A 55,963-nucleotide genomic window follows, 5' to 3' on the forward strand; every position below is an offset into this window, starting at 1 on the left:
GGGGGTGCCCGCGCTCCCACCCCGCGGCCGCCGGGGGCCCCCCCCCCCCCCCCCCCCCCCCCCCCCCGCCGCTCTGTGCGTACTCAGGCCGCTGTCGTTTTCGTCCAAGACCGCCCCGTGTCCGCGCTCTACTGTGGACCCAGGTAGCTCGCCCGATCGTGAGGAGAATGTGCTCGTGCGTAACCTGGTCTACACCGGTTTCATGTCGCTCGACGGAGTCGTGGACTCGCCCGGCGGCGGGCCTGGGGAGGAGCACCGCAGCGGCGGCTGGGTGATCAAGGACCTCGAGTTCGTCCCGGAAGCCTGGTCGCTGAAGGCTGAGGAGCTCGCCGACACGACGGCGCTCATGTTCGGTCGCCGCAGCTACGAGGCGTTCGCGCCGGTCTGGCCCGGCTCGGAGGACCACGCCGACTACAAGGAACTACCCAAGTACGTGGTGTCGACCACGCTGCCCGAGGACGCCCTTGTCGACGGGTGGGGGCCGACGACGATCCTGCGTTCGACCGAGGACGTCGCCGCGCTCAAGGAGGGCGAGGGCGGCGCGATCTTCATCCACGGGAGCGCGGAACTGGCCCGGCGGCTGTCGGACGCCGGCCTGATCGACCAATACAACCTGCTGGTCTTCCCCGTCCTGCTCGGTGCCGGGAAGAGCCTGTTCGGGCGGGCCGACCGCGACAAGTACATGCTGACGCTCCGGGAGTCGGAGAGCTATCCGAACGGGATCCTGAAGCTGGTCTACGACGTGAAGCGCTGATTCAGGTCGTGGGCTGATTCAGGTCGAGGGCGATCGCACCGCCGGCACCCTCGCGCAGCTGCCCGACGGTCCGTCCGATGTAGGAGCGCAGCGCGCGGGCCAGGTGCGGCTCGTCGAAGTAGCCGAGCTTGGCGACGACATCGTCGGTCGGGTCACCGGCGGCCAGTAGCCCCGCCGCCGTGCGGGCCCGCTCGATCTGCCGGATGGCGCCCCGCGTCAGCCCGGTCACGGCGCGGAACCGGCGTTCGACCGTGCGCCCCGAGACGTCCGGGCGGTGCCCGCGGAGCACCCCGGCGACGAGCGGGTCACCGACCACGATCCCGGCCCGGACGAGCCGCTCGACCAGGGCCTCGGCATCGTCGGGGTCAGGAGTCTCCCAGCGTGCGCCGTCCAGCCGGAACGTCCGGCGCGTGGTGTCGGGGAGTTCGACGCCCGCGTCGACCAGCGCCGGCGTGGGCATGGCCCGCAACGAGGTGCCCACCGCGAATTCGATGCCCGTGAAGGTCGCGCCCTCCGGAACCGGCACCGTGCCCGTCCGGGTCTCGGGACCGGTGACGCTCGCGTACGCGCGGCCGTCCTGCTTCCAGAACACCAGACCCCAGCGCACCCCTGCCACGGATGTCATCTCGGTGACCTGCTCGCTCGTGCAGGTCCAGACGGTGTCGACCCACCGCGAGTCGGACTGGCGCGTCCTGAAGCACAATTCCACGGATGAAGGATACGCCGCGCGTGCCGCGACGTCAGGACACCAGTGCTCCGGCGGGGAGCCCGACGGCGAAGACCTCGGCGTCGGATGCCCCGCAGACGACGAGTTGCGGATCGTGCGCGACATCCGCCCACCCCGGGAAGATGACGTCGTGGAGGTCGGCGCGCTTCGCCGGCCCGTCGGGCAGGTCGCGTCGCTCGAACAGGATCCGGGGGTCGATGACCTCGGACGTGGCCGGGTCGAACGCGAAGGAGATCGGGTAGTAGTGCCGCGCCCCGTCGTCGTCGAACGCGGCGATGTGGCCGAGCACGCCGAGGCGCCCGTCGTCCAGGAGCCAGGCGTGGTTCACCCCGCCCCATTCCTCCGGGACGAAGAGCCGCTCGAGGCGCGGCGCCGCCGCGACGTCGTCGATCGTGAGGGCGGCGAGCGAGTCGACCGTGGTGAAGCCGATGCGGCCCCGCCCGTCTTCGCTGCCCTGCGGCCGCGTGAAGACGCCGAGGCGTCCGTCGGCGAGATCGACGAACCGGAGGTCCTTCATGCCCCACGGCCCCGTGAACGCCGTCGCCGGGCGGGACATGTCGGAGTGATCCATCACGACCGTGCGCCACGCGAAGACGGGCGTTCCGCCTTCTCCCTCGACCTCGGTGATCTCGACGCCGCCGAGGTAGCGCGTGCCCGCGTGGTGGAACACGAACGGGTCCTGCAGGTCGAGGGCCGCGGCATCCGGAACCACCTGCCAGACGCCGCCGGCCCGCTCGAACACGACGACCTTCGACCACTCACTCGTGCGCTCCTCGACGCGGCCGGCGAGCAGCTCACGGCCAGACGCATCGGTGAAGATCCCCGACGGATTGTAGACGTCGCGATCGCCGACGCCGTCGAAGGAGAGCCGTTCGACGGCGAGCGGCACTGCGGCGTTCCTCCGGTACTCCGCGAGGAGTCGTTCGGTCGTGACGGTGCGGCCCATCCGGGTCCTTTCGGTTCGGGTCTGCGCGGCTCCGGTCATCCCTTCACGCCCGATCCGAGCTCGGTTGGGGTGAAGTGCCGCTGGAAGACGATGAAGAGGATCACGGCCGGGAGCGACAGCACGACGGCGCCGGCGAGCAGCACGCCGAACGGGTTGTCGTGGGTGGCCGCCTTGTCGATGTAGTTCGCGAGCGAGACCGCGAGCGGCTGCATCGACTGGTCCTTCGTGATCAGGAACGGCCAGAGGAACTCGTTCCACGGACCGATGAAGGTCAGGAGCGTCGCCGTCAGGATGGCCGGACGGACGAGGGGAAGCGCGATCGACCAGAAGATCCTGAGCTCGCCCGCGCCGTCGATGCGCGCCGCGTTGAACAGGTCGGCGGGCAACTGCAGGAAGTAGGTCCGGAAGATCAGCACGGCGGTGGAGTTGATCGCGAACGGCAGGATCATGCCCAGGTAGTTGTCGGCGAGCCCGAACGTGCGCACGGTCATGACGTAGAGCGGGATCATGAGCAGCTGGAACGGCACGGTCTGCACGAGGAGCATCACGGCGAACAGCGTGCCCCTGCCGCGATAGCGCAGCAGCGCGAGCGCATAGCCGGCGACGACGCCGAACACGAGCGTGCCGAGCAGCACGCCGCCCGTGAACACGAACGAGTTGAGCAGGGAGCGCCCGATGTCGATCGCCTCGTCGATGCCCGCGTAGTTGGCGAACGTGAGGTTCGACGGCCACGGGATGAGGCCGTGCGCCGTCGCGTCCTTCCGCGTCTGCACGGAACCGAGCAGCATGTAGTAGAAGGGGAACGCGAACGCCAGCGCCCCGAGCGTGAGGAGCACGTACGCGGCCACGGCGCCGAACGGCGCCCGTCGGCCCCGCCTCGGCCGTCCATCGTCGCGCCGCCCTGTGGCGCCCCTCGACGCGACGGCGGAGCTCTCAGCGGTCATCTCGGTGCCTTCCTTCCGTGGCGCGCCGGGCGATCCACGACAGCGCCAGCACGAGGACCACGAGCAGGATCCCGATCGCCGAGGCGATGCCGGGATGGTTCTGCTGGATACCCTCCTGGTAGATGAGCAGTACCGGCGTCGTCGAGGCGCCGTTCGGCCCGCCCCCACCCGTGAGCAGGTACGGCTCGGTGAAGAGGTTGGCGCCCGTGATGATGGCCAGCGTCGCGACCAGTGCCGTCGCGGGCCGCACCCCGGGCCAGGTGACCGCACGGAACGACCACCACGCGCTCGCGCCGTCGGTCTTCGCGGACTCGTACAGCTCCTTCGGGATGTTCTGAAGCGCAGCGAGGTACAGCAGGATGAAGAATCCCAGCTGCTTCCACGTGACGTACAGTGCGATCATCGGCATCGCCCACACGGAATTCACGAGCCACGACGGGTCGGGAGCGAGCGGGCCGAGGATCGAGTTCACGATGCCGCCCGAGCTGAACATGAACATCCAGATCGTCACCGTCGCCACCGAGGCCGTGACGTACGGGACGTAATAGGCGACCCGGTACGCGGTGACGAAGCGCACGGCGCGGTTCAGCGCCGTCGCCAGCAGCAGGCCGGCGGCGATGGTGAGCGGCACGTTGATCACGAGGAACACGCCGATGTGCCCGAAGGACGCGAGCACCTTGGGATCGGTGAGCACCGCCTGGAAGTTGTCGAGGCCGACGAACGGGCGATCGACCTCTGCCCCCGGCGCCGCGAAGAAGTAGTCGTGGAACGCGATGTAGATGCCGAAGCCCAGCGGGTACAGGAAGACGAAAACCAGGAAGATCGCGTACGGGAGGGAGAAGAGCGCGCCGATCGGGTTCTGTCCCATGATCCTCGCGAGCCCCCGCCGCGGGCGCGGCGCAGCGCCCCGCCCGGACGAGAGGGCATCGGCCCTCTCGTCCGGGCGGCTGGTGCGGGTGGCGGTCATGTCAGTCCGCGGACGCCAGCGTGTCGATCTCGGCCGCGGCCTCGTCGAACGCGGCCTGCACGTCCTGCTCGCCGAAGATCACGGACTTCGTCCACGCGTCGCGGAACACCTGCCAGATCTCGGTGGAGTTCAGGGTGTTCGGCACGGCGACGGTGCGCCCCTCGGCCCACTGCTCGTACTCGGGGTGCTCGGCGAAGAAGTCCGGGTACACGGTGGCAAGCGACGGCCGCAGCGGCATCTGCCCGGTCAGCTCCAGGAGCGCGCCATCCTGCTCCTCGCTCGTCGAGAACTTCAGGAACTCCCACGCGGTGCCCTGGTTCTCGCAGGACGTGAACATTCCGATGTTCTTGGCGTCGTCGAACGTGTAGGTGTCGGCCGGGTCCGTTCCCGCCGAGGTCGGGACGGAGACCGTGCCCCAGTCCACCTTGCCCTCGTACGACGCGACCGCCCACGGCCCGGCGATCGCCATCGCCGAGACGCCGTCGGTGAACGCGTCGCCGGTGTAGACCTCCTTGCCGGCGAGGCCCTCCTCGTAGAACGAGCTCCAGAAGTCGGCGACCGCGAGGCCCGCGTCATCGGTGAAGGCCGCCGTGCCGTCCTCGAGCAGTTGCGAGCCGCCCGACTCCGCGGCGAAGAACGGGTAGAAGTCGAACCACGGCTGGTAGAACTCCGAGCCGGGCGACGGGTAGACCGCATACTTCGCGGCGCCCGAGGAGACCAGGGCCCGAGCGCTGTCGAGGAAGTCGTCGTAGGTCGAGAGCGCCGGCTGTTCGGCGTCGAGGCCGGCCGCCTCGAACGCCGCCTTGTTGTAGAAGAGCACCACGGGGTTCGACTTCCACGGCATCTGGTAGTAGTGACCATCGCTCGAGGTGAACTGGGCGGCGTCGTCACCCGACCGCTCCTCGATGTACTCGGTGCCCCCGGGCAGTCCGGACAGGTCGACGAGACCACCCTGCCGCTGGAAGTCCGCGACCGCCGCCGGCGCGACGTTGTAGACCAGGCACGGCGCGTTGCCTGCGGCGATGGCCGCGCCGATGACCTCCTCGGAGGACTTCCCGGCGGGGATCTCCTGTGCCGTGACCTCCTCGTCGGGGTGCTCCTCGTTCCACGCCTCGACGACCTGCTCACCCCACTTGATCTCCTGCTCGTTGTTCGAGTACCAGATCGTGATCGGGCCGGTCGCGGCCGAGTCGCCGCCGCCTCCGCCCGATCCGGCGCTGCATGCGGAGGCGGTCAGGACGACCGCGACCCCCAACGCGGCGGTACCCCAAAGACGCGACTTCATTGTGTGCTCCTTCGTGCGCAGACATCCCTGCCGGCGGTGCGTTCGATGTTATATCCAACCGATTCAAACCGGTTTGAATGTGCATTCAAGCCCAGCCGCGCGGAGTTGTCAAGACGTTTCCCCGACGCTTGTCCTTCCGGTGCGGACGCGGACTTGACATGGACGATCGGAGCGTATTGACTTCCCAGTCAAACCGGTTTGAAGTTTCCACTGCGAACCGATGCCGACGACGATGGGCGGAGGGAGGCGATGATGACTGCGAGCCGGGCGAAACGGCCGACGATCAGCGACGTGGCGGCGCACGCCCGCACGTCGAAGGGCACCGTCTCGTTCGTCCTCAACGGCCGCGCCGGCGTGGCTCCCGAGACGCGCGCCCGGATCCTCGCCGCGATCGACGAGCTCGGCTACCAGCCGAGCCAGATCGCCCGGTCGCTTTCGAACTCGCGCGCCGGGGCGATCGGACTCGTCCTGGCACGAACCCCGCAGACACTCCGCTCCGACCCCTTCTTCGCGCCGTTCATCGCGGGCGTGGAACTCGCGGTCTCCGCCGACGACACCTCGGTGCTGCTCCGCTTCGTCGAGGACGACGCGGCCGAGCGCGCCGCTTACGAACGCCTCGCCAGCAGCCGCCGGGTCGACGGCGTCATCCTCGCCGACCTCCGGCGGAACGACCCTCGACCCGCGCTCGTCTCGTCGCTCGGGCTCGCCGCCGTAACGTTGAACCGTCCTGACGTGGCATCGCCGTTCCCGGCGGTGTGCAACGACGACGTCACGGCCATCGACGCGGCGGCCGAGCACCTCGTGGGGCTCGGGCACCGCCGGATCGCCCATGTGAGCGGCCCCCTGACGTACCTGCACCCGAACCAGCGCGATGCCAGCTGGCGCGGCGCGCTCCGGCGGATGGGGCTCGACCTCGCAGCGAGCGTTGCGTCCGACTTCACCGCGGAGGGCGGTGCGCAGGCGATGCGCGCCCTACTGGAGACCACTTCCGAGCGGCGGCCCACCGCCATCGCCTTCGACAACGACACGATGGCGGTCGCCGGCATCATCGCGGCCCAGGCCGCCGGGCTGGACGTGCCGGGGGATGTCTCGATCGTCGGCTTCGACGACGCGGAGCTCTCCGAGTACATCAACCCGCCGCTCACCACCGTTCGCACCGACCCGTTCGGCTGGGGAGAGGGCGCGGCGCGAACCCTCCTCGAGGTCCTGGACGGCGACGACGTGCCCGACACCGTGCAGGCCGGCGTCTCCACGTTCGTGGTCAGGTCGTCCACCGGCGCCGCGCCGGCCTGATCCACCGGACCCGATCCGCCCGCCTCCGAATCCAGCATCAGCATCCTCCCGAAGGAGAACCGTGTCCGTCGACGGCATCCCGTACACCCTGACGCGGCTGCACACGCTCATGCAGCCCGAGCCCGGGAACGTGCTCGAGGCGGAGGGCGTGCTCAACCCGGCATCCGGTCGCGGCCCCGACGGCGAGCTCTACCTGTTGCCGAGGATCGTCGCCGACGGCAACGTCTCGCGGGTCGGCATCGCGCGCATCGTCGTCGAGGACGGCGTGCCCGTGGGTGTCGAGCGGCAGGGAGTCGTGTTGGAGCCGGCGAACCGGTGGGAGCAGGGCGCGCGCACCGCGGGGACCGAGGACCCGCGGGTCACGTGGGTCGAGGCACTCGGGGTGCACGTGATGACGTACGTCGCGTACGGGCCGTTCGGCCCGCGCACGGCGCTCGCGGTGTCCGAGGACCTCCGGACCTGGCGGCGACTCGGGCCGCTCCACTTCGAGTACGACCCCGAACTCGACGTCGACCTGAACCTCTACCCGAACAAGGACGTCGTCGTCTTCCCCGAGGTCGTCCTCGATCCCGAGGGCACGCCCAGCTTCGCGTTGCTGCACCGTCCCACGTGGGACCTCGGGTCGATCCGAGCCGGCGAACGCATCTGGCCGCCCAGCGGCCACGACGACCCGCGCCCCTCGATCTGGATCTCGTACAGCCCCGCAGCATCCGTGCTCGAGGACCTCGCGTCGCTGACGTGCCAGCGCGGGTCGCGCGAGCTCGCGCGACCGGCCTTCCCGTTCGAGGAGCTGAAGATCGGCGCCGGGCCGGCGCCGGTGCGCGTGCCGGAGGGCTGGCTGCTGCTCCACCACGGCGTCACGGGCGAGATCCGCGACCCGTGGTCCACCGATAACGACGTCCGCTACTCGGTCGGCGCCATGATCCTCGATGCGGACGAGCCGCACCGCGTGCTCGCGCGCTCGGCCGAGCCGCTGATGGTGCCCGAGGCGCCTCACGAACTCGAAGGAACGGTCGACCAGGTCGTGTTCCCCACGGCCATCGAGGAGATCGACGGGCACCGATTCGTCTTCTACGGCATGGCCGACGCGAAGATCGGCGTCGCGCGCCTCGATCGGATCGACGCCTGACATGACCGCATGGTGGCGGGACACGGTCGTCTACGAGGTGTACCCGCGATCGTTCGCCGACAGCGACGGAGACGGCGTCGGCGACCTCCGCGGGCTGATCGGCAGGCTCGACCACATCGCCTCACTCGGCGTGGGCGCCGTATGGCTGTGCCCGGTCTTCCCGTCGCCGCAGTACGACCACGGCTACGACGTCTCCGACTACTTCGACGTGGATCGACGCTTCGGGTCGCTGCAGGACCTCGACGACCTCGTGGCCGCGGCGCACGCGCGTGGCATCCGGGTCATCCTCGACATGGTGCTGAACCATACGTCGCACGAGCACCCGTGGTTCCTGGCCGGTCTCCGGCGCGACGCCCCCGAACGCGACTGGTACATCTGGCGCCCGCCGCGCCCCGGGCACCACGGTGGGGAGCCGGGTGCCGAGCCCACGAACTGGGGCGCGGTGTTCGGCGGCTCGGCGTGGACGTGGCACGAGGCGACCGGCGAGTACTACCTCGGAACCTTCTCACGGTGGCAGCCCGACCTCGACTGGTCGAACCCTCGGGCTCGCGAGGCGATCTTCGGGATGCTGCGGTGGTGGCGCGACCGCGGCATCGACGGCTTCCGACTCGACGTCATCAACCACGTCGACAAGCCCGACCCGATCGCCGACGGACCGGCAGTCGCCGGCACGGCGCTCGCCGACGGCGCGGCCCTCTGCGTGAACGGGCCGAGGCTGCGCGAGTACCTGATCGAACTGCGCGACGCGGTGGTCGGCAGCCGCGACGACCTGCTGCTGCTCGGCGAGACGCCCGGCCTCTCGGTGGAGCAGGCGGCGGCGCTCGCGCACCCCGTCACCGGCCCGCTCGACATGGTCATCCAGTTCGAGCACGCCGAACTCGACCGAGAACCCGAGCGCTGGCGATCCCGGCCCTTGCGCCTGCCCGACTTCGCGTCCTGGACGAACCGGTGGCAAGCTGGCCCGGGCGCGTCCCCGTGGACCGCCCTGTTCCTGTCGAACCACGACCAGGCCCGCATCGTGTCGCGGTACGGCGACGACGGGCGGTGGCGGGCGCGATCGGCGACCTGCTGGGCGACCGTGCTCATGTGCCACCGGGGAACCCCGTTCATCTACCAGGGGGACGAGATCGGGATGCGCAACTTCCCGTTCCGCGACATCGCCGAGTTCTCCGACCTCGCGGCCCACCACGAATTCGCCACGGCGACCGCGGCGGGCGCGGCGCCCGACGAGGTCGTCGCCGGCCTGCAGCGGCTCGGGCGCGACAACGCCCGCACGCCGATGCAGTGGGACGGGTCGCCGGCGGCCGGCTTCACGACCGGCACCCCGTGGCTGGCGATCAACCCCGACCACGCCTGGCTCAACGTGCGGCGACAGGAGGATGATCCGCACTCGGTGCTCGCCCACTACCGCCGGCTGGTCGGGCTCCGTCGTGCGCTGCCCGCGCTCGTCGACGGCGATGTCCGCGTGCTGTGGCCCGAGCACGAGCGCATCCACGGCCTCGTGCGCGACGACGGGAGCACCGAGGTGCTGCTCGTCGCGAACCTCTCGGGCGAGCGTGCCGACCTCCCCGACGACGAGGTGCTGCGCGACTGGCACGGCGCCGAGGTCGTGCTATCCAATCTCTCGCCCGGCGAGCCCGCGGGCGCGGTGGCGCACACCTCCCTCGCGCCGTGGGAGGCGCAGATCCGCCGGCGCCCGGCGCGTGCCGAGCCCGCATCGGCCGTGCCGACCGACCCCCTGCAGCCCGACCCGGAAGGCACCTGACATGGATCTCTCGCACCTCGTGAAGGCCTACGACATCCGCGGCATCGTGCCCGACGAGCTCGATCCGACCGTCGCGCACGCGCTGGGCGCCGCCTTCGCCCGGGTGGTGGTGCACCCCGAGGCCGGCAGCGCACCAGCGGACGCCGCGGAGCAGACGACGGTCGTGGTCGGCCACGACATGCGCGCATCCGGTCCCGGTCTCGCACGGGCGTTCGTCGAGGGCCTGACCGACGCGGGCATCGACGTGGTGCAGATCGGTCTGTGCTCGACCGACGGGCTGTACCACGCCTCCGGTGCACTCGGCCTGCCGGGCGCGATGTTCACCGCGAGCCACAATCCGGCGCAGTACAACGGCATCAAGCTCTGCCGGGCCGGCGCGCGCCCGGTGGGCGAGGACACGGGTCTCGCCGACATCCGCAGCATGGCGGGCGCCTTCCTCCGCGACGGGCTCCCTGAACCTGCCGCGCGCCGGGGCACCATCGCCGAGACCGACCTCCTCGCCGACTACGCCCGATTCCTGCGCGGACTCGTGGACCTCTCGGGCATCCGCCCGCTCAAGGTCGTCATCGACGCGGGCAACGGCATGGCCGGCCACACGGCGCCGGCGGTGCTCGGCACGGCCGCGGGGCTGCCGTCGCTGCCCCTCGAGATCGTGCCGCTCTACTTCGAGCTCGACGGCGAATTCCCGAACCACGAACCGAACCCGCTCGACCCCGAGAACCTCCGCGACCTCCAGTCGGCCGTCGTCGAGCACCGGGCCGACCTCGGCATCGCGTTCGACGGCGACGCCGACCGCTGCTTCGTCGTGGACGGCGACGGGGCTCCGGTGTCGCCATCGGCCATCACGACCCTCGTCGGCCGGCGGGTCGTCGCGGCCGAGCTGCGGGCGGGCCGCGTCCCGACGGTGATCCACAACGCGATCACCTCCCGCGCCGTCCCCGAACTGCTCGGTGCGGCCGGCGCGCGAACCGTGCGCACCCGCGTCGCACATTCCTTCATCAAGGCCCGGATGTCGCAGCACGACGCGGTCTTCGGCGGCGAACACAGCGCCCACTACTACTTCCGGGACTTCTTCTTCGCCGACACCGGGATGCTCGCGGCCATGCACGTGCTCGCGGAACTCGGTGGCGGGGACCGGTCGCTGGCCGATCTCGTATGCCCCGACGACCCGTACGCGGCGAGCGGGGAGATCAACTCGCGCGTCGCCGACGTGTCTGCCGCGCGCGATCGCGTGCTCGCGGCCTTCCTGTCCCCGGAACGGGATGCGCCTGCGGACCTCGATGAACTCGACGGGCTGACGCTGAGCCGATGGGACTCTGCGCCGAAGTGGTGGTTCAACCTGCGGGCATCGAACACCGAGCCGCTGCTCCGGCTCAACGTTGAGGCCACCGATCGGCCCACCATGGAACGCATTCGCGACGAGGTGCTGTCGCTCGTGCAGGAGCGCGACCGCTGACCCGGCGACCCGGGGTCGCCGAGTGCACGGGCGCACCGAGGGTCATCGCCCGAGGCGCGCGCGACCGCTCGCGACGACGCCCGCGATGGCGACGGCGATCCCGATGACGGATGCCGCCACCGGCACCACGAGCGCCGTGCGCGTGGCGTCGACGGCTGCGACCCCGTCGGCGGCGACCGCCATGAGCAGCGCACTGGTGGCCGCCAGGCCGATCGCGGCCCCGAACTGGAACGAGGTGTACAGCAGCCCGCCACTGAGCCCCTGGTCGTCGTCGTCGACGCCGTCGGTCGCTGCGACGGTGAGCGGTCCATACGCGAAGGTGAACGCGAGGCCGACCGCGAGGAAGCTCGGGAACATGGCCGCGTAGGTCCAGTCGGGCGCGACCGGGAAGAACAGCAGGAAGGACACCGCGGCGAAGACGAGTCCGCCGAGGATCACGGGCCAGAGCCCGAAGCGTGCGACGAGTCGCGGCGTCACCGTCGGCGCGAGAATGGCGTCGATCCCCATCACGAGCATCGCGAGCGACGTCTGCAGCGTCGTCCATCCGAGCAGCTCCTGGAGGTGCAGCACCACGAGGAACTGGAAGCCCATGAACCCCGCGGCGAGGGCGGCGGCGCCCGCGTACGCACGAAGGAGCGGCATCCGTCGCAGGAACGAGAGCCGCACGAGCGGTTCGGGCGCACGCCGCTCGATCATGACGAACGCGGCGAACAGCACGACGCTCGAACCCGCCAGGAGTCCAGTGACGATCGGGGCCGCGTGCGACGACTGCTCGATGGCCGCGATGAGCGTGAGGAACGCGCCGGTCACGGTGACGGCGCCCGCGACATCCGCTCGCCCACGACCGACGCGAGCGGATGTCGCGGGCTGACGGGGCACGAGCGGCAGGGCGAGTGCCAGCAGCACTCCCGTGACGAGGACGGGCGCGAAGAACACCCACCGCCACCCGAGCATGGTGAGGAGCCCTCCGGCGACGAGGCCGAGCGAGAATCCGGCTGCACCGATCCCCGCGTAGATCAGCAGCGCCCTCGTGCGCAGCGGCCCCTCAGCGTAGCTTGTCGTGATGATCGACAGGCCCGCCGGCATCATGAAGGCGGCGGCGATGCCGGTGACGGCCCGTGCGGCGAGGAGCGTCCACGACTCGGTGGCGAGACCGCCGAGCGCCGAGAACACGAGGAAGACCATCATCGCCCCGAGGAACACCCGACGGCGCCCGAGGAGGTCGGCGGCCCGGCCGCCGAGCAGCATGAACCCGCCGTACCCGAGGATGTAGGCGCTCACCACCCACTGGAGTTCGCCGGTCGCAAGACCGAGATCGGCCCGAATGACCGGCAGGGCGACGTTGAACATGGCGATGTCGACGCCCTCGAGGAACGCGGCGCCGCACAGCACGATGAGCAGCCAGAGGGCACGCCCCCGCAGCCGGTCGGTGAATGGCGCTGCGCGCTCGGCGGGCGGCACGGGAATCGAGCGGGTGTCGGTCGTCAATGCGGCTCCTGATTTTCGGTTACTTCTTGATACCGACCACATCCTGCGTCACCATTGACGCATGACGGAAGACGGCACTTCGAAGTCACTCGGTTCCTACGAGGGAACCGACTGCCCCGACCCGTTCCAGTGGGACACCCGCGAGGACTGCGAGGTGCGCCAGATCCTCGACCGCATCGCCGACAAGTGGTCGCTGCTCGTGATCGCCCTGCTCGACGACGGCACGATGCGCTTCACGGAGCTCAAGCGCCGCATCGACGGCATCAGCCAGCGCATGCTCACCGTCACGCTGCGCCAGCTCGAGCGCGACGGCATGGTGCGTCGCACGGTGCATCCGGTCGTTCCGCCGCGCGTGGACTACGAGCTCACCGACCTCGGGCGCTCGCTGCACGCCACGGTGCAGTCGTTCGTGGTCTGGACCGAGGCGCATCAGGCGGATATCGCGGCCGCACGCAGTCGCTTCGACCGAGCGGATGCCGCGGCCGGCGTCTGACTCAGATCTCCTCGCCCCGCTGCATCCGAGCGGCGAGCAGGGTGTTGCGCAGGAGCATCGCGATCGTCATCGGACCGACGCCGCCCGGCACGGGCGTGATCCAGCCCGCGACCTCGGTCACCGCGTCGTCGTCGACGTCGCCGCGGAGCCCGTCGGGCGTGCGGTGGATGCCGACGTCGATGACGGCGGCGCCCGGCTTCACGTGCTCGGCCGTGATGAGGCCGGGGCGTCCGGCCGCGGCGACGAGGATGTCGGCCGTTCGGGTGACGTCCGGTAGGTCGCGGGTTCGGGAGTGCGCGATCGTCACGGTGGCGTCGCGTTGCGTGAGCAGCTGGGCGAGCGGAGCGCCCACGAGCTCGGAGCGCCCGACGACGACGGCACGCGCGCCGGAGATCTCGACCCCGGCGGCGTCGAGCAGCTCGATCACGCCGCTCGGGGTGCACGGGCGGAGCCCGGGCTTGCCGCGGGCGAGGAGCCCGGCGCTGAGCGTGGTGAGCCCGTCGACGTCCTTGTCGGCCGGGATCAGGTCGATGAGCGGGCCGGAGTCCACGCCCTTCGGCAGCGGCAGCTGGAGGAGGATGCCCGAGACGCTCGGGTCATCGGCGAGACGCCTGATGGTGTCGGCGATCTCGTCGGCCGTCGCGCCCTCGTCGAGGTGCACGTGGTGATCCTCGATCCCGACCGCGACCGCCTGCTTGCGCTTGCTGGCGACGTAGACCTGGCTCGCCGGGTCTTCGCCGACGAGGATCGTCGCGAGTCCGGGCGCGCTTCCCGACGATTCGGTGAACGCACGGATGTCGCCCGTGAGGCGTTCCCGAAGGCGAGCGGCGACGGCCTTGCCGTCGATGACCTGCGCGGTCATCGGAGTTCCGCCGGGGTTCGAGCTGCGGGATCCGTCATGTTCGTTGCGCCTTTCCGAGGAGCGGACCGCGGACGACGGGTGCATCTCCGCTGCCCTGCGAAGAACGTCCGTCCGATTTCATTCATTTTTGTCTACAATCAAACCTACACTCTTGTCGAGGAGGAGTCACGATGGAGATCGCCGTTCTCGGATTGGGCGAGGCCGGCCGCGCGTATGCCGAGGGCCTCCACCGCCGCGGAGCGATCGTGCGCGGCTTCGATCCGGCGCACACGGGCGAACCACTCGACATCGGCACCATCGCCCCGAGCCTCGAGGCGGCCGTGCGCGGGGCCGACGTCACCCTGAGCCTCGTCGGGGCGTCCGCAGCGGCCGCCGTCGCCGAACAGGCGCACGCCGCCATGGACACGGGCACCGTCTTCGCGGACCTGAACACGGCGTCGCCCGAGCTGATGCGGCGCCTGGCCGCGGGAGCGCACGCGGCATCCGTCGGCTTCGTCGACGTCGCCATCATGGCTCCCGTGCCGCGCGCCGGCGTCGACACGCCCCTGCTCGCCTGCGGCACCGGTGCGGCGTGGCTGACCGATGCGTTCACGGCGCTGCGGGTTCCCATCGAGGACGTCGGGCCCGAGGCCGGCGTCGCCGCCGGACTCAAACTGCTGCGAAGCGTCTTCATGAAGGGGCTCGCCGCGCTCACGTTCGAGAGCCTCGCGGCGGCCGAGCGCACCGGCTCGACGGAGTGGATGCGGTCGCAGATCGCAGCCGAGCTCGGTTCCGACGGGCACGCACTCGTCGACCGGCTGGTCACGGGAACGAACCAGCACGCCGCCCGCCGGGTGCACGAGATGCGCGACGCTCGCGCCTACGTCGACACGCTCGGCACACCCAGCCCGATGACGGCGGCGACCCTGGAGTGGTTGGAATGCCTGGCGGACTCGCCCTCGACGATCCGCTGACCGTCCCGCGGCGGCCTCGCGACGTCGACCTGCCGTTCTGGGTCGATCCGGAGGTCGTGTTCACCACGCTCTTCCGCCACGAGACGACGGCGTTCTGGCTCGACAGCGGTTTCGGTGCCACCGCCGGCGTGAGCTACCTGGGCGCGCCGTCGCCGGCGTCGATGGTCGCGATGCCGGATGCCTCGGGGCGCGGCGTGCGGCTGGAGTCTCCGACGGGCGGCCTTTGCTCGCGGCATCCGGGGTCCGTGTTCGACATCCTCCGGGAGACGACGGCGACGGGGCACGCCGCGGACGCCGGAGGGCCTTCGCCGGGACCCGGGCGAGGCTCCGGCCTCGGGCTCGGTTGGGTGGGCTGGCTCGGCTACGAGCTCGGCGCGCAGCTCGTCGGCACACCCCACCATCGGTCCCCGCTCCCCGACTTCGCGCTGATGTTCGCCGACCGGGTCATCGCGTTCGACCACGCCGCACGCACGATCACGCTGCGGGTTCCCGAAGGTTCGCCGTCGGCGGACCGGTGGGTCGACGAGGCCTCAGCGGCCATCGAGGCACTGCGAGGGCGCAACGTCGCGCCACCGCCGCCCGCGCCTGCTGCACCTCGGGCACTGGCGACGTTGCGGCATCCGCGCGACGCATATCTCCGGATGCTGCACGAATGCGGCGAGGCGATCACGCGCGGTGACGCGTTCCAGATCTGCCTGACGAACGAGATCACGATCGAGTCGAGCCTCGACCCCGTCGACACCTACCTCCGGCTGCGGCGCGCGAACCCGAGCCATCACGCCGGATTCCTGCGGTTCGGGGAGGTCGCCCTGCTCAGCTCCTCCCCCGAGCAGTTCCTCGACATCCGGCCCGACGGGCGGGTCGAGACCATGCCGATCAAGGGCACGCGGCGGCGAGGGGCATCCGTCACCGAGGATGCCGCGCTCGTGAACGAGCTCGCATCGGACCCCAAGGAGCGGGCCGAGAACATCATGATCGTCGACCTCATGCGCAACGACCTCAGCCGGGTGGCCGAGCTCGGCTCCGTCGTCGTGCACGGCCTCCTGCGCGTGGAGAGCTATCGGAACGTGCACCAGCTCGTCAGCACGATCTCGGCGCGCATCGCAGAGGGACGATCGTGGGTCGACGTGCTCGAGGCGTGCCTGCCCGCCGGCTCGATGACCGGGACGCCGAAGCACAGCGCCATGACGATCATCGACCGCCTCGAGCGCGGGCCGCGCGGGCCCTACGCGGGTGCGTTCGGGTACCTCGGCACCGATGGCCGCGTGGATCTCGCGATGACCATCCGCAGCCTGGTGGTGCAACCGGATGTCGCGACGATCGGCACGGGCGGCGGCATCACCGCGTCGTCGGTCGACATACTCGAATTCGACGAGACCCTGCTGAAGGCGGAACCGTTGCTGGCCGCGGCATCCGCGACCCTCGTCATGGAGCGGCCGGGGAGCCGGGAGACTCCGCGGCCGGAACTGCCCGCGGCGGAGAAGCCGGCGCTCGGTGCGGCCGGACGCGCCGGATGATAGTGTCAGGCTACCTGAAACGGCGCCGAGCGTCGTTCGGGTGGCAGGATGATCCGAGCAGCCGAACCGACTGGAGAACCATGGCGACCGATCGCGGACTCATCTATCTCATCAAGCAGGTGGAACTCGGCGTGCGTCGCCCGTTCGGCGACGTGGTGAACGTGCACGACATGAATCTCGCGCAGTACACGGCACTCACCGTGCTGGTGCGCCTTCCCGGAATCACGTCGTCCGAGCTCGCCCGTCGGTCGTTCGTACGGGCGCAGACCATGGCCGAGACCGTCACCATGCTGATCGAGGGCGGGCTCGTGCGCCGGGAGCCCGACCCCGACCACGGCCGCCAGATGCTGCTCCACATCACCGACGCCGGAGTCGCGCGCATCACGGCCATGTCCGACGACGTACGGACCGTCGAAGACGACATGCTCCGTGAACTGACCGACGAGGAGGTCGACCAGTTCAAGTCGTACCTTCGGCGCTGCCGTGACGCGCTGCGCTCCCCCACGGTGACGATCGGCGCCGGCGCGGTCGCCGCCACGGGCGCGGTCACCGGCACGGGCGCGGTCACCGGCACGGGCGCGGCCCGGGGAGTCTAGCCCCGCCGTCGCTCAGAGCGGGGCACGGCCCGCCTCGCCGGCCCGTCGCAGCGCGCGCGAGATGCCGTTCGCGGTGACGCGCACGAGGTGGATCATGTTCTTCTCGTCCACGTCGTCATGGCGCAGGACGAGCGAGAGCGCCGCGATGACGGAGCCGTCGGGTCCGAAGACCGGGGCCGCGACGCCGACGTGGTCGAGGTCCATCTGCCGGTCGCTGATCGCGTAGCCCCGACTCCTCACCTCGGCGAGCACGCGGCGCAGTTCGTCGGGGTCGGCGTAGGTGTACGAGGTGTAGCGCTTCAACGGCGCTGCGAGCACCTCCTCGCGCACGTCCTCGGGCGCGTGGGCCAGCAGCACGAGGCCGATCGCGGTGACGTGCAGGGCGTACCGCCCGCCGACGCGCGGCCGCCCGCGTCGGTAGTTCGGGTTCTGGAAGCGCTCGACCGAGACGAGTTCCGTGCCCTCGCGCACAGCCAGCTGCACGTTGTAGTGCGTCGTCTCGTACAGATCCTGCATGTAGGGACGCGCGATGCGCTGCAGCCCCATCGAACGTGGGGCGAGCGACGCCACCTCCCACAGTCGGAGTCCGATGCGGTACTTGCCCGCCTGGTCCCGCTCGAGGGCGCCCCAGTCGGTGAGGCGATGGACGATGCGGTACGCCGTGGCGATCGGCACGCCCGAGTTGCGGCTCAGGTCGGAGAGCGACTGCCGTTCCCGCCCGCCGTGGAAGGTGCCGATGATCGCGAGTGCGCGGCTGACGACCGACCGGGACGCCTCCTCATCGGCCGCGTCCTCGACGTGCGGATCCGCCATTGGATTCCCCTCGCTTCGCCACCGCCATGGGGGCGTCGGCCCACGACGGTCGTCGTGGGTCGGGATGCCGCTGCTAGTGCCCTTCGCCCTCGGGCAGGATCACGTGGTCGAGCGTGTACGGCGTGGGTTCGAGGGCCTTCGACATGATCGCCTCCATCACGGGAAGCGGCACGAGGCAGTCGGCGCACGCCTCCTCGCCGGCCGCGATCTCGACGACGACCTTCTCGTCACCGGCCTCCGACCAGCTGAGCAGGTAGCCGTCCGACGCGAGCATGTCGCGGAACTGCTGCAGAGCCTCATCCACGGCCGTGCGGCCGTCAATCGTGTCCACCATGGGGGACCTCCTCTTTCCATCATGCGGTCCTCGACCACGAATTCACTCAAGCACCTGATGGCTCCGAGTCCCACCAAGGCTTTCACCAGCCGGAAAATTGTTCGTTTCTTCTGGGCGTCCTGTCGGAGACTGACGAGGCCGGCGCACAACCTCGCCTGGCCCCGAACGACGAGAGAGGAACCCCGTGCGACACGTGATCGTCATCGGTTCTGGCCCTGCCGGGTACACGGCTGCGATCTACGCCGCGAGGGCACGGCTTGCGCCCCTCGTGATCGCGAGCTCCGTGGAGTTCGGCGGCGAGCTCATGAAGACCACCGAGGTGGAGAACTTCCCCGGCTTCCCCGACGGCATCCAGGGGCCCGACCTGATGACCAACATGCAGCGGCAGGCCGAGCGCTTCGGCGCCGAGATCGTCTACGACGACGTGGTACGGCTCGAGCTCGACGGCCCCGTGAAGCGCGTGCACGTCGGCAACGGCGATGTGCACGAGGCACTCAGCGTCATCTACGCCACCGGCTCCGCCTACCGCATGCTCGGGCTCGACGATGAAGCCCGCCTCTCGGGGTACGGCGTCTCCTGGTGCGCAACGTGCGACGGCGCCTTCTTCCGCGACAAGCAGGTCGCCGTCGTCGGTGGCGGCGACTCCGCGATGGAGGAGGCCACGTTCCTCACGCGCTTCGCCGACACCGTGCACGTGATCCACCGCAAGGACTCCCTGCGCGCGTCCGCGACGATGCAGGAACGTGCCCGCGCGAACCCGAAGATCCGCTTCCACTGGAACAAGCAGGTCGCGCACATCCACGGCGGCGACCTCGTGAGCGGTGTGGGGCTCGTCGACACGGTCGACGGCACCGAGTCGAGCCTCGACCTGTCGGGCGTGTTCATCGCCATCGGCGCCGACCCGCGCACGCACCTCGTGCACGGGCAGCTGGACCTCACGGCCGAGGGCACGATCGCCGTCGACGGCCGTTCCTCCCGCACCAACGTCCCCGGCGTGTTCGCCGCCGGCGATGTCATCGATCCGACCTACAAGCAGGCGGCAACGGCTGCCGGCTCGGGTGTCGTGGCGGCGCTCGACGCCGAGCACTTCCTCGCGTCCCTCCCCGAAGGCCTCCTCGCGCAGGCCGTGCAGCCCGCCGCCGAGACGGTCGCCGCCTAGTTCCCATCCCGCACGCCCGAAGGAGAACCCCATGTCCACAGCTCGCGAGGTCACCGATGCGACCTTCGCCGACGAGGTGCTCGCCGCCGAAACACCCACGATGGTGGACTTCTGGGCGCCCTGGTGCGGCCCATGCCGCGCGCTCTCGCCCATCCTCGACCAGATCGCGGCGGAGCATCCCGGCCGACTCGACGTCGTCAAGGTGAACGTCGACGAGAACATGGAGACCGCGTTGACGTACCAGGTCACCTCGCTGCCGGCGATCTTCGTCTTCCGCAACGGCGAGGTCGTGAAGCGCATGACCGGTGCGAAGGGCAAGCCCGCGCTCGAGGCGGAGTTGGCCGAGTTCATCGGCTAGCAGTGCAAGGCTCGACATCCGCTCGGCGGTCTGTTGCACGCTGCCGAGCGGATGCCGCGAGCCGACGGTCACCCCCAGCCGGTCAGCAGCGCCGGGGGGACGTGGATCTCGAGCAACACGATGAGCAGGTTGAGCACCAGGGCGAACACTCCGACGGACACCAGAATGGAGATCCAGCCACGTCGCGCGGACCAACGAAGTACGGCGACGAGCCAGAGCAGGGACGCGTAGAAGAACGGGATCACGAGCGCAAGCAACGGCAGGGCGAGGAACCACAGCGTCCACACGAGCACTCGTCTCCGTGTCGACGAGGGGTTCTCCTCCGTCCCGGGAGCCGACTCGTCGTACACGGACGCACCGAGGTCGGTCACCTCGCCATCGACGACCGACTCGCCCGCGCGGATCTTCCGCAGGTCCTGGGTGAGCGCGTAGAGGGCGGAGAGGGTCCCCGCGACCGCGACGAACGCGGGGAACCAGAAGGTCGGCCGCTCGATGGACATCAGCGAGATCGCCGCGGCGCCGGCGAAGACCAGCAGCACGAACCCGGTCGCGATCACCCTGACGACACTCAGACTAGGCATCGTTCACCTTCTCCTTCTCCGGCGTCTTCGCTCCCCGGGTCATTCGCCGCGTCACGGCCTTCACGGACTGGGCGATCCGTCCGGTGCTGTTGGTGAGTCCGGCTGCGAGCGTGATGATCACGAGCACTCCGACCACGATCGTCCACGGCTGCGTCAGCCAGCTCCAGTCGTACCTGCCCACCGAGATCCAGAGATAGTTCTCCGCGCCCGTTCCGAGCACGAAGCCGATGATCAGCGGTGGCCGGGGCCACTTGATCGCCTGCATGCCCCACGAGAGGAGCGCGATCACCACGACGAGCACGATGTCGCCCCACTGCACGCCCGACTGGTACGCGGCGAGGAGCATCACGACGATGAGCATCGGCCCATAGGAGTGGGGCTTCAGGAGGCTCAGGCGGCTGAGTGGCCGGGCGAGCGCCCCGCTCGCGATCGCGCCGATGGCGTTGGCGAGGGCCAACGTCCAGATGAAGACGAAGACCAGAGAGATGTTCTCCGGCCGCAGCAGTGTCGGCCCCGTCGCCACCCCCATCGTCGCCATACCGCCCAGTAGGATCGCCGCCGTTGCGCTGCCCGGGATGCCGAACATGAGCGTGGGCACGAGGACGCCGCCGTCCTTGGCGTTGTTCGCCGCCTCGGGCGCGATGACACCGCGGATGTCCCCCTTCCCGAACTGATCCCGGTCCTTTCGCACGGCGCTCTTCGTCGCCCCGTACGCGATCCAGTCGATGACGCTGCCGCCGATGCCCGGCACGATGCCCAAGGCGGTGCCCAGGAGCGAGTTCCCCACGACCACGCGCTTGTGCCGGAAGACCTCCCGAGCGCCGCGTAGCACGCCGCCCTTGCTGAGCGGAAGCTCATGGGCGACGGCCTGGCCCTGCACGAGCAGCGACAGGATGGATGGGATCGCGAACAGCCCGATCGCGAGGATCGCGAGGTCGATGCCGTCGAGAAGGTAGGCGATGCCCCCGACGAATCGATACTCCCCCGTCATGCTCGCGCTCCCGATGGTGGCGAGCAGCATACCCAGGCAGGCGGAGATGAGCGCCGGCGCCATCGCACCTCGCGAGATCACGACCACGAGACTCAGGCCGAGCAACGTGAGCATGAACAACTGCGGCGAGCCCATCCCGACGATGATCGGGCGGGCGAGGGGTATCAAGAGGAACAGCGCGATTGCGCCGATGATCCCGCCGATCATGTTCGAGGTGAACGCGGCTCCGAGCGCCACGTTCGCCAGTCCCTTGCGGGCCATCGGATACCCGTCGACCACCGTCGCCTGCGAGGCTGCGGTGCCCGGTACGCCCATGAGCACGGACGGGAACGTATCGCCGATCGTCGTGGCGGCGTTCAGGCCGATGAGCATGCCGATCCCGCTTGCGGGATCCATGCCGACGATCAGCGGCAGCAGCACGGCCATGCCCGTGATCCCACCGAGCCCGGGGATGAGCCCGAGCACCAGGCCGATGCCCACGCCGACGAGCAGCCAGAGTAGGTGCTCGGGGCTCAGGATCGTCCCAAGGGCTTCAAACGCAGGCTCCCACATCTCCGATCACCCCCCACCACTCGTGGGATGCGCCCACGACGAGCAGGGTCCGCCTGGTCATCGGACGCCGGCCTCCACGATGAAGTCCTTGATCCACTGCACCTGTTCGGGCGAGAGGTCGCGCACGGCAGCCATGGAGGCATCGGCTTCATCGCCGAGTTGCGCGAGCGGTTCCTCACCCAGGAGCTCCGTCGCCTGCTCGAGGAACTCCTCGTCCTCGACGACCTTCGCCATGGCATCCTGCAACGCCGCCTTCGCCTCGTCAGGCGCGTCGGAGTGCACCCAGTAGTTCCGAAGAAGGTTCGTCTGCGCCGTGGTCATGGCGCGATAGATGTCCCAGCCCATCCCGTCGGCGCGCTTCCCGGTCGATTCCTCGTACGCCTCGGGCATCGTCGGCAGGTCGGGAAGCGCCGGGTCACGCACCACCTCGCCGTCGATGACGTATCCCTGGGTCATGAGTGGGGTGATCTCACCGTCCTCCTCGAGGGGACGGACGTTGGTGAGGTAATGCGATGACGTCGAGTTCCCCATGCTCAATTCACCGCTCAGGACCGCCGCCGTGATGGATCCGCCGCCGTCGTATCCCATGAGCGGCTGGAAGTCGGCGATGCCGAGTTGGTCGAGCGCGAACACGCGCACCGACTCCGACGCGTTCAGCTCCAGACCGCCGTAGTACACGGGGGCCGTCGATGCCGTCAGGTCGTCGAGAGACCCGATGCCGGCCTGGGTGCTGCCGAAGATCGTCATCCCGCCGCCGAATGCAACCAGCGTCTCGAACTCATCCGGGTCGAACTGGACGCCTTCCGTGTCCAGCAGGGTCGACGCGATGATCCCGCCGGATCCCATCGCCAGGTGGAGTCCGCTCGAGTGATCGGCTCGCGCGAAGCGGTTCAGGCCTTCCTTCTGCGCACCGCCGGGGACGTTCTCGACGACGACCTCTGGATTGCCCTCGAGGTACTCCGAGAGATAGCCCGCGAGCATCCGGCTGAAGGTGTCCGATGCGCCGCCGGCGTCGAACGGCACGATCAGGGTGATCGTCTTGCCGTCGTAGAACGGACCCTCGGCGTCGTCGGCGGCACTGCTCTGCTGATTCGTCACCCCGCAGCCCGCAAGCGTGAGGATCGCGGCTGCGCCGGCGGCGAAGCCCAGCATGATGCGTTTCTTCGGTGACATCTTCGTCGACCTCTCTCTCATGGTGAGGACAGCCGGGAGCGGCCATCCCGTCGCGATGGCACATCATTGCACACAATTTGCTCCGTCTGCTATACAAGAACGACGAAAGGACATGCAACATGGGAAATCCGCTGGACGGCTCGACCGCCGAACTCGGCCGCGTCGACGCGGCCGTCGGGCCTGCGGCGGAATTCCTCCGGCTCGCAGATTCAGCTCTCGCGGCGGACGATCACGACCGCGCGTACGACGCGTCCGTGCAGGCCATCTGCGCCTATCTCACGGGCGATCTCAGCGACCGGCGGGCGATTCTCACGGCCCTTGCCGAGGTCCCGGCCGTCTCGAGCCGTCGAACGCAGCTCTTCCGGAGGCTCGAGTCCGTCGCCGCCGGCACTCGCGTCCTGATCGCGATGCGGCGGGATGCCCTCGCGTACCGGCTCGAAGAGCCGTCGATGGACGCGGTGGAGCGGGACCTCCGGCAACAACTGTCCACATCCTTCGCACCGGCGAATCTGGTGTTCCGGGCCATCGACGGGTCGAGTCCGGCCACGGTCCTCGAGCACGTCGTCAACCACGATGCCGTACACCCGATCAGCGGGTGGGATGAGCTGCGCCGCCGACTCGGGCCAACCGATCGGCGATGCTTCGGCCTGTTCCACCAGGCGCTCCCCGATCGTCCCGTGGCCTTCACGGAGGTCGCCCTGACATCCGAGATGCCCACCTCCATCGATGGGATCCTCGATCCCGATCGCACCCCGGTATCCACCGAGCGTGCGACATCGGCCGTGTTCTACTCGATCTCCAGCAGCGAGCCCGGGCTGCGCGGCATCCGATTCGGTGAGGCGCTCCTCGAACGCTCGATCGCCGCGCTGCATCGGGATCTGACCCACCTCCGCGCGTTCGTCACCCTTTCGCCGATGCCTGGGTTTCGCCAGTGGCTCGCCGATGCCGTCGCGTCGGGGAGCGCCACCGATGACCTTGCGCGGCTGCATCGAGGATTGGAGCGCGGCCTGCCGCCGGCCGACGGTGACGATCGGCTTCGCCGTGCCGCCGAGGCGTACCTGTTGTCCACGACGCGCGAAGACGGGCGTTCCACCGACCCCGTTGCGCGGTTCCACCTCGGCAACGGCGCCCGACTCGAACGGATACAGCTCGGAGCCGACCTGTCGGCGCGGGGCCGAGCGCAGTCGTTCGGCGCCATGGCGTGCTACCGATACGAAGGGCCATCCGCATGAACCCAGCCGGCGCCAACCTCTTCAGTCAGCTGTTCCCCGCCACCGGTGATGATGCCGTGGCGGCCGTCATCTCGCCGGATGGCGAACGCATCGAGTACGACGACCTCTCACGACTCGCCGGATGCTACGCGAACGCACTCGTCGCTGCGGGGCTCCGACCCGGCGACCGCCTGATGGCCATCACCGACAAGAGCGTCGCGGCGATCGTGCTCTATCTCGCCACACTCCGCGCGGGCGGGATCTACGTGCCCGTGAACACCGCGTACACCCGCGCTGAACTCGAGTACTTCGTCCACGACGCCCGGCCGGCGATCGTCGTGGGCGATCCGACCCGAGAAGCCGAGCTCGTCGCCCTCTGCGCGCGTCAGGAGACCCGGCTGCTGACGATGGACTCCGCAGGGAACGGGACCCTCCAGCTCGCCGCGCGCGATCTTCCGTCGGACCACGCCGTCGTACCGGTGGAGCCCGACGACGTCGCGGCGATCCTCTACACCTCCGGCACCACCGGGCGCGCCAAGGGCGCCATGCTGAGCCACGGCAACCTCCTGGCGAACGCCCGCGCGCTGCGATCGGCATGGGCGTTCTCGGCCGACGACGTGCTCGTACATGCCTTGCCGATCTTCCACACCCACGGCCTCTTCGTCGGGCTCAATGTCTCGTTCCTCTCGCGAGCGTCGATCATCCTGCTGCGGCGCTTCGACCCGCACGTCGTGGCTGCGCAACTCCCGCGCGCGACCGTGCTGATGGGGGTGCCCACCTACTACAGCCGCTTGCTGGCGGTGCCCGAGCTTCCCGGACTGTGTCGACGTGTGCGCCTGTTCATCTCCGGTTCCGCTCCGCTGCTGCCGGCCACGCACGGAGCGTGGCGAGCACGCACCGGACACGACATCGTCGAGCGGTACGGCATGACCGAGACGACGATGATCACCTCGAACCCGCTCGACGGCCCCCGCAAGCCCGGCACGGTGGGCAGGCCACTGCCGGGAGTGACGGTGCGGATCTCCGATGCCGATGCGCACGGCATCGGCATGATCCAGGTCGCGGGTCCCAACGTCTTCCGGGGCTACTGGCAGATGCCCGAGAAGACCGCCGCGGAGTTCACGGCTGACGGGTTCTTCATCACCGGCGACCTCGGCAGGATCGACGACGACGGGTACCTGCACATCGTCGGTCGCGAGAAGGACGTGATCATCACCGGGGGCTACAACGTCTACCCCAAGGAGGTGGAGAGCGTCATCGACGCCTTCGACGGCGTCGCCGAAACAGCCGTCTTCGGGCTCCCCGACCAGGACCTCGGCGAGCGCGTCATCGCCGCGATCGTGCCCGACGGGGGCGCCGTCATCGAACGTGCGGCGCTCGAGCGGTACCTGGCGGACCGACTCGCCCGCTACAAACGCCCGCGCGAGGTCGTCTTCGTCTCGGAGTTGCCGCGAAACGTGATGGGCAAAGTCCAGAAATCCGTCCTGCGGGGCGATCCGAGGGTGGGCCTGGCCGCGACACCGAACGAACCGGCTTCCAGCACGCCGCATCCGGAACTCACGAGGAAGAAGCAGACCACATGAGCAACAGCCAGGCAATCGCGTACCCGGCGACGGCTGACGAGGGGGGCGACCTGATCACCGTCCACGACCCCACCGGCTACCCGCCCGAGGTGAAGGGGAAAGCCCCCGCCGCACGCCTCGAGACGCTCGATGGACGCACGATCTACCTGGTCGACAGTCGATTCGACGACTCCATCGAGTTGCTCAGGCAGGTCGAGGCCTGGTTCCGGGAGCACATGCCCACCGTGACCGTTCGAGTCGTGCAGTTGGCATCGACCTACGCGAAGGACGATCCCGAGCTCTGGGAGCGCATCCGCGCCGACGGCGACGCTGCGATTCTCGGGGTCGGCCATTGCAGTACGTGTGCACCGGCGGTCTCGACGCACGCGATCACGCTCGAGACCAAGTACGGGATCCCGACCGTCGCAGTGCACACCGAGAAATTCGAGAAGGTGGTCAGGTCCGTGACCCGGATGGGCGGGCTGCCGCAGGCCCCGCTCGTCTTCGTACCGCAGCCCGTCATGGGAAAGCGCCCGGATGAACTTCGCGCGTACGTTCATGGAGCCGATCCCATAACAGGACGTGCCGTGATGCAGGAGATCGTCGAAGGACTGACGCGACCGATCGCCCAGTCCACCGCGGACCTCCCTGCGGGGAAGACCAGCGAGAAGCGCTTCGTGGCACCGGCTCGAAAGGATCGGCTGCACGATCTCTTCCTCGAGCGCGACTGGACGGACAAGCTGCCCATCGTGCTGCCGACGGAGCGGCGGGTCGCCGAGATGCTCGCCGGCACGAGCCGCCGTCCCGACGAGATCGTCGGACGCATGGAGCCGACCGAGAACCGCGGCGCATGGAGCTACACGGTCGAGAAGGTGGCCGTGAACGCGGTCATGGCGGGCGCGCGGCCCGAGTACCTTCCGGTCATCCTCGCCCTCGCAGCGAGCGGCCGAACAGCGCGCGGCAGCACCTCGAGCTCCGGAGCCGCCATGGTGGTCGTCAACGGACCGGTGCGTTCGGAGATCGGCATGAACTCCGGAACCGGTGCACTCGGCCCGTACAACCACGCGAATGCAACCATCGGTCGTGCGTATGGTCTGTCGTCGCAGAACCTGCAGGGCGGTTCCGTGCCCGGCGAGTCGTTCATGGGATCGCTCGGCAACAACTACACGTACAACAACATCACGTTCGCCGAGAACGAAGAGCGAAGCCCCTGGGAGCCGTTGCACGTCCAGCAGGGATACAACGACGACGACAGCACGGTGACGCTCTTCTTCGGAGCCCGCTCGACGACCTTCAGCCTCGGCCTTCGTGAACAGCATTGGCGCGAACACGTGCGTGACATGCTGCTCGGCACCGACGCCGTGACTGGACCCGTTCTGCTGCTCGACCCGATCGCCGCCCGCCAGTTCGTCGAACGTGGCGGCTTCTCGAGCAAGGCCGACCTCATCGGGTGGATCCACGACACGGCGAAGATGCCGGCCGGCCGGTACTGGGACCTGCAGCTCGTGCAGAACTACATCTACCCGCGGGCGACGTTCGGCGAGGAGCCGATGGCGAGCGGACTCAGCGCGGCTCCCGAAGAGCCGATCCCGATGTTCCCGCTGGAGAACATCAATGTCGTGGTGGTCGGCGGCGAGACGAACGGCTACTGGCAGATCATGGGCGCGCGGCACACGGCCACGGTGTCGGTCGATGAGTGGCGCTGAGGGGGACACCATGTCGGAGAGCTACGACCTCATCGTCATCGGCGCCGGAGTCGCCGGCCTGACCGCCGCCCGCGACGCGGCACGGGACGGCGCCCGCGTGCTGCTGCTCGAACGGTTGGGCGTCGGCGGTCAGGTGAGTTCCGTCGAAGGCATCACCAACTTCCCCGGCCTGCCGGGACCGATCGCCGGCTACGACATCGGGCTGCACCTGCTGGAGGAAGCAGAGGCCGCGGGCGCGGACGTCGTCCTCGCGCAGGTCGACGCGATCACGCCCGATGGTGCCGGGTACCTCGTGAGCGCCACCGACGAGGATTACCTCACACGCACGGTGATCGTGGCGGCGGGCTCGGAGCGCCGCACGCTCGACGTGCCCGGCGAAGCAGAGTTCGAGGGTCGCGGGATCTCGCATTGCGCATCCTGCGATGGTCCGTTCTTCCGTGACAAGCGCGTGATCGTGGTGGGTGGCGGGGACTCCGCGTTCGATGAAGCGCGGATCCTCGCCGGCCAGGCACGGGAGGTTCTCGTCGTCCATTCCGGCGCCACCCCGACGGGCCGGCCGGAGATCGTCGAGCCGACCGTGCGCCTGGACAACGTGAGCCTCAGGCCTGACTCCGCCGTGACCGGTATCCGAGGCGGCGACACCGTCGACACCGTCACGATCCGAGACCGGGCCACGGGCGCCGAAACCGAGGTCGCGGCACAGGGCGTATTCGTCTACGTGGGCCTCGAGCCCAACACCGAATGGCTCGCCGGGTTCCTGGATCGCGACGAATCGGGACGACTCGTGGTCGATGACGACCTGGCCACGTCGCGCCCCGGCGTCTTCGCGGCTGGAGACATCCGCACCGGCACCGCGGCGATGCTCACGCACTCGGTCGCCGACGGCGAACGAGCGGCCCGAGCAGCACTGTCACATCTCGCGGGCGACGAGCGCGGCCGCGCTGCAGCGGCGACGTAAGCTGCTGGTGATGATGAAGCAAAGCCGCGCGCTCGAACTCCGGGACCTCATCGAACAGGAGATCGTCACGGGCGCGTTCGCCCCCGGCGAGCGGCTCGACGAATCGATCCTCGCGAACCGGTTCAACGTCTCCCGCACGCCGGTGCGGGAGGCGCTGAAGCACCTCGCCTCCACGGAGCTCGTGGAGATCCAGCCCCATCGGGGCGCCTTCGTGAAGGTCATCACATTCCCCGAGATGCTGAACATGTTCGAGGTGATGGCCGAGCTCGAGGGCATGTGCGCGCGACTGGCGGCACGTCGCCGTACCGACGACCAGCTCGGAGAGCTCGAGGCCGCGCAGGCCGCCTGCGAGGCCACGCTGGCATCGGGTGACGCCGACGAGTACTACTACGCCAACGAGCGGTTCCACGCACTCCTCTACGAGGCGAGCGGCAACGCGTTCCTCTCTCGTACGGCGGCGTCGCTGCAGACCCGCCTCAAGCCGTTCCGCAGACTCCAGTTGCGCGTGCCGGGTCGCATGGCCACCTCCTCGGCGGAGCACGCCGCCATCCTCGCCGCGCTTCGCCGGGGCGAGGGCGACGTCGCCGAGCACCTCGCCGAGAGCCACGTGACCGTGCAGGGCGACCGCTTCAGCGACTTCCTCGCGGCCCTCGACGCCAGCTCGATCAAGAGAGGGGGGAGCTGACGGGGCGCGAGCCGACCGTCTCTCTCGTTCTCTGCCCGGCTCGCAGTGCACGCTGCCGAGCGGATGCCGCGAGCCGACGACCTCGGCTCGCGGCATCCGTCGCTCGGGCTCAGCGCTCCTTCACGTAGGTGAGCGCGTTCTTGTAGGAGCTCACGGGGATGACGCCGACGGGCACCGCCTCGACGTCGACGCGCACGCGCAACTGCTGGCGCACCGCCTCCTCGGCCGCGGCGAGCGCGCCCGCGGTCTCGCCGCGATCGACGCCGTCGCGCACCTCGACTTCGAGCGGGATCGCGTCGTCGAAGCGCACCTGGTCGGCGGTGTCCTTGCGGATCCGCATCGTGCCGGTCAGGTAGGGCGAGGCGAGGTCGAGCACGATGTCACGGATCGCGGTCGGGTACACGTTCATCGCCTTGTAGATGAGCATGTCGTCGGTGCGTCCGATGCAGCGGATCATCGGCGACGTGCGTCCGCACGGGCAGTCGACGGCGACGACCTGGAGGTGATCGCGCGAGCGGAAGCGCACGACGGCCGACGACTCGCGCGTCAGCGTCGTGTACACGGCCTCGCCGAGCGCGCCGACCTCCCACGGCACGTGCTCGTGCGTCTCGGGGTCGATGAGCTCGACGAGCACATCGGGGGCCGCGGTGAAGTGCATCCCCTGGCCGACGTGGCACTCCGACCACATGGCGGGCAGCACGTCGCCGACGCCCATGAGCTCGCTCACACGGCTCGCACCCCACGCCTCGAGGATGGCGCGGCGGATGTGCGGCACGCCCGCGCCCGGCTCGCCACCGGCGATGACCGTGCGCACCGAGAGGTCGGCGGCACTCCGGCCGAGCTCCTCCTCGCAGCGCTCGGCGAAGTGCGCTGCGAACGATGCGGTGCTGACGAGCACGTTGACGTGGAGCCGCTCCATGCCGAGGGCCATCCGCGGAGTCGTCTGGCCGCCGATCCACGCCAGCGTGCCGCCGGCCTCGCGGATGCCGTCGGCGAACGGCAGGCCGCCCGCCACGATGGGCATGCTCGTGGTGTGCGCGACGACCGAGCCGGGCGCAACGCCCGCAGTGCGGTAGCAGTTGGCGATCCCGAAGCTCCATCGGCGGACGTCGCCCGGCGTGAGGCCGAAGAACACCGGGGCACCGGTGGTGCCCGACGAGCTCGTCACCTGCATGAGCTCGCGGATGTCCACGAGCTGGAAGGCGCCGAGCGGTCGTTCCGCCGTGGCCTCCAGCTGCGCCTGGCGCAGGTCCTCCTTCACGGTGAAGGGCACGGCGAGGAGATCGTCGAGATGGGTGACCTCCCGGGCGTCGCCGAGGCGCTCGGCCCAGACGTCGTAGCCGCGCAGCCGCGCGAGCATGTGCGTGAACCCGGCGAACTGGTGCTGCTGCAGGGTCGCCCAGGGCATGGTATCGATCTCGGGGTTCCAGAGTTCGAGGGTCGCGTCGGCGGGTCTGGTGTGCGTCATCGCGCGTCCCGTTTGATGCCGGAGCCGGCCTGGCCCATGTCGCGCGGGGCGAAGCCGCCGCCGTCGACGGCGAGCACCTGACCCGAGATCCACCGGGCCTGCGGCGTCGACAGGAAGAACGCCGCCGAGGCGATGTCCCACACGTTGCCCTCCGTCTTCATGGCGACGTTCTGGCGGCGAACCTCGCGCTGTTCCTGGCTGATGCCGCGTGCCGCGAATGCGCCCCAGATCATGCCGACGCGTACGCAGTTGACTCGGATGCCGCGGGGTGCAAGTGCACCGGCCGCGCCGACCGTGAGCTTCTCCAGCGCGGTCTTCGCGATCGCGTAGGGACTGCCCGGCCCCCGGCCCTCGGCGGCGCCCGAGGAGACGGTCACGATCGATCCGCCCGTGGCCATGTACGACTGCACGTGACGCATCAGGTACCAGGCCGACGTGAGGTTCACGGCCATGGCCTTGTCCCAGATGTCCCCTGCGACGTCGAAGATGCCCTGTCCGCCTCCCCCGCCGATCGAGTCGGCGACGACGTCGATGCGGCCGAAGCGCTCGTGCACCTGCTTCACGGCGGTCTCCACCGATTCGTCGTCGGTGATGTCGACGACGAACACCTCGGCCTCGCCGCCGGCGTCCCGGATGGCATCGACGGTGCGCTGTCCGGCGGCGGTGTCGCGATCGAGCACCGCCACGGCCGCACCGCTGCGCGCGGCCAGCCACGCGAACGCGAAGCCCACGCCGCCTTCGGGGCCGCTGAGTCCGCCACCCGCGACGAGGGCGACCTTCCCGGTGTGCCAGGGCGGCTGTGCCGTGGCGAGCTCGTCATCGAGCGGCACGGGCATCTGCCCGGCGTCGTCGGTCATGGTGCGTTCTCCTTCTCGTCTCGCGCCATCGCGAGATCTCCTCTTCGTGCCCGCCGGTCGGCGAGCGTGCCTCATCGAACCGAGAGGCGTGGATCCTTCGTGCCTGTCCACAATGACTATCCGGCAGGGTCCGGGCCGCGTCACGGGGGGTTCCGCGAGATGGAAAGCCCTCGCCCGGCTCAGAGCAGGCCCGCTCGACGTCGCTTGAACTCGACGGTGCGCGGATCGAGCTCGGGCTTCTTCTCCGCCAGCGCGTGCGAGATGCGGTTCGCCGTGGCACGCACGAAGTCGACGAGCTTCATGGGATCGTCGCGCTCGGTCAGGTAGACGACGCCCAGCGCGGTCTCGACCCGTCCGTCCTCGTTGCAGATCGGAGCCGCGACGACGCCGGCCTGCATCGACACGAACTGCCGGGCGATGGCGAACCGGTTCCTGCGCACCTCGGCGAGCGTGCTGCGCAGCGTGTCCGCGTCGCCGATCCCCTGCGGCGTGAGCCGCTTGAGCGGCTGCTGCACGTACTCGTCGACGAACGACTCGCCGGCGTATGCCAGCAGCACGAGTCCGGTGGCGGTGACATGCAGGTCGAGCCGGCCGCCGATGCGGCTCTCACCGGTGAGATTCGCGTGCGCCCGCAGCACGTCGAGGTAGACGACGTCCCGGCAGTCGCGCACCGCGAGGTGCACGGTGAGCCCGGTCAGCCGGTGCAGGTTGACGAGATGCGGAAGCGCCCGCTCGCGCAGCCGGAGTGCCTGCGTCGATGAGGAGGCGAGGTCGAGGATCTTCCGGCTCAGCCGGTATCGGCCCTGGTCATCGAGCTCGAGCCCGCCCCACTCGAGAACCTCCTTCGCCAGCCGGTGGGTCGTCGTGAGCGAGAGGTCGGCGTATCGGCTGATCTCGGAGAGCGTGAGGGCGCCGCCCCCGCGCGAGAACGCCCCGAGGAGGGCGAGCACGCGCGCGGCAGCGGTGCGCTTACCCGGTTCGGGTTCGGGGTCGGGGTCGGCAATGTCGTCGATGCGTCCGAGTCCGTCGGATCGCGGCTGGATGTTCGCCATATTGCAGCTCCTGTCTTCGCTGACAGCGCTTCCGAATACCGCTGAATGAGGGAGCGAGTACCTATGAGGATAGGGGAACGAGTGGCACGGAATCGAGACTGAGAAATGCCCGCGCATTCCTGGAGGCGATGTTCTCGTAGTCCTCGGCGGCGAGCTCCACCGCATCGATCGTGTCCGCGAGCTGCGCCGGCCGCGGCATCGCCGGGAAGTCCGTGCCCAGCACCACGCGGTCGGAGCCGAGGTAGTCGACGACGAACTTCAGTCCGCGCGGATCGAAGACCATCGAATCGTAGAAGAATCGACGGGCGACCACGCTGGGCGGCTCGGCAGGGCGAGTGTCCTCGGGCTGCTGGGCCCAGAAGTAGTCCGCTCGCGCCAGCATGAGGGGCAGGCCGCCCGCGGCATGGCTGAACAGCACATGCTCGAGCGAGCAGGCATCCGCCATGCCGCCGAAGAGCAGGGACGTCGCACCGCGCGCCCCTTCGAGACCGACGCCGATCGACGCGCGCAGCGAGGTGGGAAGCGCGACCTCATCCATCCTCGGCATGGTGTGGATGAACACCGAGATTCCCAGGCGGTCGACCTCCTGGAAGAACTCGGTGAAACGGGCATCGCCGATCGGCACGCCGTTGACGTGCGAGGCCACCTCCACCCCGCGCAGGCCGAGGTCGCGAAGGTGCCCGAGCTCCGCCGCGGCGAGCACCGGGTCCTGCATGGGCACGATGCCGAGGCCGTGGATCCGGCCCTCGCCGTCGCGAACATAGCGGGCGACGACCTCGTTGACGTACCGGGCGATCGAGAGTCCGAGCACCGGAGCGATCGTGTAGTTCAGGAGCGGCGGCATGGGCGAGACGATCTCCTCGTCGACCCCGGCGGCATCCATCGCCTCGATGCGACGTTCGACGTCGAACCAGATGTCCTTCGCCGTGAACCTGGTGGCGCCGAACATGAGGGTCCGGGCCGTGTCGTGGTCGATGGCCTCCATCCGGGGGAAGCCGTCCTCCTCGGGGAAACTCTTCGGAATGATGTGCGCGTGGGCGTCGATGATCACGTGTACCTCCTGGGGTCACTCTCGACCCACTCGAAGGATTCTCGAGGGCGACTTTTCACCCTGCGGAATGCGAATCCACCGGCCGCTCGCGCGCCCGGGGAGGCTACGGTGCCTCGGCTAATCGACCGTCGTCAGCGCCCCACCCGACCGAACAGGCTGGCGATCGGCGCGAGCACCATGGGTCTCGCAGCGATCCATGCCGCCGCGATCAGCACGAGCGACCCGACGAAGAGCGCGAACCCGACCCAGTCGGTCGCCTCCCTGGCCGTGTAGATGTGGTTGAGGTTCCGCAGCGCCCCGGTGGTGAGCACGAGGGTGACGTGCACGACGATGAACGCGACGAAGTACAACATCACCGGGAAGTGCACGGCGCGTGCCCACTCGACCGGGTAGATGCGGTTCAGGGTCGCGGCGTTCTTCGGCCACAGCCCCGACATGCGCACGCCGGTGAGCGCTGCGAGCGGCGCGGCGATGAAGATGGTCGCGAAGTAGGCGAGCACCTGCAGGCTGTTGTAGTTCACCCAGCCGTTCTCGAGCGGCCAGTCGAGCGAGAGGTACTGCAGGCCCGCCGAGATCGCGTTCGGGATGACCTCCCAGCTCGTGGGCACCACCCGCATCCACTGACCGGTCGCGAACAACAGCACGACGAAGATCACCCCGTTCACGAACCACAGGATGTCGAGGGACTGGTGGAACCAGGCGTTGAGGCTGATCTTGCCCGCGCCGCCCTTCGACCAGCGCGGCGTCCAATACGCGGCCGGCCGCCGCTCGAGTCGAATCTGGAGGCCCGAGCGGATGATGAGCACGATGAGGAAGACGTTGAAGAAGTGCTGCCAGCCGAGCCAAGCCGGCAGGCCCACCGGCGCTCCCTCGGGCAGATGCGTCTCGCCGGGGTAGGTCGCCATGAAGTCCTGCATGAAGTCGAGCCCGATGAACCAGCGGGTGAGTTGCACGACGATGGTGGCCGCGCCGATGATCGCGAGGATCCCGATGACGGATGCTCCGACCCACTGCTTGAGGGTGAGCGGGCCGTACCGCTTGGCCTCGGATGCCGCGGGGGCAGCCGCCGAAGCGGGAGCCCCCACAGGTGCGGGTGCGGCCGCGCGCGCGGCGGCCGGGGCCACCGGCTTGACGGCCGGCGTCGGAGCGGGTGTCGCCGGCTGCGGAGGCGTGACGGTGGTCTGCGCAGCGGTGGGAGCGGCCGTCGTGGCGGCGACCGGTTCGAGCGTGGGTGCGGGCGCAGCCGCAGGTGCTGCTTCGGGTCGCGGAAGACCGCGCCGCACCCCGGGCTCGGCTGCCACCTCGGCGACGGATGCCGCAGCCGCGGGCTGGTCGGTCGGCGCCGGAGCTTCGGTGACCGCGGGCTCGGCCGGAGTTGCGGCCGGCGCGACGGCCGTGGATGGGGGCCACGGCTCTCCCCCGGCAACGCGCGGAAGGCCGCGGCGCAGGGTTCGTCCCCCGGTGGCGGCAGGCGCCGTGGCGGCGGGCGCGGCAGGCACTTCGACGGCGGGCGAGGCGATCGCCGGCGCGGGCGCCGCTTCGGCAGGGGCGGGCGGATGCTCCGTGGTCGGCGCTGCGGCGGCATCCGTCGCCATCGTCGCTGCGACCGCCGGAACGTCGCCCGATTCGGGCCACGGACGACCGCCCGGTACGCGGGGCAGGCCGCTTCGAAGGCGGCGAGTACTCGACGCAACCACCGGGGCCGCGGGAGCCGTCGGGGCCTCGGCGCTCGCCGCGACCTCGGGCGCGACATCGGGTGCGACGTCAGGTGCAGACGACACCACGGCCGGCTCCACTGGCGTCTCGACCCGTGCCGCGGTCACATCGGCGGGCGCGTCGCCCGCGGGCGGCCACGCCTCACCCCCGCGTTCGCGCGGCAATCCTCGACGAAGCGTGCGCCCGTAGGTGGCCACCGATCACTTCTTCCGCTCATCGAGCGCCCTGATCAGCTGCGGCACGATGGTGAACACGTCGCCGACGACGCCGAAGTCGGCGACCTCGAAGATGGGCGCGTCGGGGTCCTTGTTCACGGCGACGATGGTCTTCGCCGTCTGCATGCCCGCCTTGTGCTGGATCGCACCCGAGATGCCGAGCGCGACGTACAGCTGCGGCGAGACCGATACACCGGTCTGGCCCACCTGGTGGCTCTGCGGGATGTAGCCGGCATCGACCGCGGCGCGCGAGGCGCCGATCGCCGCACCGAGGGTGTCGGCGAGCTGCTCGACGAGCGCGAAGTTCTCGGCCGAGCCGAGCCCGCGGCCGCCCGAGACGACCTTCGTCGCACCGCGCAGCTCGGGCCTCGTCGAGGTCGCGGTGACCGCCTCGAACGAGTCGATCGACGCGGCCGCCCTGCCCGACGCCTGGGGCTCGAGCGTCTCCACGACGACCGGGCGCGCCTCGGCACGAGCATCGACGGCGCCCTGACGCACGGTCACGACCAGCGTGCCGAAGGTGGCCGCGGAGTCGACGTTGTACGCCCCGCCGTAGACCGAGTGGTGGGCGATGATGCCCTCCTCGTCACGGGAGAGGCCCACCGCGTCGACCGCGAGCGCCGCACCGGTGCGGGCCGCGAACCGTCCGGCCACGTCGCGCCCCTCGATCGAGTTCGAGATGAGCACGGCGTCGGGCGACACCGCGGCAACCGCCGTGGCGAGCGCGTCGGCGAGCGGCACGGTGAGCTGCGCGGATGCCGCGTCGGTCTCGACGGTCAGCACCCGCTCGGCACCGGCGGCGGCGGCCTGTTCGGCGATCGCCTGAGCCTGCCCGGCTCCGGTGACGACGAGCGCCGCCGGCGTGCCGACGAGCGAGGCGGCGCCGAGGAGCCCGGCGGCGCTCTTGGCGAGGGCGCCGGTCGGCGTCACCTCGAGGAGGACGAGGATCGAGTCTGCTGCGTAGTCGGTCATGATCGTCCTCTCAGGCCAGACGGTTCTCGATGAGGAACTCGGCGATCTTCGTACCGCCGTCGCCCTCATCCGTGATCTTCACGCCCGCGGAGCGCGGCGGCTTCTCGGTGATCGCCGTCATGATCGACGCGGCGACCGAGAGGTCCTGCGGGTCGACGCCGACATCCGACGTGGTGAGCGTCTCGAACGGCTTCTTCTTCGCCGCCATGATGCCCTTGAAGTTCGGGAAACGGGCATCGGGCAGCGCCTCGGTGATCGAGATCACGGCCGGGAGCGGCGCGCTCAGGCTCATCGTCCCGTCATCCGTGGTGCGGGTGCCCGAGACCGAGTCGGCGGCGATCTCGACCGTCGACAATGCGGTCAGGTTCGGCACCTCGAGCAACTCGGCGAGCATCGCCGGGAGCACCCCGCCGCTGCCGTCGGTCGAGAGGTTGCCGGCGATCACGAGGTCGAAGCCGGTCTTCCGGATGCCGGCGGCGAGCGTCCGCGCGGTCAGGCCCAGGTCGGCGCCGGCGAGGCCCATGTCGGCGATCTGCACGGCGGATGCCGCACCCATCGCGAGCCCCTTGCGGATCGTCGTCGCGGCACGCTCGGGAGCCATCGACATCACCACGACCTCGGCCTCGTTCTTGTCGGCGTGGGAGAGGGCCACCTCGAGGGCGCGCTCGCCGATCTCGTCGAGCACCGGCTCACTCGCGGCGCGATCCGCGAGCCCTGTCTCGAGGTCGAGCTTGCGCTCCCCGTAGGTGTCGGGGACCTCTTTCACGAGGACGATGATCTTCATCAGGCGCGGGTCCTTTCCCTCATCCGGCGAGCGGCAGCGCTCGCGGCACCTAGTTAATCATGCCTAACCCAGATTCGCCTTCGCGAGCGGCGATCTCGCACGCGCGGGCTCGGCTCGCGATCACGCCGACCCGTCGACCAGCCTTCGCCCGACGATCAGCCGCATGATCTCATTGGTGCCCTCGAGGATCTGGTGCACCCGCAGGTCGCGAACGACGCGCTCGATGCCGTACTCCCGCAGGTAGCCGTAGCCGCCGTGCAGTTGCAGCGCCGAGTTCGCGACGCCGAACGCGGCATCCGTCGCGAATCGTTTCGCCATGGCGCACGCGGCCACGACGTCGGATGCCCCCTCATCGAGCTTGATCGCCGCGCGCTGCAGCAGCGCCCGCGCCGCCTGCAACTCGGTCTCCATGTCGGCGAGCGTGAACACGACCGACTGGTTGGCGGCGAGCGGAGCGCCGAACGTCTCGCGCTCATGCACGTAGCGGAGCGTCCGGTCGAGCGCCCACTGCGCGCCGCCGAGTGAGACGGCGCCGATGTTCACCCGGCCGCCGTTGAGCCCGCGCATGGCGATGCCGAAGCCGTCGCCTTCGGCGCCCAGGCGGTTGGCGACCGGCACGCGCACCTCGTCGAAGAGGACCTGGCGGGTGGGCTGCGCGTGCCAGCCCATCTTCTCCTCGTTGCGTCCGAACCCGAGTCCCGGAGTGCCGTCGGGCACCACGATCGCGCTGATGCCCTTGGCCCCCGGCTCCCCCGTGCGGGCCATGACGATGTAGAGGGCCGACGATCCGGCGCCGGAGATGAACTGCTTGACGCCGTTGATGACGTAGTCGTCGCCGTCGCGGCGGGCCGAGGTTGTGAGGGCCGTGGCATCCGACCCCGCCCCCGGCTCGGTGAGGCAGTAACTGCCGAGCTCGGTCATCGCGGCGAGGCCGGGAACCCAACGCCGGCGCTGTTCGTCGTCGCCGAACGTGTCGATCATCCACGTGACCATGTTGTGGATCGAGATGTATGCGGCGATCGTCGTGTCGCCCTTGGCGAGTTCCTCGAACATCGCCACGGCGTCGAGCCGCGAAAGGCCCGACCCGCCCACGTCCTCGCGCACGTACACGCCGCCGAGGCCGAGCTGACCGGCCAGGCGCAGCGTGTCGATGGGGAAGTGGTGCTCCGCGTCCCAGCGTTCGGCGTTCGGCGCGAGTTCCGCGTCGGCGAACTCGCGCACGGCTTGAATCAGGGCATCGCGCTCTTCGGTCATGGTCCCGTACGGGTCGGCGCCTCGCCGGGATGACGAAGCTCGATGCTTCCTTGATACCGGATGTCGCGGCCGGGGCGACAGGGCTGGCCGCAGGTTCGAGGAACGACGTGGAGCACTGGGCGGAGGAATGGTTCCCGTCAGCGGCGCGTTGCTGCTGCTATGTCGACTACAGAAATGGAAAGCGCCGTGGACGCTTCGGATCATCGCGGGACCGTGCTCATCGTCGGTGGCGGTGAGGGTCTTGGCGCCTCAGTTGCGCGGGCGTTCGCGCGGAGGTCGTATGGGGTCGCCCTCGCGGCGCGTACTGCGGACACGGTGGATCGTGTCATGGAAACGCTTCCCGGGTCAGGTCCCCGCTTGAGCCTCGTCGCGGATGCCTCCAGCGATGAGGATATGGCGCGGGTGGTACATGAGACGCGTCAGAACCTCGGCGAGATCGACGCGGTCGTCTACAACGCCGCCGCCATTCGAGCCGACGCACCCGGCGACCTGACCTCGGCCGAACACCTGCGTCTCTACGACGTGAACGTCGTCGGCGCACTGCGTCTGGCGAAGTTGACGCTGCAGCGGCGAGCGGCCGGCGAGCGGGCCCTGACGTTCATCGTCACTGGCGGCATGCCGATCGCCAAGCCGTCGTATACCAGCCTCTCGCTGGGCAAGGCGGCCCTGCGCGCCCTCACACACGCGCTGGCCGAGGAATATTCCGCTGACGGCATCCGTGTCGGCATGGTCACCATCGACGGCGGCATCACGCGAGGCACGAACCTCGACCCGGATCGCATCGCCGAGGAGTACTGGCGCTTCCACTCGAGCCCGACACCGCCGTGGCGTGGGGAGCTCGTACTGACGCCGTGACCGGTCCCCTGGGTGCTCGCAGCGGCATCGAGTCGGCTTGCCGTATCCGACGTTGTCGATTGCCGAGCGAGACCATCACGTCAGCAGAGGCTCGGCGGCCAGTATCGGGGTGGTCTGTGCAGAGGCGATGCGCCATGCTCCTCGCTCCTCCACCAGCACATAGGTGAGTCGGGCTCGTGTAGGGAAGGCCATGTCGTGCCGATCCTCGGGAACTCGCTCGTCCAAGATGTGCTTGAGACAGCGAACGATCGCGACGTTGGGAGTCAGGAATCGGACTTCCTCGATCTTCGATCGAGTGTGAACGTCGGCGAGGGGCGTCGTCAGCGCGGCATTCATTGCTGCTGCAAGCTCGGCGCGGCCGGATACGCGCCTCCCGGACAAGTTGATCACGGCCGTATCGGGAGTGTGAAGTTCGACGAATTGTTCAGTGTCGGACTGATGAAGCTCGGCAGCTTCGACAACGCTGCGCACCTGTGTTTCCTGATCATTCATGGTTTGCTCCCAACCGGAGCGAGGCGCTCCGCAATGAGGCTATCACCAAGGGGAGCGAATCGCTCCGGTGCCGGCGTTTATGATTTGTGGATGACACATCCTCCGGCCAAACGTCGACCGGAGGCGATGCGCAACGATCGCGCGCTCCTTGTCGCAGCACGAGAAGTACTGGAAGTCCACGGGGTGCACGCGTCGGTTGCCAGGATCGCCGACCGAGCGGGAGTGGGCATCGGCAGCCTCTACCGCCGGTACCGATCCAAAGAGGAGCTCTTCCAACGCCTGTGCGCGATCGCACTCGCCGACTACCTTGCCGCTGCCAGGGCGGGGCTTACCTTTGACGACCCCTGGCATGGCCTCCTTCACTACGTGAATCTCTCGATCACTGAAGGTCCGGGCGCGCTCTCGTCCATTGCGGGGACGATTACCGTGACCGCTGAGATGGCGGAGCTGAGTCGGCTCGGAGACGAGGCCGTAGGAGCCCTGGTCGCTCGCGCTCAGAAAGCCGGCATCGTGCGGCCCGACATCACACCCGTTGACCTCGAGTTGCTGATCGAGCAACTGTCTCGGTCGCCACTGCTGGAGCAGCTGAAGAGACAGGGGCGAGATGACCTCTCCGCCGCCGCTGTGGCAGCACGATCCCGAACCATCGCAATCGCCGTAGACGGGCTCAAGGTCGGAAAGCGAACCGACCTCCCCGGCGAGTCTGCTGGGTACGAATTGTTCTGGGAGCGCTGGTCCGTCATGCCGGGCGAGGGCGGGACTCCGACCCACGACACCATCGAGTGATTCAGGCGCCTGCACGAATCAACGGTGCAGACCAGCACACCGTCGGATCGGGACTCTCCTCGTACCCCGCCGTTCTCACGTTCGGGTCAGCGCTGACCCGCGCCCTCCACGATGTCCTCGCCGTCGGCGCGATGGGTCGCGGGAGCCTCCCGCCGACGATGTACGGGCATCTCGAGGAAGTAGGCGCCGAGCGAGCCCGCGAGCGTCGCGACGATCACGACCAAGTACACCAAGAGCGCCACGTGCAGGAGCCGCGTCATCGCGGGCTTCCCCCTCCAGAGGGGCGCCGGTGACCGTCGCGAGCGCGGACTGATACAGGGCCTCACCGTAGCTGATGCCGTCACTCATGAGGTAATGCAGCTGGCTGGCGGCGAGGATGACTACCGCTGACGGCTCCGAGCCAGGCCGGGCGTTCCATCCACTACTGGGTCGAGGTCGACTCGAGCCCAGCGGCCAGTCGAAACAGAGAACGGTCGAATTGGCCGGATGCTCACGGATAGCGGCGCTCGTCAGCTTTCGAGTAGTCGAGCTCGGCGGTCACGCGGCCGGCCCGGGCGCGGTCGACCCAGTCGGCCGTACGCAGTAGAGGTCGGCCGATAGCGACGAGATCGAACTCGCCGTCCCGCTGGCGCTCGGCGAGTGCCTCGAGGGACGACGGTGACGCGGGGTTGCCGAACGCCGACTCGTGCCGCAGTCCGATCGAGCCGACCGTGATCGTCGGGAGGCCAGTGAGCGCCTTCGCCCAGCCAGCGAGGTTGCGCTTCGGGTGCGCGTTGGGGAACGCGGGCTCCCAGAACCGCCGTTGCGAGGCGTGCAGCACGTCCACGCCCGCCTCGACGATCGGGCGCAGCAGCCCACCCAGCTCCTCCGGCGTGCGAGCGACCCGCGCGGAATAGTCCCGCTCCGCGAACTGCGAGAAACGGTAGATCAACGGGAAGTCCGGCCCGACGGCCGCCCGCACTGCCGCGACGGTCTCCGCCGCGAAGCGGGCCCGCTCGCGCGGTCCGCCGCCGTAGGCATCCGTCCTGCGATTCGTGGCCGGCCACAGGAACTCATGGAGGAGATAGCCGTGCGCGCCGTGCAGCTCGACGCCGTCGAAGCCGATCTCCTGTGCGAGGCGCGCGGCCGCGCCGTATGCCTCGAGTGTGTACTCGATGTCGTCGACCGTGAGCGGACGGCCATTCGGCGAACCGTCGGGAGCGACGCCGGAGGGCGTCAACGTCAGCGGGCTCGTCGACGGGACGCGCTCGCCGCCGAGATGCCAGAGCTGCGCGACAATCTTCGACCCCTCCGCGTGGACGGCCTCGACCACGCGGCGCCATGGGCCGGCGGACGCATCGTTCAGCCTCGGCACCGCCGGATCGTGGTGCGCGCTCGCCCCCTCAATCGCGATGCCCTCCGTCACGATGAGTCCGACGCCGCCCGAGGCCCGTCGCGCGTAGTACCAGGGCATGTCCGGTGCGGGCACGCCGTGAACGGCCCGCTCGCGAGTCATCGGCGCCATGACGAAGCGGTTCTCGAGCCGGAGACCGGCTACGGTCGGCGTCTCGAAGAGGGGCGTCGTCCACGGCGGCTCGGTCGGGCAGACGGCGACGCCGCAAACCTCCATCGCGGCGGGTTTGCTCGACGGGCCGGATTCCAGGTGCGTTGGAGCAGTCATGTCGTTACGCTATTCCTTCACATCAATGTGAAGGTCAAGAATGAAGGTCGGGGCCTTGTGTGTGCGCCCGCCGTCAGCCGGCGCATATTAACTAGCCTTGCGATGTGAGCGCTGAACTCGATGACTTGGACCGGGCCCGCGCGCGCTATCCGCTGGGTATCCACGTCGTCGGCCGGGTCAGCCACATCCTGAGGCCCGGCGCGATCGGCGTGTTCGTGGACCTGGGCGAGCCGCCCGACGGTTGGGTGGACGTTCTGAGCCTGCCGACAGATACCGCGCATTGGCCATCTGTTGGAGCCGTGATGACGTTCGAGGTCATCCAGCACACACCTGGCCAGGTGCGTCTGTGGCCGCTCGAGCCAGAGTCCCCGCCCCCGGACGCCTCGATTCGCTCGGCCGAGGTGCTGTGGACCCGGTATCCGGTCGGCATCGAGTTGGACGCCGTCGTAGAAGAGGTGTTCCCGTCGAACCGCGAGTACGCGGTCAGATTCGGTGACGACGAGATCACAGTCGAGTGGACCGGTGAGGCCCCGGCGCCCGGAGACGTGCGACGGCTCCGCGTCATCCGGCATCTCGTATCTCCGCGAGCGCTGGTGGTCGAGCCAGTCGAGGAGATCGGCACGAGCTGAGATCGTCTCAGGTTCGGTGGAGCTTTGTGCCGGCCTCTCGGCACGCGACATCGCCGAGGACATCGGCCACGAGAACCCCTCCATCACGCAGGACGCCGACATGGCGAAGAACGCCGAGAGCGCCCGCGCCGCGGCGGCGATGGGCGCCTACCCCGGCGCGTGAATCTGCGGGGGCTGGTGCTGGGACGGCGTACCCGATAACACGGCGAAGGCCCGAACTTCCGCAGAGATCCGGGCCTCTGGTAACGATTTCCAGTAGCGAGGGCGGGACTCGAACCCGCGACACCACGGAGGCGACCGGGTCGTTCTCGAGTCTTTCCTCGCGATCCAGAAACTTCGAATGATCTCGGACTGGCCCGGGATTCCTTGAGAGAACGGATGCTGCGGACACGACTCTACCCGGACAGCTGGGAACGCTTGGAGAGGGTTCGAATCGATATTCGTCGAATAAGGGTGCCCGCATCAAGTCTCTGGCGCTGCCTTGTCCGGATGGACGCACAACCCCACCCGCTATCGTCCAGGTGTATTGGAGCGGCACGCGCGATGCGATGCTCCAGCGCCTCGATCGGGCCCGCGCGGCCGGCGCGAAGTGGCCTGATAGCCACTCTCGATTGGTCGTTCTCCAACGGTCGCGACTGGGGGAGCCCGTGGATCCCCGAGAAGCTGACCCTCCAGGCGGCCATGCGGTTCGCGCCGCAAGCGGTGACGCGGCCGGCGTGGCTCCTCGGCTTCCTGAAGACAGGCCGCATTCCTGACCTCACTGCCCCGAACCTCTCGCCCCCGGACGGCGGACCGACCCCGACGTTCTTCGGTGCCTACTTCGAGTGGATTTCGACACCGCCGGCGACGTGGGATGACATCGCGTGGCTGCGCGAGCAGTGGCGCGGCCCGTTCATGCTGAAGGGCAACACCCGTATCGACGACGCGAAGCGTGCCGTGGACGCGGGCGTCACCGCGATCTCGGTGTCGAATCACGGCGGCAATAACCTTGACACGACGCCGGCGTCGATCCGCATGCTCCCGGGCGTCGCGGATGCGGTCGGCGACCAGGTCGAGGTGCTTCTCGACGGTGGCATCCGATGCGGCGGGGATGTCGCGAAGGCGCTCGCGCTCGGCGCGCGCGCGGTGATGATCGGTCGAGCGTACCTCCGGGGTTCCGCGGCGAACGGGCAGGCTGGGGTCGAGAACGTCTTCGACGTGCTGCGCGGCGGGCTCGACTCCGCCGAGCTCAGTCTCGGGCACTCCTCGATCGATGAGCACAGCCCAGCCGACTTCTACATGCCCCCGGGCTTCCGGCGGGAGCTTGGAGAGCGGGGGCGGATGCCTCGACTGCCGCTGCGACGAAGCCCGAGCCGCGCAAGGCGAAGCCCGCGACGTCCCGTCGCGCCAAGCCCGAGCCGGCGGAGCCCCGGCCCGACGAGGCGGTCGCCCTCGGCAACATCTGAACGGGCATGCCCCGCAATGCTTGCGTTTGAGAGGCGTGCGTCTGTCGAGTGCGCTGGTTTCCGCGGCGTGAACACGTCGCCTCGCCGATTCGGGTGTCGCGGAGTTCAATCCCCGATCGGAAGCGTCTGCCTCCTGGCCGGTGTGCCGAGCGTGATCGGCGATAATCGCTTCGATTGGATCGCGCGTGCTCGCCCATCCCCGCGCAGTGTAGCGGGTCACTTTCGCCGTCAAGCTCGTTCGCCCGGCGGTCGATGTTCCTTCGATTTTCCTGCCCCGTGCCGGACTGAACGGCGAGCGACGGGTCACACCTCGTCGGCGACGCGGCTCTTCCGCGCGATCGGGTTCAGCATGGCGCCCTTCGCGTGGTAGTCCTCCGTGCCCGCGTGCTTGAGCTCACGACGCTGGATCTTCCAGCCCTCCTCCGTGCGCACGAAGACGTCGTGGTACTGGCCATAGACGATCCCGTCGGGACGCTCGCGGTTGTACTTGTGCCATGCGTAGAGCACCGAACGGACTTCGGCGTTGTCCTCGTCAAGGAAGTCGATCACGACATTCGAGACGTGGTGGCTGGTTCCGGCGAAGAACGCGGCGATGCCCGTCTTGTCGTTCGCGAGCGTATCGAGGTAAGCCTCCGCTCCGACCGCTCCATGCTCTGGCCCGTAGACCACCTCGAGCTCCGAAACGAAGAGCGGGAGCATCTTCTCGGGGTTGGCCATATCGAGGTGGTAACCATACTCGTAGAGCACGCGCTTGATATCGCCCTCGTCGACGAGCCGCTGCACCGTGGCGATCAGGTTGTCTGGTTTGACGGACATCTTTCTTCCCTTTCATGAGTACCACTACAGGCCGTTTCGCCCGATTCTTGGCGCGTCGTCTGTTAACAGGTATGTTGACGGAGTGGCAAGAGCCACTCCGTGGATCAGGCGGTAAGGCTGCTTGAAATGGCCGCAATCCGCTCGTGTGCGACGTAGTCGTCGAGCGTCGGCGTCTTCACGAGGTCCCAGTACTCAACATTGAGAAACGGCATCACGAAGATGACGCGCCCCTTGCGGTTGCGATAGTAGGTGCTGAAGCCCGGGTGCGTCCAAACTGTCCGCGAGTGGTACTCGTCGACGAGGTCGTTGTAGCGCTTCGTGGCCTCCTCGGTGGGGGCGATCGCCTGTACACCAGCCGTGAACATCTCCTTCAGCAGGTCGCGGAGGTACCGCGCCTGCAACTCGGTAAAGTACATGAAGCTTCCGCTCGGCGGGAGCGAGTGCGGACCCCCGACCATGAAGAGGTTCGGGAAGTGCGGGATACCGACGCCGAGGTAGGCGCGAGGGTCGTCTTCTTCCCAATATTCGCTGAGAAGCAGGTCGTTCTCGCCCTTCACCTCGTACGAACTCAGGAAGCGGGACGCCGCGAACCCGGTCGCCCAGATGATGACGTCGACATCGAGATGTACGGCGTCCTTGATCTGCAGACCCGTCTCATCGACGCTGGAGACCGCGCCGGTCACGAGGCTCACGTTGTCGCGCAGAAGGGTCCGATACCAGCCATTGTCCATGAGCATGCGCTTGCCGAACGGCGGGTAATCGGGCACCGACGCCTCGATGAGGTCGGGTCGGCCGGCGAGCTGCTCCTTGATGTAGCCCGTCAGGAACTCACGCTGGCGGTCGTTCCGCCGGTTGATCGACCGGTCCGGGTGCGGCCATTCCGGGTCGATCCGGAGCGCATCTATGATCTTGTCACCCTGCTGCCAGAACAGGCCAAGCCAGTACCACGCGCGATACAGCGGAACCTCCGCGAGAAGCCGCCGCTGTCCGTCCTCGATCGGCTCGCAGAACTGGTCGAACGGCGCGATCCACTGCGGCGAGCGCTGAACGATGGTGAGGTGCGCGGCCGTCTGGGCGATACGCGGGGCGATCTGCTGGCAGCTTGCCCCGACGCCTACAATGGCGACTCGCTTACCGGTGAGGTCGATGTCGTGGTCCCACTCGTTCGAGTGGAACTGAACCCCGGCGAACGCTTCGCGACCGGGGACGTCGGGCAGCACGGGCTGATTCAGCGAACCAACCGCACTGACCACCATGTCTGCGGTGTGCTCGGTAAGGGCACCGTCCGGGTCACGCGTCGTGACCGTCCACTGCACCTTTTCCTCGTCATAGTGCGCGCTCAGTACCTCGGTATTGAACCGAACCTTGTCGCGCGCACCGAGCTCGTCCAGGACGTGGTTGAAGTAGCCGTACAGCTCATCCCGCAACTCGTAGTGGTGGATCCAGTCCTTGTAGGAAAAGGAAAGCGAGTACAGGTGGCTAGGCGTGTCCACGCCCGCGCCCGGATAAGTGTTCTGGAACCACACGCCGCCCGCCTCAGAACCGCGCTCGAAGATCTCGAACTCGATGCCAAGCTGCCCGAGGTTGTGGATCGCTGCGAGGCCGGAGACACCTGCGCCGATGATGATCGCCTTGAATCCTTCGGGCGCCGTGATCTGGACTTCGTCGTCCTCCTCGGCGACCTCGCCCGTGGACGAGGCGCGACGCTTGAGTTCCTCACGCAGGATCGCAGCGTGGCGGTCGCTGATCGGCTCGCCTACGAAGAATCCCGCGATGCGCTTGACCCTCTCGTCGTCGTCCATCGCGACGGCGGGCTCCCGCCCGTCGAGCAGCGTCCGGATCGCCTCAATCGCGGCTGCGCGGATCTCGTCCTGGACGTCGTCCGCCAGATCACCTGTGACTCGCGGGGCCACGCCGCGGAACTTGCTCGGCCGGTACCGGTCTGACAGCCACTTCTCGTCGCCGGTCACTTGGTACACCACCATTAGCAGCACCGGAACCGTGGCCACCTTTACAGCTTCACGAATCTCGCGTTCAGTCAACACTGACATCGCCTCACCAATCCTGTCTGGGCGCAACCATCATTCAAGCCCCCAGCTGTCAGTCAACTACACCGTTGACGGTTCTGTCAATAATGACGTTGACGCGTTGTTTTTCGCGTGCCCTCGGCCGTATGACTCGGGCCATGCACGGCTGTTCGCACAGCCAGGACACAAATTGCCCCGACGCTACTCGAAGACGTAGCGAGTGCGGGCAACGAATGTGCCCACGCGACCGAGCCCCCGGGCTTCGATGTCCAACCGCCACTCGGCGTCGATCACGCCGCCGTCGCGTGCAGAACACTGCTCGAGGACCAAGTGCACGCGGACGTCGGAGCCCGTCGCCACTTCGCGCTGGAACCGCACATCGTCGATGCCGTAATTGAGTCCGAACTTCCGTCCGCGTACGCCGAAGAGTTCCATCATGAGCGAGGCCATCCGTGCGACGAGCAACTCGCGCGGGAGATTGCCGTCCGGACGGAGTTGACCAGTCGACGACGCGAACAACTCGGCCTCACGCGCGCTGAGGGTCACCCAGCGACTCACGCCGAACTCTTCTCCGGCGGCGGCCATCAGCGCCTCGGGCCCATCGAGTTCTCGCACGGACACACACACTGCCAGCGGATGGGCTACGGTGTCAACACTTGTGTTGCCCACACGGAAGGAATCAACATGGACGCGAAGGTTGCTCTGGTCACTGGCGCGTCGCGGGGACTCGGACGAGCCATCGCGGTCGCACTGAGCAAGGCCGACTACAACGTGGTCGCCGCCGCTCGGAGCGAGAAGGGCGCAGCGGAGACCGCCGAGATGATCACCTCCGCTGGAGGACGCGCGATCCCGTTCAGGTGCGACGTGCGCGACGGAGAGTCAATCGAGGCAACCGTTGCGGCGACGGTGGCGGAGTACGGGCGCCTGGACGTGCTCGTGAACAACGCCGGCATCACGCGCGACGCCGGGATGCACCGGATGACTGACGAGGACTGGGATGCCGTCATCGAGACGACGCTCACGGGTGGGTTCCGGATGTCGCGCGCAGCGCAGCACCACATGGTCAGCCGGGGCGAGGGCGGACGAATCATCTTCATCGGCTCGATCGCCTCCAACGGCAGCCGCGGACAGGTCAACTACGCGGCGGCGAAGGCGGGCCTCATCGGACTCGCGAAGTCGATGGCACTCGAACTGGGTCGCTACGACATCACCGTGAACGTCATCTCGCCCGGCCACGTCGAGACTGAGATGACGCACGGCGTGGCGCGCAACCTCGGTGTCGACTACGAGGAAATCAGGCAGGCGCGGATCTCCGCGAACGCCCTGAATCGCGTCGGCACGCCCGATGACATCGCGGCCGCCGCGACCTATCTGGCCTCCGATGCTGCGGGATACGTCACGGGCAGTGTCCTGGTCGTTGCGGGCAAGCCGGTGTGAGGTTGACAACTCGCCCAATCGCGACGTAGCGTCAATCAACACGTATGTAGATCCGTCGAAGCTGATGAACCTGACGAGCAGTGACGCCGCAGGAAGAGTCGCTGAAATCCACACGAAAGAGGCGACAATGTGGCGCGTGACGAGTGAAGCCCTGCCGCTCGGAGACCTGCTCGTCCGCTCGGCGACACGCACGCCGGACCGGATCGCGGTCGCCCTCCCCGGCGAGGAGCACACCTACGCCGAGCTGCTTGAAGAGTCGATCCTCGTCGCGCGCGGACTGTTGGCGTTGGGCGTCGAGCGCGGTGACCACGTCGGCGTCGTCGCCCCGAACTCGTATGAGTTCGTCATCGGTCTATTCGGCGCGGCTCTCGTCGGCGCCGTTTCGGTTCCGCTGAGCGTTCGCAGCACCCCACGCGAGCTCGCGTACGTCATCCCTCACGCCGAGCTCAAGGTCATCCTCGCGACCGACCTGATCCGTGAGCACGTCGACACCGTGCAGCGCATTGCCGACGCCGTCCCCGGGCTGGCGGCAAGCGACGCATCGCAACCGCTGGACCTCGCAACCGCCCCACACCTCCGCCATGTCGCGCTCCTGCGAGGACAAGCCCGGCCGGGTGTGATGGGGAGGTCCGATTTCGTCGCGCGCGCGGAGCATGTCTCTGTCGACGCCGTGGATGTAGCCCGTTCGCGGGTCCGAATCCGCGACGCCGGTCTTGTCCTCTACACCTCCGGCACCACCTCGAACCCAAAGGGCTGCCTGCTCGCGCACGAGACGATCACCCGCGCGACCCTTGCCCGCCCGGGTGCAGCGTTCCCGATCGACGATCCGGGCGAGCCACTCGTGATGTGGTGTGCACCGCCGCTTTTCCACAGCGCCGCAATCCAGGGACTGCTCTACTGCATCCACCTCGGCGGGACATTCCTAACCGACCTGTACCTCGACGGCGACCGCGCTGTCGCGTTGGCGAAGAAGTATCGCGCGAACAGCCTGTGGGGCATGTTCATGGCAGCCATGCGCAGCTTCATGGACGCGAACAACTTCGACGTGGCCGACTTCTCCAACGTGCGCTCCATGATGTCTGTCGGCTCGCCGGCAGACCTCATGCAGCTGCAGGAGGTTTTCTCTAACGCAATGCTCGTGAACGGGCTCGGCATGACTGAGCTCACCGGTTGGTTTTGCCTGTCCGACCCTTCGGATACCGCGGAGGAGCGCGCCCGCACCCAGGGGAAGCCAGTGCGCGGCGCCGAGGTTCGAATCGTGGATCCCGAGACGCGCGAGGAGGTGCCGTTCGGCGTACCCGGCGAGCTCCTCATCCGCACGTACACCGTCATGCTCGGCTACTTCCATGATGAGGAAAGGACGCGCGAGACGATCGACGAGGACGGCTGGCTACACACCGGCGATCTCGTCTCCCGCCGCTCGACCGGCCACCTCGTCTTCGAGGGTCGGATCAAGGACATGCTGAAGGTCGGCGGCGAGAACGTCCCGACCGCCGAGATCGAGACTTACCTGTGCGAGCACCCCGACGTGCTCATCGCAGAGGTCGTTGGCGTCCCGGACCCGCGCCTGGAGGAGGCGCCCGTCGCCTTCGTGCAGCTCACGAAGGGTTCGACCACGACGGAAGCGGACCTTATCGAGTTCTGCCGGGGTAACCTCGCGACGTTCAAGATGCCGAGGGCAATCTTCTTCAAGGAGGAGGAGGGCTGGCCGATGTCTTCCACCAAGATCAACAAGGTGGCGCTGCGCGTTGAGGCGTGCGAGCTCCGGTCCGCCAAGACTCTGGCCTGACACGAGCGACATCGCGTTTAAACGCCAGAGGCGTCCAACCCGGCGGGGCGGGAACACCTCTGGCGTCTGTGCGTCAGCGCGCGGAAATGCCCTCGAGAAACACTTCGATGAACGTCTCCGAAACGGTGGCGGCGTCGTAGCGACTCTTCGGCGGCGCCCACCAGCGGTGCGTCCACTGCGTCATGCCGAAAATCGCGTTGGCGACAAGCGTGGTCGAGAGCTCGGAGCGGAACTGCCCCGCCTGTTTGCCCGCCTCGATCGCCTGGATGAAGCACTGCTCGATGCTGTGGGTGATCTCCACCATTTCCCGCGCCCACGGCGCCTCGATTGACGCGACCTGGCCCATGATCTCCTGGACGTACACGTACATGTACGGGTAGTGCTCGACTTGGGACTCTATGTTCGACGTGATGAGGGCTTTGAGACGCTCGCGCGGCGACTCGACTTCCGCCACGATGATCTCCGCTCGGCGCAGGTTCTCAGCGGTGAGCCCAGTGACGCACTCGTGGAAGAGCTCTTCTTTGCTCGACACGTAGTAGTAGAGCGACGCGCGGTCGGTGCCGAACTCGCTTGCGATGTCGTTCAGCGTCGCCTGCCCATAGCCCTTGCGCCGGAAGACCCTCGCGGCGGCCGCGATCAACTCGGCGCGCTTTGCCGTGTATTCGGGACTGCCATCGAAGAGCGCCGTCGCTCGTCTCTGCCCGATGCCGCTCAACTCCTTTGAAGTCACATGAACCCCTTTTCGAAACGTGTAGATCGTGCAGATGGCTTTCGGAGTGAAACTGGCCGGCCCACGAGAACCGGGCCGTCTCAGCGGGACAGATCGGAAATCCGCGACCGCGTGGGGAATCCACGCAACCGGTCCGAGCCAGCCACGTGAGGTTCTCCCCGTGCTCCAGACTGATGAATTCGAACGTCGGCTCAGCGGCGTCCACTGGCGCTCCTCTCCGCCGCTTCCGTCACCGCCGTCGTGTCGTCGCCCACCCGCTGCTTCGGTGGGCGCGCCGGCACGCGCGAACTCCCTCTCGTGCAAGCACTGAGAATATGTAAACATATCTGTTGATGACATGGAAGGGCAGACCGAATGGACACCAGTGCGAAGTCGGAAACCAACCGCCAGGCTGATCAGCTCCTCGTCGGAGTTCCGGATGGCGATGGTCTCACCGACCTCCAGATCGCTTACCTGCAGTTCGGACTGAACGCGTCGGCGACCGTCCTTGACACCGCCGCGGCGCGGAGGTGGGCCGAGCGGACTCTCGCGCTCGGCGCGTCGCCAGAGCAGCTGCACGAGATAGTGACGCTGATGTCGAGCATTGGTGTCCACGCGTTCTTCGAATCCACCCGTCTCGCAGCCGCGCTCACGGAGCCAGCGGGCGGCCGAGGCGCTTTCGACCCAGACCGGCAGGCTCTATGGGACCGCCACATCGGCGAGCGCCGCTACTGGACGGCGATGCGCGAGGAGATCCCCGGGTTCCTTGAAGCGCTCCTGTGGATGGACCCGGACGCTTTCGTCGGCTTCCTCGACTTCGCCGGTCTTCCGTTCCGCGCGGGGCGCGTGGAGACCCTGACGAAGGAGATCATCAGCATGGCGGCGGATGCCTCCAGCGCCCACCGCTACCTGCCGGGCATGCGCATGCACCTGCGCAACGCGGTGTCGATGGGCTGTGGGGCGAGGGCGATCCGCCAGGCTCTCGAGATCGCGGCGGAGTCGTCGGAGCACGTCGGGGTCGCCTGACCCTCACCCGCGAAAGCCAGGGAGGTCCCGACCACTGCGGTCGGGACCTCCATGTCTATGGCGTCAGCACGTCAGCGGCCGGTCCATTCGGGGAGGCGCTTCTCGGCGCGCGCTCGGTCGCCCTCCTCGACGTCGTGGCTCGTCGCATACGCCTCGATCGGCTCGTACTTTGTCGCCAACGCCGCCTCGAGCGACATGGAAAGGCCCCTGAGCGCGGCGTCCTTGGCGGCTTGCGCCGCTAGGGGCGATACTGCGGTGATCTTCTTCGCCCACGCTTCAGCGGCCTCCTGCAGACGATCGAAGGGAACTACCTCATTCACAAGGCCGTGCTCGAGTGCAGCCGCGGCAGAGATCCGCTCGCTCGTGAGGATCATCGCCATCGCGACGCGATACGGTAGTTGGCGCATCGCGCGGTGCACGACGCCGGCCTCACCGATGATGCCCGCTTTGGCCTCAGGCAACCCGAATTGGGACGTGTCGGCGGCAACGATGATGTCAGCGCACATCGCGAGCTCGAACCCTGCGCCCAGGACGTAACCCTGGGTCACGACGATGAGCGGCTTCTTGAGCACGCGCGGCGACCCGCCGATGCCCGTGAGGCCACCGCCGATCGAGAGTCGCTTCGGGTGCAGCCCTGTTCCGCCGCTGATGTCAGCGCCGGCGCAGAACGCGCGTTCGCCCGCGGCCGAGAGGACGGCGACCCAGATGTCGTGGTCCGCGTCGATCTCGTCCCAGCGTGCCGCCAACTCCTCGTCCAGGCTGTGCGAAATCGCGTTGAGGACTTTCGGGCGGTTCAGCGTTACGTATGCGACATGGTCGCGGACCTCGTAGAGAAGATCATCGGACACTTTCCGCCTCCTGCGACTTCCGGTCGATCATGACCAAGGCGTGAGCCTTGGCGTGGTAGTCCTCGGTGCCCGCGGTCTTCTGCTCGCGACGGATGATCTTCCAGCCCTCGGCCGTGCGCTTCAGCACGTCGTGGTACTGCGCGTAGACGATTCCGTCGGACCGTTGGCGGCGGTACCGGTGCCAAGCAATGAAGACTGAGCGGGCGTGCGCGGTTTCGTCGTCGACGAAATCGATCACGGTGTTGCTGACGTGGTGACTGGTCGCTTCGAAGAACGCCGCGATGCCCGTGTTCGGATTGCTCAGCACCTCGAGGTAGTCGTCCCGACCCTCGGCGCCATGGCTGGGACCGTAGGCCACGTACAGGTCGTTGGTGAACAGCGGAAGCATGCCCTCCGGCTCCGCCCCGTCCAAGTGGAACGCGTACGTGTAGAGCACGCGCTTGATCTCGGCCTCGTCAGCAAGTCGTTGGACGACTTGGACGACATTGTCGGATGTAACTTCCACGCGGGGGCTCCTTCGCACCTAATCTACAGATACGTTGACAGGATATTCGGCGCGGCTAACGCCGTCAACCCGAGTGTTGAATACAACTAGCAGCCATGACTTCGCATGCAGCCCGGACCCGCTTTGGCAAGTCGCCGATCTGAATCGGCGCGTTAACAGTAGTGTTGACGTGCGCAACCTATCTACTTCCGTAGTTCGCGCACCGACGGAGAGGATGCCAACATGACTTCACTGGAGGAGCGCCTCGCCAGGGTCGAGGATCAGCTGGCGATCTTTCAGCTCATCAGTGCCTACGGGCCGGCTGTCGATGCCGGAATGACCGGAGCGGCAGTATCGCAATGGGCACGGGATGGCGTCTACTCGGTAGACGGTATCGGAGAATACCGTGGGCCCCGCGAGCTCGCCGAGCTGTTCGACGCAGAGCTTCATCAACGCTACATACACACCGGCTCCGCGCACGTGAACTCGTTGCCGCACGTATTGATCGACGGCGACCGCGCCGTCGCCACGAATTACCAGCAGCTCTACATCTGGAGCGGCAAGGACGCTCGCGTCATGCGCAGTGTCGCCACTCGCTGGGAGTTCGTGCGCACAGCGGACGGGTGGAAGGTCGAGACGCGCACGAACGCACTGCTCGACGGCAGAGACGTCGGCCGCAGCCTGCTTGCGCGCGCGAACGAGCCTCCGCAGAACGCTTGACGCGCTGCCTGAGATCATCTCGCCCTCTCGCCCTCTTTTTGCGCACCTGTTACGGTTATCATCAACAATGACGTTGATGCACGATCGGCTAAGAAGCCGGTCCCACTGAGGGGAGCACCTATGCAGTTGTCCGAATCGACCACCGTTGCCATCACCGGCGCCGGCAGCGGAATGGGCGCCGCCATGGCGCGCGCCTTCGCAAAGCGCGGGTGCACGGTGGTGGTCGCCGACGTCGTGGAGGCAACGGCGAAAGCCGTCGCCGACGAGATCACGGAGGCCGGCGGAACGGCGTATGCAGAGATCGTGGACGTCAGCAGCCAGGAGGCAGTCGATGAATGGGCTGCCCGCACTTTCGACCGCCTCGGGCACGTCGACGTGCTGTGCGCGAATGCCGGGGTCTCGCTGCGACCCTTCCGCACGACGTGGAATGCCTCGCTCGACGATTACAGATGGCTCGCGAGTATCAACTACTTCGGGTTCGTGCACTGCATCCGCAGCTTCGTGCCGCGCATGCTCCAGCAAGCGGGACGACGCCAGATCGTCCTCACCGCGTCCGTCGACGCACTGCAGTTCCACCCCGGTCACGGGCCGTACGGCGCGACGAAGGGCGCTGTCACGACGCTGGCCGATGTGTTGCGGTACGAGCTGTACGAGGAGGATCCGGACTTCGGCGTTACGACGCTCTACCCGGGCGCGGTGCACACGAACATCGCGAAAACCGAGGCGCTACGCCCAGCCGAGACGCGGTCGTCCGAGCGCGCGGTCGTCGCGTATGAATCGACGTTCCCGGTCCCGTACTTCGTGCGCTTCCCTGTGGAGGCCGACGTCGTGGGCGAACTGGTCATCGCTGGCGTCGAGAAGGACTCGCAGGCAATCCTCACTTATCCGTACGAGTACAGCGGCCACGACGAGCGCGGCGAAGTGCTCCGCTCAGGTGACCCCATGCGGCTGTTCGAGGGCCGGCCCTGACCGGTTGCGACGAGATGAACAGAGAAGAGGAGTATGCCGTGGAAGCCGGTAGAACGCAGTGGGATGAGGAGTACGATGTCGTCGCGGTTGGCTCAGGAGCCGGCGGCGTCGTCGCGGCGATCGCTGCGGCTGCAGATGGAGCGTCTGCGCTGGTTGTCGAGAAGTATCACCAGCTCGGCGGCGTGACGTCGCTGTCGGCAGGCCAAGTGTGGATGGGGCCGACGTCGCACGCAAGGGAGGCCGGCTTCGATGACTCTCCCGAGGAGGCACGCGCGTACCTCGACTATCTGAGCGCTGGATTCGGCGACCTCGATAACCGCCAGGCGTATGTGGACCGCGGCTCCGAGGCGCTCGACGCGTTGGCCGAGCTCGGCCTCCGTCTGCAGGTGATCCCCGGACTCAGCGACTACTACTACCCAGACGCACCGGGCTCGAAGGAGGACGGCCGTTACCTCGAAGCCGTCCCGTTCCCGGCCTCGAAGCTGGGCGAGTGGGAGCATGCCACGGTGGCGGGGAGCGGGGTGAGCACTGGCGCCCTCGGCACGAGCACACTCAGCAACCTCGACCTGCTCGAGTGCGGCGCCGACGGCGATAAGCTCGCCAAGCGTTCGACGGAGCGCGCGGCGCGGTCGGAGCGCGCGCAG

The 55,963-nt window shown here is 68.4% G+C and carries 56 protein-coding genes (1 of these 56 cut by a window edge); 27 read left to right on the top strand and 29 right to left on the bottom strand.

Features of this window, described 5'->3' with window-relative positions:
• Nucleotides 1-175 precede the first annotated feature (175 nt).
• Nucleotides 176-754, top strand: coding sequence for a dihydrofolate reductase family protein (locus AB0K73_RS18160; RefSeq protein ID WP_364775651.1), 579 nt, complete (start codon nt 176-178; stop codon nt 752-754).
• 1 nt (nt 755) lies between these two features.
• On the opposite strand, the gene AB0K73_RS18165 is transcribed toward AB0K73_RS18160, so the two are convergent.
• From AB0K73_RS18165 to AB0K73_RS18185, 5 genes are all read right to left on the bottom strand, one after another.
• Nucleotides 756-1,463 carry a helix-turn-helix domain-containing protein gene (locus tag AB0K73_RS18165; RefSeq protein ID WP_360517826.1) on the bottom strand — a complete coding sequence of 236 codons (708 nt, stop codon included), beginning with the start codon at nt 1,461-1,463 and terminating at the stop codon, nt 756-758.
• Nucleotides 1,464-1,494: 31 nt separating this feature from the next.
• On the bottom strand, nt 1,495-2,427 hold the full coding sequence (locus tag AB0K73_RS18170) for a DUF1861 family protein (protein WP_360517829.1): 933 nt from the start codon (nt 2,425-2,427) through the stop codon (nt 1,495-1,497).
• 35 nt (nt 2,428-2,462) lie between these two features.
• A complete protein-coding gene (locus AB0K73_RS18175) occupies nt 2,463-3,371 on the bottom strand; it encodes a carbohydrate ABC transporter permease (RefSeq protein WP_360517832.1) in 909 nt (302 codons plus the stop codon).
• Entirely contained in the window at nt 3,361-4,239 is an 879-nt protein-coding gene (locus tag AB0K73_RS18180; RefSeq protein ID WP_360517835.1) for a sugar ABC transporter permease, read from the bottom strand. The genes AB0K73_RS18175 and AB0K73_RS18180 overlap by 11 nt, the downstream gene beginning before the upstream one ends.
• Before the next feature lie 100 nt (nt 4,240-4,339).
• A complete protein-coding gene (locus AB0K73_RS18185) occupies nt 4,340-5,623 on the bottom strand; it encodes an extracellular solute-binding protein (RefSeq protein ID WP_360517838.1) in 1,284 nt (427 codons plus the stop codon).
• A 249-nt stretch (nt 5,624-5,872) separates the two neighbouring features.
• Here AB0K73_RS18185 and AB0K73_RS18190 point away from each other — a divergent pair, with 249 nt between their 5' ends.
• The 4 genes from AB0K73_RS18190 to AB0K73_RS18205 all read left to right on the top strand — a co-directional run bounded on the left by AB0K73_RS18190 (nt 5,873) and on the right by AB0K73_RS18205 (nt 11,266).
• Nucleotides 5,873-6,916, top strand: coding sequence for a LacI family DNA-binding transcriptional regulator (locus AB0K73_RS18190; protein ID WP_360517841.1), 1,044 nt, complete (start codon nt 5,873-5,875; stop codon nt 6,914-6,916).
• 61 nt (nt 6,917-6,977) lie between these two features.
• Nucleotides 6,978-8,045: a glycosidase gene (locus AB0K73_RS18195; RefSeq protein ID WP_360517844.1), complete on the top strand. Its 1,068-nt coding sequence runs from the start codon at nt 6,978-6,980 to the stop codon at nt 8,043-8,045.
• Between the two features lies 1 nt (nt 8,046).
• A complete protein-coding gene (locus AB0K73_RS18200; protein ID WP_360517847.1) occupies nt 8,047-9,810 on the top strand; it encodes an alpha-glucosidase in 1,764 nt (587 codons plus the stop codon).
• Nucleotide 9,811: 1 nt separating this feature from the next.
• Entirely contained in the window at nt 9,812-11,266 is a 1,455-nt protein-coding gene (locus AB0K73_RS18205; protein ID WP_360517850.1) for a phosphomannomutase/phosphoglucomutase, read from the top strand.
• A gap of 42 nt (nt 11,267-11,308) precedes the next feature.
• Here AB0K73_RS18205 and AB0K73_RS18210 read toward each other — a convergent pair whose 3' ends face one another.
• The gene (locus AB0K73_RS18210; RefSeq protein ID WP_360517853.1) at nt 11,309-12,754 is read right to left on the bottom strand and encodes an MFS transporter; all 1,446 of its coding nucleotides are present in this window, start codon (nt 12,752-12,754) and stop codon (nt 11,309-11,311) included.
• Between the two features lie 61 nt (nt 12,755-12,815).
• On the opposite strand from AB0K73_RS18210, the gene AB0K73_RS18215 reads away from it, so the two are divergent.
• Nucleotides 12,816-13,247: a helix-turn-helix domain-containing protein gene (locus AB0K73_RS18215; RefSeq protein WP_360517856.1), complete on the top strand. Its 432-nt coding sequence runs from the start codon at nt 12,816-12,818 to the stop codon at nt 13,245-13,247.
• Nucleotide 13,248: 1 nt separating this feature from the next.
• Here AB0K73_RS18215 and folD read toward each other — a convergent pair whose 3' ends face one another.
• Nucleotides 13,249-14,109, bottom strand: a complete 861-nt coding sequence (gene folD / locus AB0K73_RS18220; protein ID WP_360517859.1) for a bifunctional methylenetetrahydrofolate dehydrogenase/methenyltetrahydrofolate cyclohydrolase FolD — start codon at nt 14,107-14,109, stop codon at nt 13,249-13,251.
• 170 nt (nt 14,110-14,279) lie between these two features.
• On the opposite strand from folD, the gene AB0K73_RS18225 reads away from it, so the two are divergent.
• The 3 genes from AB0K73_RS18225 (at nt 14,280) to AB0K73_RS18235 (ending at nt 17,175) form a co-directional block, all read left to right on the top strand.
• Entirely contained in the window at nt 14,280-15,062 is a 783-nt protein-coding gene (locus AB0K73_RS18225) for a DUF1932 domain-containing protein (RefSeq protein WP_360517862.1), read from the top strand.
• Nucleotides 15,029-16,579, top strand: coding sequence for a chorismate-binding protein (locus AB0K73_RS18230; RefSeq protein WP_360517865.1), 1,551 nt, complete (start codon nt 15,029-15,031; stop codon nt 16,577-16,579). Before AB0K73_RS18225 ends, AB0K73_RS18230 begins: the two co-directional genes overlap by 34 nt.
• Before the next feature lie 80 nt (nt 16,580-16,659).
• Nucleotides 16,660-17,175 carry a MarR family transcriptional regulator gene (locus AB0K73_RS18235; RefSeq protein ID WP_360517868.1) on the top strand — a complete coding sequence of 172 codons (516 nt, stop codon included), beginning with the start codon at nt 16,660-16,662 and terminating at the stop codon, nt 17,173-17,175.
• A gap of 12 nt (nt 17,176-17,187) precedes the next feature.
• On the opposite strand, the gene AB0K73_RS18240 is transcribed toward AB0K73_RS18235, so the two are convergent.
• Both AB0K73_RS18240 and AB0K73_RS18245 read right to left on the bottom strand, forming a co-directional pair.
• Nucleotides 17,188-17,988 (bottom strand): IclR family transcriptional regulator, encoded by an 801-nt coding sequence (locus AB0K73_RS18240; protein WP_360517871.1) that lies wholly within the window; start codon nt 17,986-17,988, stop codon nt 17,188-17,190.
• A gap of 73 nt (nt 17,989-18,061) precedes the next feature.
• Nucleotides 18,062-18,322: a hypothetical protein gene (locus AB0K73_RS18245; protein ID WP_360517874.1), complete on the bottom strand. Its 261-nt coding sequence runs from the start codon at nt 18,320-18,322 to the stop codon at nt 18,062-18,064.
• 184 nt (nt 18,323-18,506) lie between these two features.
• On the opposite strand from AB0K73_RS18245, the gene trxB reads away from it, so the two are divergent.
• Nucleotides 18,507-19,481: a thioredoxin-disulfide reductase gene (gene trxB, locus AB0K73_RS18250; protein WP_360517877.1), complete on the top strand. Its 975-nt coding sequence runs from the start codon at nt 18,507-18,509 to the stop codon at nt 19,479-19,481.
• 31 nt (nt 19,482-19,512) lie between these two features.
• Nucleotides 19,513-19,839: a thioredoxin gene (gene trxA / locus AB0K73_RS18255; protein ID WP_360517880.1), complete on the top strand. Its 327-nt coding sequence runs from the start codon at nt 19,513-19,515 to the stop codon at nt 19,837-19,839.
• Between the two features lie 68 nt (nt 19,840-19,907).
• Here the strand turns inward: trxA and AB0K73_RS18260 are convergent, their stop codons facing one another.
• From AB0K73_RS18260 to AB0K73_RS18270, 3 genes are read right to left on the bottom strand one after another with little or no spacing between them, the layout of a single operon-like run.
• Complete coding sequence (locus AB0K73_RS18260; RefSeq protein WP_360517883.1) at nt 19,908-20,420, bottom strand: hypothetical protein; 513 nt, start codon at nt 20,418-20,420, stop codon at nt 19,908-19,910.
• Entirely contained in the window at nt 20,413-21,963 is a 1,551-nt protein-coding gene (locus tag AB0K73_RS18265; protein WP_360517886.1) for a tripartite tricarboxylate transporter permease, read from the bottom strand. Before AB0K73_RS18265 ends, AB0K73_RS18260 begins: the two co-directional genes overlap by 8 nt.
• A gap of 57 nt (nt 21,964-22,020) precedes the next feature.
• Nucleotides 22,021-23,136, bottom strand: coding sequence for a hypothetical protein (locus AB0K73_RS18270; protein WP_360517889.1), 1,116 nt, complete (start codon nt 23,134-23,136; stop codon nt 22,021-22,023).
• A 119-nt stretch (nt 23,137-23,255) separates the two neighbouring features.
• Here AB0K73_RS18270 and AB0K73_RS18275 point away from each other — a divergent pair, with 119 nt between their 5' ends.
• Genes AB0K73_RS18275 through AB0K73_RS18295 form a run of 5 tightly spaced genes read left to right on the top strand, consistent with a single transcriptional unit; the run spans nt 23,256 to nt 29,258 of the window.
• On the top strand, nt 23,256-24,368 hold the full coding sequence (locus AB0K73_RS18275; RefSeq protein ID WP_360517892.1) for a malonyl-CoA decarboxylase family protein: 1,113 nt from the start codon (nt 23,256-23,258) through the stop codon (nt 24,366-24,368).
• Nucleotides 24,365-25,930, top strand: coding sequence for an AMP-binding protein (locus AB0K73_RS18280; protein WP_360517895.1), 1,566 nt, complete (start codon nt 24,365-24,367; stop codon nt 25,928-25,930). The genes AB0K73_RS18275 and AB0K73_RS18280 overlap by 4 nt, the downstream gene beginning before the upstream one ends.
• Nucleotides 25,927-27,615 carry a UGSC family (seleno)protein gene (locus AB0K73_RS18285; protein ID WP_360517898.1) on the top strand — a complete coding sequence of 563 codons (1,689 nt, stop codon included), beginning with the start codon at nt 25,927-25,929 and terminating at the stop codon, nt 27,613-27,615. Before AB0K73_RS18280 ends, AB0K73_RS18285 begins: the two co-directional genes overlap by 4 nt.
• Nucleotides 27,616-27,625: 10 nt before the next feature.
• A complete protein-coding gene (locus AB0K73_RS18290; protein ID WP_360517901.1) occupies nt 27,626-28,573 on the top strand; it encodes an FAD-dependent oxidoreductase in 948 nt (315 codons plus the stop codon).
• 10 nt (nt 28,574-28,583) lie between these two features.
• Nucleotides 28,584-29,258 carry a GntR family transcriptional regulator gene (locus tag AB0K73_RS18295; protein ID WP_360517904.1) on the top strand — a complete coding sequence of 225 codons (675 nt, stop codon included), beginning with the start codon at nt 28,584-28,586 and terminating at the stop codon, nt 29,256-29,258.
• Nucleotides 29,259-29,367: 109 nt separating this feature from the next.
• On the opposite strand, the gene AB0K73_RS18300 is transcribed toward AB0K73_RS18295, so the two are convergent.
• The 8 genes from AB0K73_RS18300 to AB0K73_RS18335 form a co-directional block, all read right to left on the bottom strand.
• Nucleotides 29,368-30,726, bottom strand: a complete 1,359-nt coding sequence (locus tag AB0K73_RS18300) for a hypothetical protein (RefSeq protein ID WP_360517907.1) — start codon at nt 30,724-30,726, stop codon at nt 29,368-29,370.
• Nucleotides 30,723-31,583, bottom strand: coding sequence for an SDR family oxidoreductase (locus AB0K73_RS18305; protein ID WP_360517910.1), 861 nt, complete (start codon nt 31,581-31,583; stop codon nt 30,723-30,725). The genes AB0K73_RS18300 and AB0K73_RS18305 overlap by 4 nt, the downstream gene beginning before the upstream one ends.
• A gap of 179 nt (nt 31,584-31,762) precedes the next feature.
• On the bottom strand, nt 31,763-32,635 hold the full coding sequence (locus AB0K73_RS18310; RefSeq protein WP_360517913.1) for an IclR family transcriptional regulator: 873 nt from the start codon (nt 32,633-32,635) through the stop codon (nt 31,763-31,765).
• Nucleotides 32,636-32,696: 61 nt separating this feature from the next.
• Nucleotides 32,697-33,686 carry an amidohydrolase family protein gene (locus AB0K73_RS18315; RefSeq protein ID WP_360517916.1) on the bottom strand — a complete coding sequence of 330 codons (990 nt, stop codon included), beginning with the start codon at nt 33,684-33,686 and terminating at the stop codon, nt 32,697-32,699.
• A gap of 131 nt (nt 33,687-33,817) precedes the next feature.
• Entirely contained in the window at nt 33,818-35,599 is a 1,782-nt protein-coding gene (locus AB0K73_RS18320; protein ID WP_360517920.1) for a cytochrome b/b6 domain-containing protein, read from the bottom strand.
• A 3-nt stretch (nt 35,600-35,602) separates the two neighbouring features.
• Complete coding sequence (locus AB0K73_RS18325) at nt 35,603-36,589, bottom strand: electron transfer flavoprotein subunit alpha/FixB family protein (protein WP_360517923.1); 987 nt, start codon at nt 36,587-36,589, stop codon at nt 35,603-35,605.
• Nucleotides 36,590-36,599: 10 nt separating this feature from the next.
• Nucleotides 36,600-37,373, bottom strand: a complete 774-nt coding sequence (locus AB0K73_RS18330) for an electron transfer flavoprotein subunit beta/FixA family protein (RefSeq protein ID WP_360517926.1) — start codon at nt 37,371-37,373, stop codon at nt 36,600-36,602.
• Nucleotides 37,374-37,493: 120 nt separating this feature from the next.
• Nucleotides 37,494-38,627, bottom strand: coding sequence for an acyl-CoA dehydrogenase family protein (locus AB0K73_RS18335; RefSeq protein ID WP_360517929.1), 1,134 nt, complete (start codon nt 38,625-38,627; stop codon nt 37,494-37,496).
• A gap of 174 nt (nt 38,628-38,801) precedes the next feature.
• Between AB0K73_RS18335 and AB0K73_RS18340 the strand changes: the two genes are divergently transcribed.
• Nucleotides 38,802-39,482, top strand: a complete 681-nt coding sequence (locus tag AB0K73_RS18340) for an SDR family NAD(P)-dependent oxidoreductase (protein WP_360518353.1) — start codon at nt 38,802-38,804, stop codon at nt 39,480-39,482.
• A 75-nt stretch (nt 39,483-39,557) separates the two neighbouring features.
• Here AB0K73_RS18340 and AB0K73_RS18345 read toward each other — a convergent pair whose 3' ends face one another.
• Nucleotides 39,558-39,974: an SgcJ/EcaC family oxidoreductase gene (locus AB0K73_RS18345; RefSeq protein ID WP_360517932.1), complete on the bottom strand. Its 417-nt coding sequence runs from the start codon at nt 39,972-39,974 to the stop codon at nt 39,558-39,560.
• A 90-nt stretch (nt 39,975-40,064) separates the two neighbouring features.
• On the opposite strand from AB0K73_RS18345, the gene AB0K73_RS18350 reads away from it, so the two are divergent.
• Nucleotides 40,065-40,760: a helix-turn-helix domain-containing protein gene (locus AB0K73_RS18350; RefSeq protein WP_360517935.1), complete on the top strand. Its 696-nt coding sequence runs from the start codon at nt 40,065-40,067 to the stop codon at nt 40,758-40,760.
• An 86-nt stretch (nt 40,761-40,846) separates the two neighbouring features.
• Here AB0K73_RS18350 and AB0K73_RS18355 read toward each other — a convergent pair whose 3' ends face one another.
• Nucleotides 40,847-41,020, bottom strand: a complete 174-nt coding sequence (locus tag AB0K73_RS18355; protein ID WP_360517938.1) for a hypothetical protein — start codon at nt 41,018-41,020, stop codon at nt 40,847-40,849.
• A 230-nt stretch (nt 41,021-41,250) separates the two neighbouring features.
• Nucleotides 41,251-42,420, bottom strand: a complete 1,170-nt coding sequence (locus AB0K73_RS18360; protein WP_360517941.1) for a 12-oxophytodienoate reductase — start codon at nt 42,418-42,420, stop codon at nt 41,251-41,253.
• A 104-nt stretch (nt 42,421-42,524) separates the two neighbouring features.
• Here AB0K73_RS18360 and AB0K73_RS18365 point away from each other — a divergent pair, with 104 nt between their 5' ends.
• From AB0K73_RS18365 to AB0K73_RS18375, 3 genes are all read left to right on the top strand, one after another.
• Entirely contained in the window at nt 42,525-43,049 is a 525-nt protein-coding gene (locus tag AB0K73_RS18365; RefSeq protein ID WP_360517944.1) for a hypothetical protein, read from the top strand.
• 16 nt (nt 43,050-43,065) lie between these two features.
• A complete protein-coding gene (locus AB0K73_RS18370; protein WP_360517947.1) occupies nt 43,066-43,212 on the top strand; it encodes a hypothetical protein in 147 nt (48 codons plus the stop codon).
• 380 nt (nt 43,213-43,592) lie between these two features.
• Nucleotides 43,593-44,864, top strand: coding sequence for an alpha-hydroxy-acid oxidizing protein (locus AB0K73_RS18375; RefSeq protein ID WP_360518356.1), 1,272 nt, complete (start codon nt 43,593-43,595; stop codon nt 44,862-44,864).
• On the opposite strand, the gene AB0K73_RS18380 is transcribed toward AB0K73_RS18375, so the two are convergent.
• The 3 genes from AB0K73_RS18380 to AB0K73_RS18390 all read right to left on the bottom strand — a co-directional run bounded on the left by AB0K73_RS18380 (nt 44,798) and on the right by AB0K73_RS18390 (nt 47,952).
• Nucleotides 44,798-45,310: a nuclear transport factor 2 family protein gene (locus AB0K73_RS18380; protein WP_360517950.1), complete on the bottom strand. Its 513-nt coding sequence runs from the start codon at nt 45,308-45,310 to the stop codon at nt 44,798-44,800. The two genes, AB0K73_RS18375 and AB0K73_RS18380, sit on opposite strands and share 67 nt — an antisense overlap.
• A gap of 104 nt (nt 45,311-45,414) precedes the next feature.
• Complete coding sequence (locus tag AB0K73_RS18385; RefSeq protein ID WP_360517953.1) at nt 45,415-47,355, bottom strand: NAD(P)/FAD-dependent oxidoreductase; 1,941 nt, start codon at nt 47,353-47,355, stop codon at nt 45,415-45,417.
• Between the two features lie 183 nt (nt 47,356-47,538).
• Nucleotides 47,539-47,952, bottom strand: a complete 414-nt coding sequence (locus tag AB0K73_RS18390; protein WP_360517956.1) for a hypothetical protein — start codon at nt 47,950-47,952, stop codon at nt 47,539-47,541.
• 69 nt (nt 47,953-48,021) lie between these two features.
• Between AB0K73_RS18390 and fabG the strand changes: the two genes are divergently transcribed.
• Both fabG and AB0K73_RS18400 read left to right on the top strand, forming a co-directional pair.
• Complete coding sequence (gene fabG, locus AB0K73_RS18395) at nt 48,022-48,774, top strand: 3-oxoacyl-ACP reductase FabG (protein WP_360517959.1); 753 nt, start codon at nt 48,022-48,024, stop codon at nt 48,772-48,774.
• Nucleotides 48,775-48,910: 136 nt separating this feature from the next.
• On the top strand, nt 48,911-50,563 hold the full coding sequence (locus AB0K73_RS18400; RefSeq protein ID WP_360517962.1) for a class I adenylate-forming enzyme family protein: 1,653 nt from the start codon (nt 48,911-48,913) through the stop codon (nt 50,561-50,563).
• Nucleotides 50,564-50,636: 73 nt separating this feature from the next.
• Here the strand turns inward: AB0K73_RS18400 and AB0K73_RS18405 are convergent, their stop codons facing one another.
• Nucleotides 50,637-51,293, bottom strand: a complete 657-nt coding sequence (locus tag AB0K73_RS18405; protein WP_360517965.1) for a TetR/AcrR family transcriptional regulator — start codon at nt 51,291-51,293, stop codon at nt 50,637-50,639.
• A 354-nt stretch (nt 51,294-51,647) separates the two neighbouring features.
• Here AB0K73_RS18405 and AB0K73_RS18410 point away from each other — a divergent pair, with 354 nt between their 5' ends.
• Entirely contained in the window at nt 51,648-52,298 is a 651-nt protein-coding gene (locus tag AB0K73_RS18410) for a hypothetical protein (protein WP_360517968.1), read from the top strand.
• Nucleotides 52,299-52,369: 71 nt separating this feature from the next.
• Here the strand turns inward: AB0K73_RS18410 and AB0K73_RS18415 are convergent, their stop codons facing one another.
• Together AB0K73_RS18415 and AB0K73_RS18420 are read right to left on the bottom strand one after the other, a co-directional pair.
• Nucleotides 52,370-53,146, bottom strand: coding sequence for an enoyl-CoA hydratase-related protein (locus AB0K73_RS18415; protein ID WP_360517971.1), 777 nt, complete (start codon nt 53,144-53,146; stop codon nt 52,370-52,372).
• A complete protein-coding gene (locus tag AB0K73_RS18420) occupies nt 53,136-53,651 on the bottom strand; it encodes a nuclear transport factor 2 family protein (RefSeq protein ID WP_360517974.1) in 516 nt (171 codons plus the stop codon). Before AB0K73_RS18420 ends, AB0K73_RS18415 begins: the two co-directional genes overlap by 11 nt.
• 222 nt (nt 53,652-53,873) lie before the next feature.
• Between AB0K73_RS18420 and AB0K73_RS18425 the strand changes: the two genes are divergently transcribed.
• The 3 genes from AB0K73_RS18425 to AB0K73_RS18435 form a co-directional block, all read left to right on the top strand.
• Nucleotides 53,874-54,350, top strand: coding sequence for a nuclear transport factor 2 family protein (locus AB0K73_RS18425; RefSeq protein ID WP_360517977.1), 477 nt, complete (start codon nt 53,874-53,876; stop codon nt 54,348-54,350).
• Between the two features lie 120 nt (nt 54,351-54,470).
• Nucleotides 54,471-55,319, top strand: a complete 849-nt coding sequence (locus AB0K73_RS18430) for an SDR family oxidoreductase (RefSeq protein WP_360517980.1) — start codon at nt 54,471-54,473, stop codon at nt 55,317-55,319.
• Between the two features lie 38 nt (nt 55,320-55,357).
• Nucleotides 55,358-55,963 carry the 5' portion of an FAD-binding protein gene (locus AB0K73_RS18435; protein ID WP_360517983.1) on the top strand. The gene runs 1,047 nt beyond the window's last position, so 606 of the gene's 1,653 nt are visible here — the first part of the coding sequence; its start codon is at nt 55,358-55,360; its stop codon lies beyond the right edge, outside the window.

Origin of the sequence: Agromyces sp. NPDC052230 (genome assembly GCF_040679595.1) — a bacterium.
GTDB lineage: Bacteria > Actinomycetota > Actinomycetes > Actinomycetales > Microbacteriaceae > Agromyces.

Bases quoted from the DNA above. Each gene is read 5' to 3' on its own strand.
- AB0K73_RS18235 (WP_360517868.1), top strand. From the start codon at position 16,660: ATGGCGACCGATCGCGGACTCATCTATCTCATCAAGCAGGTGGAACTC.
- AB0K73_RS18425 (WP_360517977.1), top strand. From the start codon at position 53,874: ATGACTTCACTGGAGGAGCGCCTCGCCAGGGTCGAGGATCAGCTGGCG.
- AB0K73_RS18185 (WP_360517838.1), bottom strand. From the start codon at position 5,623: ATGAAGTCGCGTCTTTGGGGTACCGCCGCGTTGGGGGTCGCGGTCGTC.
- AB0K73_RS18280 (WP_360517895.1), top strand. From the start codon at position 24,365: ATGAACCCAGCCGGCGCCAACCTCTTCAGTCAGCTGTTCCCCGCCACC.
- AB0K73_RS18430 (WP_360517980.1), top strand. From the start codon at position 54,471: ATGCAGTTGTCCGAATCGACCACCGTTGCCATCACCGGCGCCGGCAGC.
- AB0K73_RS18340 (WP_360518353.1), top strand. From the start codon at position 38,802: ATGGAAAGCGCCGTGGACGCTTCGGATCATCGCGGGACCGTGCTCATC.
- AB0K73_RS18245 (WP_360517874.1), bottom strand. From the start codon at position 18,322: ATGGTGGACACGATTGACGGCCGCACGGCCGTGGATGAGGCTCTGCAG.
- AB0K73_RS18375 (WP_360518356.1), top strand. From the start codon at position 43,593: ATGCGATGCTCCAGCGCCTCGATCGGGCCCGCGCGGCCGGCGCGAAGT.
- AB0K73_RS18410 (WP_360517968.1), top strand. From the start codon at position 51,648: ATGGACACCAGTGCGAAGTCGGAAACCAACCGCCAGGCTGATCAGCTC.
- AB0K73_RS18305 (WP_360517910.1), bottom strand. From the start codon at position 31,583: ATGACCGACGACGCCGGGCAGATGCCCGTGCCGCTCGATGACGAGCTC.
- fabG (WP_360517959.1), top strand. From the start codon at position 48,022: ATGGACGCGAAGGTTGCTCTGGTCACTGGCGCGTCGCGGGGACTCGGA.
- AB0K73_RS18205 (WP_360517850.1), top strand. From the start codon at position 9,812: ATGGATCTCTCGCACCTCGTGAAGGCCTACGACATCCGCGGCATCGTG.
- AB0K73_RS18215 (WP_360517856.1), top strand. From the start codon at position 12,816: ATGACGGAAGACGGCACTTCGAAGTCACTCGGTTCCTACGAGGGAACC.
- AB0K73_RS18275 (WP_360517892.1), top strand. From the start codon at position 23,256: ATGGGAAATCCGCTGGACGGCTCGACCGCCGAACTCGGCCGCGTCGAC.
- AB0K73_RS18295 (WP_360517904.1), top strand. From the start codon at position 28,584: ATGATGAAGCAAAGCCGCGCGCTCGAACTCCGGGACCTCATCGAACAG.
- AB0K73_RS18380 (WP_360517950.1), bottom strand. From the start codon at position 45,310: ATGTCCGTCAAACCAGACAACCTGATCGCCACGGTGCAGCGGCTCGTC.
- AB0K73_RS18290 (WP_360517901.1), top strand. From the start codon at position 27,626: ATGTCGGAGAGCTACGACCTCATCGTCATCGGCGCCGGAGTCGCCGGC.
- AB0K73_RS18175 (WP_360517832.1), bottom strand. From the start codon at position 3,371: ATGACCGCTGAGAGCTCCGCCGTCGCGTCGAGGGGCGCCACAGGGCGG.
- AB0K73_RS18310 (WP_360517913.1), bottom strand. From the start codon at position 32,635: ATGGCGAACATCCAGCCGCGATCCGACGGACTCGGACGCATCGACGAC.
- folD (WP_360517859.1), bottom strand. From the start codon at position 14,109: ATGACCGCGCAGGTCATCGACGGCAAGGCCGTCGCCGCTCGCCTTCGG.
- trxA (WP_360517880.1), top strand. From the start codon at position 19,513: ATGTCCACAGCTCGCGAGGTCACCGATGCGACCTTCGCCGACGAGGTG.
- AB0K73_RS18225 (WP_360517862.1), top strand. From the start codon at position 14,280: ATGGAGATCGCCGTTCTCGGATTGGGCGAGGCCGGCCGCGCGTATGCC.
- AB0K73_RS18355 (WP_360517938.1), bottom strand. From the start codon at position 41,020: ATGACGCGGCTCCTGCACGTGGCGCTCTTGGTGTACTTGGTCGTGATC.
- AB0K73_RS18260 (WP_360517883.1), bottom strand. From the start codon at position 20,420: ATGCCTAGTCTGAGTGTCGTCAGGGTGATCGCGACCGGGTTCGTGCTG.
- AB0K73_RS18330 (WP_360517926.1), bottom strand. From the start codon at position 37,373: ATGAAGATCATCGTCCTCGTGAAAGAGGTCCCCGACACCTACGGGGAG.
- AB0K73_RS18170 (WP_360517829.1), bottom strand. From the start codon at position 2,427: ATGGGCCGCACCGTCACGACCGAACGACTCCTCGCGGAGTACCGGAGG.
- AB0K73_RS18350 (WP_360517935.1), top strand. From the start codon at position 40,065: ATGACACATCCTCCGGCCAAACGTCGACCGGAGGCGATGCGCAACGAT.
- AB0K73_RS18300 (WP_360517907.1), bottom strand. From the start codon at position 30,726: ATGACGCACACCAGACCCGCCGACGCGACCCTCGAACTCTGGAACCCC.
- AB0K73_RS18285 (WP_360517898.1), top strand. From the start codon at position 25,927: ATGAGCAACAGCCAGGCAATCGCGTACCCGGCGACGGCTGACGAGGGG.
- AB0K73_RS18240 (WP_360517871.1), bottom strand. From the start codon at position 17,988: ATGGCGGATCCGCACGTCGAGGACGCGGCCGATGAGGAGGCGTCCCGG.
- AB0K73_RS18270 (WP_360517889.1), bottom strand. From the start codon at position 23,136: ATGTCACCGAAGAAACGCATCATGCTGGGCTTCGCCGCCGGCGCAGCC.
- AB0K73_RS18200 (WP_360517847.1), top strand. From the start codon at position 8,047: ATGACCGCATGGTGGCGGGACACGGTCGTCTACGAGGTGTACCCGCGA.
- AB0K73_RS18190 (WP_360517841.1), top strand. From the start codon at position 5,873: ATGATGACTGCGAGCCGGGCGAAACGGCCGACGATCAGCGACGTGGCG.
- AB0K73_RS18325 (WP_360517923.1), bottom strand. From the start codon at position 36,589: ATGACCGACTACGCAGCAGACTCGATCCTCGTCCTCCTCGAGGTGACG.
- AB0K73_RS18230 (WP_360517865.1), top strand. From the start codon at position 15,029: ATGCCTGGCGGACTCGCCCTCGACGATCCGCTGACCGTCCCGCGGCGG.
- AB0K73_RS18180 (WP_360517835.1), bottom strand. From the start codon at position 4,239: ATGGGACAGAACCCGATCGGCGCGCTCTTCTCCCTCCCGTACGCGATC.
- AB0K73_RS18265 (WP_360517886.1), bottom strand. From the start codon at position 21,963: ATGTGGGAGCCTGCGTTTGAAGCCCTTGGGACGATCCTGAGCCCCGAG.
- AB0K73_RS18345 (WP_360517932.1), bottom strand. From the start codon at position 39,974: ATGAATGATCAGGAAACACAGGTGCGCAGCGTTGTCGAAGCTGCCGAG.
- AB0K73_RS18335 (WP_360517929.1), bottom strand. From the start codon at position 38,627: ATGACCGAAGAGCGCGATGCCCTGATTCAAGCCGTGCGCGAGTTCGCC.
- AB0K73_RS18360 (WP_360517941.1), bottom strand. From the start codon at position 42,420: ATGACTGCTCCAACGCACCTGGAATCCGGCCCGTCGAGCAAACCCGCC.